The sequence below is a fragment of the Enterobacter cloacae complex sp. P24RS genome, assembly GCF_014982165.1.
Classification (GTDB): domain Bacteria; phylum Pseudomonadota; class Gammaproteobacteria; order Enterobacterales; family Enterobacteriaceae; genus Enterobacter; species Enterobacter quasihormaechei.
Genome location: NZ_JADCKU010000005.1, coordinates 230685 through 288355, shown reverse-complemented (window position 1 = coordinate 288355; position 57671 = coordinate 230685). Strand labels below are relative to the sequence as shown.

Here is a 57671-nt window from a genome sequence, read left to right as displayed (position 1 = left end):
AAAGGGAGCGTTAATTACGGGCTCATTAAAACCTGGGGCTCGACTCATCACCAAAGAGATTGCGGATAAATTAGGCACCAGCATCACGCCGGTGCGCGAGGCCCTGCTGCGCCTGGTGTCGGCGGGCGCCTTACAGGCCACACCTGCGCAGGCGTTTTTGGTCCCGGAAGTCACGCTGGAACGGTATAACGAAATTAACGCCATCAGAAAGCAGCTTGAGCCGATGGCCGTTGCGGCGGCGTGCCAGAATATGACCGACACCAAACTGGATGCACTACGTGCGCTGGCTGATAATTTCAGCACCGCCATGCATCAGGGCGATGTGCAGAAAGCGATTCAGGCCAACCGCGTGTTCCGGTTTACCCTCTATCAATATGCCGAGATGCCGACCCTGAACTCGCTGATCGAGCAGCTGTGGGTACGGATAGGGCCGTGTATCAACTACCTGCATGAAGAGCTGAGTGACGTGCCCGCAGAGACCTATCATTATGACGATCTGCTTTCTGCGCTTGAGAAAAGGGATGTGGCGGCCAGCCGGGAAGCGATCGATAAAGCCATCGACGAAGCCAATATTCTTCTGCAACGACAGTACTACAGTTAAGGCGCTTTCTGGCAGACTTAGCTGTTTATACCTGTTTAACATTTCCTGAATGAATTCCCGGCGCATCAGGCAACCGGGAATAATGTTATTTTTTTAATTTTCACCGGCAACGCGCGCTGCCGGAGACTGTTTTATTCAAAACGATATGAGACCGACAGGCCCATGCCATAGTTACGACCAGGGGCAGGTTCGTAATACCGGTTGTAGCCAGCGTTAACAATCTCTGAACCGGCGTACTCTTTATCGAACAGGTTATCGACGCGACCAAAGATGTCCATTCCCCATTTGCCGTAATTGAGCTTATACCCGGTATTCAGACCGACCACGGTATAAGAGGGCGCTTTGGCGGTGTTAGTATCGTTTGCCATAACGTCGCTCATGTAGCGTGCATCTGCACCCGCGTACCAGCCTTCCTCCGGCTCCCAGCCAAACGATGCATACCCCATGTTACGGGCAATACCCGGCATTCGGTTGCCGCTACAGTCTGCATTACTACAGACGTTAGTACGGTAGGTGGCATCAAGATAGGTCCACGCCATTTTCAGCTTCCAGTTCTCAGCAAACTGCTGATCGAGCGCAATTTCCACACCCTGTCGGCGCGTTTTTCCCGCATTTTTGTAGGTGGTGCGGCCATTTTTGCTTTCGTCGACCACGATCTCATTGTCGGTGTCCGTACGGAACAGCGCTGCCGTCAGGATGCCATTGCCGATGCGGGTTTTGCTGCCGATCTCATAGGTATTGTTGGTTGACGGTTGCAGGTTGATATTGAGGCCACCTTTCCCATCAGAGCGATAGGAGAGTTCGTTGATGGTTGGGGTCTCAAATCCGCGTCCCGCTGCGGCATACAGGTTCCATGCGTCGGTCACAGCGTATTTCACTGCACCTGCCGGAAGCCATTTATGGTAGCTGGCGTCGCCGCTGTCATCGCCGTTTTGCTGCGTGATGTAACGATCGTTGGAGTCAAACCAGACGGAGCTGTACCGCACGCCCGCCTCAACGGACAGTTTTTGCGTTAGCTGCCACTGGGTTTGCAGGTAAGGATCCAGGTTCCACATCAGGTTACGTTCGTCCCGGCGTTTGTTGCCCTTCACGCCAAGTTCCGGCACGCCGTTGTCCATCACGAAGTTTTCATACCCGCGACGATTTTCACTCATGTTTTCGTAGTTAAGGCCGGTAGTAAAGGTCACCGGCACCAGCAGCTCGCCCCGGTGTGTCCAGCGCGTATCAATACCCTGATAGTGGCGCTGCATATCAATCACGCCGCCCGCATGCGCAGGGTTTGCTGTCTGCGTGGTAGCAGGAATGGACTGGTACTGGGTCATTTCACGCTCACCGGCATACATCATCAAGCTGAGGTCGTCCTGCTCGCTCAGCTGACGGTCGTAGCGGAGCCCGGCCTGGGTCTGCTTAATGGTCTTGCGCGTGTTGTACTGATCGCCGCGGGGTGACTGACGCGGGTTGTTCTGCCACTCCTGATAGCTCAGTCCGCCCGGATCGTTGGCTTTCATGTCCACGCTGTTAAAAATCAGCGTCAGCTTGCTGACGTCATCAATGCGGACACCCAGTTTCGCGTTGGCGAGGTTCTTTCGTGCGCCGCTGTGATCGCGATAGCCCTGGGTGGTGAAACGGGTGGTGGATACGGCGTAGTCCACGTCTCCCGCCTGCGTACCGTCGCCCACCGCGCCGGTGGCCTTCAAGCCGTAACGCCAGGTGCCGTAGCTGCCGTAATAGCTGCTGGCCTCAACGGTGGCCGGCTGCTGTCCGGTCTGGGTATTAATGTTGATCACGCCGCCGGAGGCATTGCCGTACAGGGCGGAGAAGGGGCCGCGCAGCACGTCGATGCTCTCTACGCTGCTGAGATCGATGTTTGACGTTTGCCCCTGGCCGTCGGGCATGGTCGCCGGAATGCCGTCCACGTACATGCGGATCCCACGTACGCCAAAGGTTGAGCGCGCGCCAAATCCGCGAACTGAAAGTTGCAGATCCTGGGCATAGTTCTGGCGATTCTGGATTTGCAGGCCAGGGACGCTCCCCAGAGATTCAGAGAGATTGATGCGCGGGGCGGCATGGCGCATGTCTTCACCCTGTACCACGCTGACTGCGGCTGGCGTATCCAGCTCGGAGACGGTTTGCGGCGTAGCGCTCACAATCAGGGTTTGTTCTTCTGCGGCCAACGCACTCAGCGGGCCAAAAGCGACGGGGACGAACAACAGTGGTAGCGATGCCCTGCGGGCAGAAATGATTTTCATGGAATAAACCGTTTAAGAAAAATTCGAACCAAATCAACTGGAACCTGTGTATATATGTTAAATCCTTTGTAAATCTTATGAAAACTATAACCGCACATTTCGTGAATGTAATGGAATGAGGGAAAGAAATACTCCACATTCAACTCATTAATGATTACTATTCTCATTAAAATAGCGGCAAAGCGATGACTTTGCCCCCTGGAAGCGATGTCAGCGGTATATCTCCTCATTTAAAAAGGAATTGTTATGTCTTTACGTCATCTGTGCTCGCCGCGCCTGCGTGGGTCTCTGCTGTTGGGTTCTTTACTGATCGCCGGTACGTTTCAGGCTCATGCTGCTGAAGAGATGCTGCGCAAAGCGGTAGGCAAGGGCGCGTATGAAATGGCCGTCAGCCAGCAGGAAAACGCGCTGTGGGTTGCGACGACTCAAAGCCGCAAAACCGATAAAGGCGGCGTGGTTTATCGCCTGGATCCGGTCACGCTGGAAGTGACGCAGGCGATTCATAACGATCTCAAGCCGTTTGGCGCCACGATCGATAAAGCCACCCAGACCCTGTGGTTCGGAAATACCGTCAACAGCGCCGTAACGGCCATTGACGCCAAAACGGGCGAGGTGAAAGGGCGCCTGGTGCTGGACGATCGCAAGCGTAGCGACACGGTGAAGCCTCTTCAGCCGCGCCAGCTGGTGGCCGATGACGCGACCAATACGGTGTACATTACCGGTATCGGTAAAGAAAGCGTGATTTGGGTGGTGGACGGCGCAACGCTGAAGTTGAAAGACACCATCACGAACACCGGCACGTTCAGCACCGGCCTGGCGCTGGATGCACAGGCAAAACGTCTGTACACCACCAATGCGGACGGCGAGCTGGTCACCATTGATACCGCGACCAATAAAATCCTCAGCCGTAAGAAGGTACAGGACGACGGTAAAGAGCACTTCTACCTGAACCTGAGCCTGGACACTGCCGGTCAGCGCGCGTTCCTGACGGATTCTAAACAGCCAGAAGTGCTGGTGGTGAGCCTGAAAGATGGCAGCGTGATGCAGAAAATCGCCGCGCCAGAATCGCTGGCCGTACTGTTTAACCCGGCACGCAATGAAGCCTACGTGACGCACCGCGAGGCAGGTAAAGTGAGCGTGATTGACGCGAAAACTTACAAAGTGACCAAAACCTACGATACGCCGGTTTACCCGAACAGCCTGGCGCTGTCAGCGGATGGCAAGACGCTGTACGTGACGGTGAAACAGAAGTCTACCCGCCAGCAGGAAGCAACCCAGCCTGACGATGTGATTCGTATTGCGCTCTGATGTGGGAATTGCCCGGTGGCGCTGCGCTTACCGGGCCTAAAAAACCAGGAAAAGTAGGCCGGGTATGGCGAAGCCGCCACCCGGCTTTTTTATTAACGCGACGTCTCTTCCACCAGCGGACCGTCCTGTTTGCCCTCTTCAGGATGAACCGGTGCAGTACTGTGAATTTCGTTCACGCGTTTACGCACGCCAAACCAGCCGGCAATCAGCAACACCGCCAGCAGCGGGATCGTCGCGATGGTGTAAGTACCGTTCGGGTAGTCGAACGCCATCAGCACCAGCACGCTCAGCAGGAACAGCAGGGTAAGCCAGGAGGTCACCGGCGCGCCCGGCAGCTTGAAGCTGACGTCAGCCGCTTTCCCTTCTTTGATCGCCTTACGCAGACGCATCTGACACACCACGATAAAGGCCCAGGAGGCGATGATGCCCAGCGCGGCGACGTTCAGTACGATCTCAAACACCTGAGACGGAACCAGATAGTTCAGGAACACGCCGAAGACGTACACCACCAGCGTGGCCAGAATACCCGCGTAAGGCACCTGCTGCTTGCTCATTTTCGACATAAACTTCGGCGCAGATCCGCCCATCGACATGGAGCGCAGAATACGGCCTGTTGAATAGAGGCCGGAGTTCAGGCTGGAGAGCGCAGCGGTCAATACCACGATGTTCATGATGCTGCCCACATACGGCACGCCCAGCTTAGAGAAGAAGGTCACAAACGGACTTTGACCCGCCTGGTACGCGTTCCATGGCAGCAGCAGTACAAGCAGCACCACGGAGCCAACGTAGAACAGGCCGATACGCCAGATTACGCTGTTGATCGCTTTTGGCACCATCATCTGCGGGTCTTTACATTCACCTGCCGCCGTACCGACCAGCTCAATGGAGGCAAAGGCGAACACCACGCCCTGCACCAGAACCAGGGCTGGCAGCAGGCCGTGCGGGAAGAAACCGCCGTTATCGGTTATCAGGTGGAAGCCGGTCGCGTTGCCGTCCAGCGGTTTACCGGTGCCGAGGAATACGGTACCGACCACCAGGAAGATCACGATGGCCAACACCTTCACCAGCGCGAACCAGAACTCCATCTCGGCGAACCACTTCACGCCAATCATGTTCATGGTCCCGACAATCGCCAGCGCCCCCAGAGCGAACACCCACTGTGGCACATCGCCAAACGCGCCCCAGTAGTGCATGTACAGCGCGACGGCGGTGATATCGACGATGCCTGTCATGGCCCAGTTTACGAAGTACATCCAGCCTGCGACATACGCGGCTTTTTCACCGAGAAACTCACGGGCGTAAGAGACAAAGCTGCCGCTGGAAGGGCGGTGAAGCACCAGCTCGCCCAGGGCACGAAGAATGAAGAAAGAGAAGATCCCGCACACCAGATAGACCAGGGCGAGAGCGGGGCCGGCCATTTGCAGACGTGCGCCTGCACCTAAAAACAGACCCGTACCGATAGCGCCGCCGATGGCGATCATCTGCACCTGACGGTTGCCCATCGCCTTGTGATAGCCCTCTTCGTGAGAGTTCAACCAGCGACGTTTCGCAGCATGATGATCGGCTGCGCTTTTATTGCTTGTTTTCATTGAGTTACCTGTTTGCCTGTCTGAACCATTAACGTGATAGTCCTGCCTGGCAGAGGCCGAAACAAACGATTGCTTCTGCGCAGACACATGCTGCCTTTCCAGTCATTCTGTGTATGGATAAGGCAAAACATGGCGAGGCATCCTACCCGCAATTGATAAGCGACGCAAAATATAACCGTGTCGAAAGTGATGCATGTCGAAGGAAATCGTGTGGTCAGAGCAGACGGGGATCGCAATGCGCTGAATCGTGGCGCTTTTTTAGGCAAAAAGGCCGGTGAACGCTGATTAATCCATCAGGTTTACTTGATAATTACTGCCAGGGAGAGATTATGAATGCCGCAGGGCTTCAATGAGCAATTTATAGGCGATAATGTCGATTACGACACTGGAAGACGGTACGGCACAGTAAAAACAATATATAGGCACCTGCGGAAGCGGTAACACTCATTACATCGCTCAAATCACTCCGTTGACAGATCCTCTATTTCCGTTTTCCGGCAATCCAAATGTAAATTAATTGTTTCTCAGAGGTGAAATCCGCCTTTAATAATGACGACATGTTAAGTCAAACGAGAACGCAACATGTCATGGCGAATCAGCATTCTGGATAAAAGCCCCGTCGCAGAACACGAAACCGCCGCCGATGCGCTGGCGCGCACCTTAACGCTGGCGCAGCAGGCGGAAACGTTGGGTTATCACCGCTTCTGGATTGCCGAACACCACAATACCCCGCAGCTTGCCAGCCCCTCGCCGGAACTGCTGATTGCCTGGATCCTCGGGCAAACAAAGCGTATTCGCGTGGGCTCAGGCGGCGTCATGCTGCAACATTACAGCCCCTATAAAGTCGCTGAAAACTTTAACGTACTGGCTGCCATCGCGCCGGGCCGGGTTGATCTGGGCGTCGGTAAAGCGCCCGGCGGTCTGCCGCTCTCTACCCGCGCGTTGCAGCGCGGCCTTAATCCGCTGGAGAAAGGCAGCTTTGCGGAACAACTGACGCAGCTCGATCGCTGGATCCGCCCTGAAAATCAGTCTGCGGAGGAGACGGTTCGCGCCACGCCTCTGCCTCCGGTACCTGCCCGGGGATTTCTGCTGGGCGCCAGCACCGAAAGCGCGCTGCTGGCGGCCTCCCTCGACTGGCGTTTTGTCTTTGCCGCACACCTGAACGGTGACCCTGAGCTGCTGCGCGAGGTGGTCACAGCCTGGCGTCAACACAGCGTCCGGGAGGTGATAGTGGCCGTGCAGGTGATTGTTGCCCCAACCCAGGCCGAGGCCGACGCGCTGGCGCAAAAGGTTGAAGTGTGGGGCGTGGCGCTGGCAAACGGGCAGCGCGTTACCGTGGCCAGCGAAGAACAGGCCTACGCCTTTGCGCGGCAGGCGGGCAGTGAACCGGTGCGCATCGCGCGTCGGGCGCAGTCTCTGCTGGCCGGAACGGCGGAATCGGTGCTTGAACAGCTCAATGCGCTGCATCAGCAGTGGGGCATTGACGAATTTATCATCGACACGCCGGTCGCTGACGGCGCAACGCGCGTGCAGTCCCTGCGACTGCTGGCCGAGGCGCGTCTTAACAGGGAGGTTACCGTATGAACTTCAGCGAACAGCTGATTGCCTGGCGCCGGGAGCTGCACCAGTACCCTGAGCTGTCCGGTCAGGAGGTCGAAACAACGGCCCGCCTGCGCGAGTGGCTGACGGCGGCCGGGATCGCCCCGCTGGATTACGATCTTCAGACCGGGCTGGTTACGGAGATAGGTCAAGGCAAGGCACTGATTGCGCTGCGCGCCGATATCGACGCGTTACCTATCGACGAGCGCAGCGGAGTGCCGTTCAGCTCCCGGCGTGCGGGAGTGATGCACGCCTGCGGTCACGACGTTCACACCAGCGTGATCCTCGGTGCCGCGTTAAAGCTGAAGGAGCGGGAAGCTTCGCTCAACGGTCGCGTGCGGATCCTGTTCCAGCCTGCGGAAGAAAATTTCGGCGGAGCGAAAAGCATGGTGCGGGCCGGGGCGTTACGCGACGTTCGCGCGATTTTCGGGATGCATAACGAGCCGTCACTGCCGGTTGGTGAATTTGCCACGCGCGGCGGCCCATTCTATGCCAACGTCGATCGCTTTGTTATTCACATCACCGGTAAAGGCGCGCACGCCGCACGCCCCCATGAAGGCAACGACGCCATCGTGCTGGCAAGCCAGCTGGTGACCGCGCTGCAAAGCGTCGCCAGCCGTAACGTTAACACGCTGGATTCAGTCGTGCTGAGCGTGACGCGCATCGCCGGCGGGAATACCTGGAACGTGCTGCCGGAAAGCGTTGAGCTGGAGGGCACGCTGCGCACGCACCGCATGGAAGTGCAGCAGAACGTAAAGGCACGCGTCGGTGAAATCGCCGCCGGATTCGCCAGCGCCTTTAGCGCGCAGATCAACATCACCTGGTACGCCGGACCCACCGCGCTGGTGAACGACGAGCACTGGGCCGGGTTTGCCACCTCGGTCGCGCGCGAGGCGGGGTATGAAACCCGTCATGCTGAACTGCACATGGGCGGAGAAGATTTTGCGGTCTATCTGCAAAACGTTCCCGGCGCGTTTGTCAGCATTGGCAGCAACAGCCCGTTTGGTTTACATCACCCGGCATTTAACCCTGACGAAGCATTAATTGAACCCGCTGCCCGCTATTTTGCACAGCTCGCGGAAAAAGCCCTGCAACACGTTTAATTTATTTGAGGTGAATATGTCTGCACATCGTCAATTGCGGCTGGGGACCATTTTGCATGGTGCATCCGGAAATATGTCCGCCTGGCGTCATCCGGCGGCGGTCGCGGATGCCAGTATAAATTTTGATTTCGTAAAAGAAACGGCATTAAAAGCGGAAGAGGGCAAGCTCGACTTTATCTTCGTTGCTGACGGTCTTTATATTAACGAGAAATCCATTCCGCATTTTTTAAACCGTTTTGAGCCGCTGACGGTGTTGTCCGCGCTGGCAAGCGTCACCTCGCGCCTGGGGCTGGTCGGCACGTTGTCCACTTCCTACAGCGAGCCTTTCACCGTTGCGCGTCAGTTTGCCAGCCTCGATCACCTGAGCAACGGTCGCGCGGGCTGGAACGTAGTGACCTCACCGCTGGAAGGATCGGCGAAGAATTTCTCCCGCGAAAAACACCCTGAGCATGCGCTGCGCTACCGCATTGCCGATGAGTATCTCGACGTGGTGAAAGGGCTGTGGGACTCCTGGGAAGGGGATGCCTTTATCCGCAATAAAGAGAGCGGACAGTTTTTTGACGCGTCGAAACTGCACACCCTGGATCACCATGGTGACTTCTTCCAGGTTTCCGGCCCGCTGAATATTGGCCGCACGCCGCAGGGACGTCCGATTGTCTTTCAGGCCGGCGCGTCCGACGACGGTAAAAAGCTGGCAGCAAAACACGCCGACGCCATCTTTACCCACCATGACACGCTGGAAGAAGCGCAGGCCTTTTACCGCGACGTCAAACGGCAGCTGGAAAGTCACGGTCGCCGCGCGGGTGATTTACATATATTCCAGGGCGTCAGCGTGATTGTCGGAAATGACGCCGATGACGTTAAAAACCAGTATCAAACCACGGCGGCACTGGTCTCCATTCATGATGCGCTGAACTATCTCGGGCGTTATTTCGAGCATCACGACTTTAGCCAGTATCCCCTTGACGCGCCGTTCCCGGATATCGGCGATTTAGGCAAAAACAGCTTTCGCAGCACCACCGATGACATCAAGCGTAACGCCCGTGAGCGCAACTTAACTCTGCGTCAGGTCGCGCTGGAAGCCGCATCGCCGCGCCCGCGTTTTTCCGGCACGCCGGAGCAGGTAGCCGATGGTTTACAGGCCTGGTTCGAGGAGAAGGCGGCAGACGGCTTCATCATTCAGGGCGGTACGCCGGATACCTTCCCGCGCTTTGTCGACCAGGTGGTGCCCGTTTTACAGGCGCGCGGCCTGTTCCGCAGCGAGTATCCCGGCACCACGCTGCGCGAAAGTCTGGGCTTAGACGAACCCAAAAATCAGTTCACACAACAATAAAAGAGAAAAACGCTATGCAGAAATCATCGCTTATTCTGGCGCTTGCGCTGGCCTTTACCCCTGCCGTCTGGGCAGAGAACGTCAATATTAACGGCACCGGCGTGAGCATTGAGGCTAATAAAACGCCGATCGACACCGCCAAAAACAGCGATGCGATCGCCCAACTGCCGAAAGACTATCGCTTTGCCGTGCCGGGGAAATTTACCGTGGCGGTGGCGGGGCTGAATCAGCCGCCGCTGACGGTCTTTTCCGACGACAACAAAACCCTGCTGGGGAGTGAGGTCGACATTGCGCGCCTGGTGGCGGACAGCCTCGGGCTCGAGCTGAACGTGGTTCCCACCTCCTGGGAGGACTGGCCGCTGGGAGTGGCATCCGGGAAATACGACGCGGCGATCAGCAACATCACCGTCACCAAAGCGCGCAAAGAGAAGTTCGACTTTGCCACCTATCGCAAGGATTCCCTTGGCTTTTACGTGAAATCCACCAGCCCGATCGTGTCGATCCAGAAGGCGGAGGATATCGCCGGGCTGCGCATCATCGTTGGCTCCGGCACCAACCAGGAGGCGATCCTGCTGGCGTGGAACGAAGAGAACCTTCAAAAAGGGCTTAAGCCGTTTATCCCGGTCTACACCAAAGACGATGCGGCGCAAACCCTCGCGCTACAGTCAGGTCGTGCAGACGCCTATTTTGGCCCGAACGTGATCGGCGCATGGAAAGCGGCGCTGACCGGTAAAACCAAACTGGTCGGCAGCGTCGACGGCGGCTGGCCGAAGGCGGCGCATATCGCGGTGACGCTAAAAAAAGGGAGCGGCCTGGTCGAACCGGTTCAAACCGCGCTTAACGGCGTAATTAAGAACGGAGATTACGACAAAGTGCTGAACCGCTGGGGAGAAGGCGTTGAGCGTATCCCCCGTTCCGAGGTTAACCCGGCTGGTCTGGGCGATTAAGGAGGCGCTATGCGTGAACAATTTCGTGACGTTTCGCCGGAAGATAGCGATCTTCAGCCCATTATTAACGGCCTGTTCGGTGAATACGCCGCTCGTTACGGCGACTACTTTTCAAAGGATGCGGAAGTCGAGCTGACGGAGTGGTACCTGGCGCCGCAGGGGCTGTTTATCGTGCTGGAGCGCGATGGCGAAATCATCGCTACCGGCGCTTACAAGCCCTTCGACGAACGCACGGCAGAAATCAAACGTATCTGGACGAATAAAACGCTGCGCCAGCAGGGGCTGGCCGCGCGCGTGGTACAGGAGCTGGAGCGCAGAGCGATACTGGCGGGCTACAGCCACATGTACCTGACTACCGGGTTTCGTCAGCCGGAGGCGGTACGGCTCTATCTCAGTCAGGGGTATCAGCCGCAGTTCGATCTCAACCGCGATCCGGAAGAGTACAGCCAGCCGCCGTTCGATGGTCGGCTGCGTTTCACCAAAACGCTGATCCGCGAAGCGCTCAGCAAAACCGCATAAGGAGCGACGATGAACAACGTTGAAACCATAAAAGTGGTCCCCGCACGTTATCCGCTACGCGCAGTCGGCGCTGCGGTGGCGCTGTTTGTGCTGGCGGTCGTGATTCAGTCCGTGGCCTTTAATCCCCGCTGGGAGTGGGCGGTATTTGCTCGCTGGTTCTTTGATCCGGTGATCCTCCAAGGCGTCGGTCAGACGCTGCTGCTCACGTTGATAGGCACCGTGCTGAGCGTGGTGATTGGCGGCATGCTGGCGCTGGCGCGGCTCTCGTCATCCTGGCTGTTGAGCAGCCTGGCATGGGGATACATTTGGCTTTTCCGCTCGCTGCCGCTGATCGTGGTGCTGATCGTTCTTTATAACTTCTCCTACCTCTACGACACGCTCTCTCTCGGCGTGCCTTTTACCGGCATTACCTGGGGCAGCGTTGAAACCATCAACGTGCTCGGGCAGTTTTCTACCGCCGTCGTGGGGCTGACGCTGGTGCAGAGCGCCTATACGGCGGAAATTATTCGCGGGGGCTTCCTTGGGGTCGATCACGGCCAGTATGAGGCGGCCGCCGCGCTTGGGCTGCCGGCGTGGCGTCGCACCGTGCGCATTATTCTTCCGCAGGCGCTGCGCACCATTTTGCCGTCCGGATTCAATGAAATCATCAGCCTCGCCAAGGGTACGGCGATGGTTTACGTGCTGGCGATGCCGGAGCTGTTCTACACGATCCAGATGATCTACAACCGTACGCAGGAGGTGATCCCGTTGCTGATGGTGGGAGCCGTCTGGTATCTGGTGATTACCACCGTCCTGTCTGCCATCCAGCATATCGTTGAGCGTGGGCTCGCCCGCAGCGAGCGCCGCTCCGCCGTAAACCAGAATCGGGCAGCCAGCCGGACGCGTTCCGTTACCACCTCACCAGCACAGGAGCCTGTTCATGCAAGCCTCTCCTGAAGGACACATTTCTATTACCGGCGTCAGCAAGTTTTTTGGCCGACATAAAGCGCTCGATAACGTCACGCTTGAGATCCCGCCGGGTTCCGTCACGGTGATCCTCGGCCCATCCGGATCGGGGAAATCGACGCTGCTGCGTACCATTAATCATCTGGAGCGCGTAGACGAAGGCTTTATTCAGATTGACGGAGAGTACATTGGCTACCGCCGCCAGGGTGACAAACTGTACGAGCTTAAAGAGAAAGAGATCCTCAAACAGCGCGTTAACGTGGGCTACGTTTTTCAGAACTTCAACCTGTTTCCGCATCTTACGGTGCTGGAAAACCTGATTGAGGCGCCGATCGCGCATAAGAAACTCACCCGAAAGGCGGCCATCGAGAACGCATACAGCCTGCTGGATGTGGTCGGCCTGCGTGAAAAAGCCGATGCCTGGTCGCGTCACCTTTCCGGCGGCCAGCAGCAGCGCATTGCCATTGCCCGCGCGCTGGCGCTGCACCCCCGCGTAATGCTGTTTGATGAGCCCACCTCGGCGCTTGACCCGGAACTGGTTGGCGAAGTGCTGGACGTGATTAAAAAGCTGGCCCGTTCCGGCACCACGCTGGTGGTGGTTACCCATGAGATCGGCTTTGCCCGGGAAGTGGCGGACCAGGTGGTGTTTATGGTTGACGGAAAAATTGTGGAGCAGGGCAGCAGCGACGACGTGTTAAACCGACCGTCGCACCCGCGAACGCGCCAGTTTTTGTCGAAAGTATTGTAGTTTTCCCGCCTGGGATAACCTGGTCATGCTGCTCTACACTTAGGGTTTTCATCCCTGAGGGGGCAACATGATCAAACTCTATGGCGTACCCGGCTGGGGATCGGCAATCGGTGAAGTGATGCTGACTCTGGCAGACATCCCGTATCAGTTCGTCAACGTGGACGGGTTTGACCAGCCCGGCCCGCAGCGCGAACTGCTGTTAAAACTGAACCCGCTGTGCCAGGTGCCGACGCTGGAGCTGGAAAACGGGACGATCGTGACGGAAACTGCGGCGATTGCCCTGATGGTGCTCGACAGATGTCCCGATCTCGCGCCGCCCGTAGGGCAGGCCGAGCGCCAGCAGTTTCAGCGCCTGCTCATCTGGTTTGTGGCCAACGTCTATCCCACCTTTACGTATGCAGACTATCCGGAACGCTGGGTGCCTGATGCTCCCGAACAGCTGAAGAAAAACTGCATTGAGTACCGAAAATCGCTCTATCTGTGGTTCGACACGCAACTCAGCGCCTCGCCTTTCGCTTTTGGCACACAGCTGACGCTGCTTGACGTCTATATTGCCGTCGCGCGTACCTGGGGGCCACGTCATGAGTGGTTTGCCACCAATACGCCCCATATCACCGCCATCGCGGATGCGGTTTGCGCGCTGCCGGAACTGCACAAGGTGCTAAAAGCTAACGACATAATCTGATAACGTGGAACGCTCACCTATAAAAGGAGCCCTGCCCATGCCACATGTTGATATCAAATGTTTTCCACGCGATCTGAATGACGAACAAAAAACGGCGCTGGCGGCGGATATCGCCGAAGCGATCGCCCGTCATCTGAACAGCAAAGATCGCTCAATCTCCGTGGCGCTTCAGGAAGTTCAGGAAGCTGACTGGAAGGCGCAGGTTTGGGATACCGAGATCGGCCCGAAACTCGATAAGCTGATTAAGAAACCCGGCTATTCGATGTAATCCGCTTGCCGGGTGGTGCACTGTCACCCGGCGATCTCCGCCTTTATTTGCTATCGCAAAAATCGATAATAAAAACCATAACGATTCCGCTACAATTCTTCCTTCCGAACAATATTCGTTAAATCAGCAGGTAAGCACTGCAACTGCACCAGATTAAGTACAGATAGTAAAAGGATAATTTTTTCATGACAAAATTACCTCGGTTTTCACTCGCCTTTATTCATCCTCGTTACTGGCTCAGCTGGGCAGGCATCGCCGCACTCTGGTGTACGGTCCAGCTCCCCTATTCGCTTCTGTTAAAAGCAGGGCACGGGCTCGGGCGTCTGGCCATGCGCCTGCTTCCACGCCGCGTGGAGATCGCCAGACGAAATCTTGAGCTTTGCTTTCCGGAGATGAAAGAGGATGCGCGCGAGCGTTTACTCGAGCGTAATTTTGAATCGGTTGGAATGGGCGTCATCGAAACGGGGATAGCGTGGTTCTGGCCTGACTGGCGCGTGCGCAAACACTTTAGCGTGACCGGCTACGAACATATGGAACAGGCTCGGGCGCAAGGAAAGGGCGTGGTGCTTATCGGCATGCATTTTCTCACGCTGGAGCTGGGCGCGCGCATCTTCGGTATGCTCAACGCGGGTATTGGAGTGTATCGACCCAACAATAATGCACTGCTCGACTGGCTACAGACGCGCGGGCGCCTGCGTTCCAATAAAACCATGCTTGACCGCCATGACCTGAAGGGCATGATCCGTGCGCTGAAGCAAAATGAGATCCTGTGGTATGCCCCGGATCACGACTATGGCAAAGCGAATAGCGTGTTTGTGCCGTTTTTTGCCGTCCCGGACGCTGCCACTACGGCCGGGAGCTACATGCTGGTGAAAAGTGCCAGACCGGCCGTGATCCCGTTTGTACCGCGCCGTAAAGCAGACGGTACAGGGTATGAGCTGATTATCCTGGAAGATATCAGCGATACGTTGCAGGGGGGCGATAAAGCGTCGGTGGCCACGCAGATGAACAGAGCGATTGAGCGCGCCGTGCTGATGGCACCCGAGCAATATATGTGGCTGCATCGCCGCTTCAAAACCCGCCCGGAAGGCCAGCCGGACCGCTATGCACGCAAAAAACAGGCCCGTTCTCCAGCAAGAACCTTCTCTGCCAGCGACATGTCGGACGAGTCGCGTATTCAGCAGTAGAAAAGGGGGGCGGATGCCGGTGCGCTCCGCCCTTTATAAAACCTGCGGCGCTGGATAGAATGACCGCATCCACATTGTCGGGATGCAAAACATGACCGGAAGAGTCAATTATCACCTCGAAAAATACCTCCTCACCGAAGCCGCCGAGCCAGAACGCCTGACGCGTCAGTGGGCGGAAGTGATGCGCGAATGCCATGACCAGAAATCAGGGGCCGAAGAGCGCCTGCGTCTCGCGCTGCTGAATGTGGATTATGTCACCAGCTTTGAGCTTCCCTTCCGGTTACTCCTCACTCGCGCCCCGCAGTTGGTTGATGGGATCAGAAATGAGTTTCAGCTCAGTCAAAAAAATGTCCTTTTCAACGGTAAACGCTTTGGCTGCGTCTACAGCCTCAAGCAGGATTGAACGGCATTCCCGATGAGTTTACCTATCATCTTAAGACCCGTATTCAGCGAATCGATGCGGCAGGCGGTTCGGAAGTACCTTACCGGCACATTGCTCAGCAGGTGAAAGCTCCTCGCGAGCGCCTCAAGCTGGCGCTGGAAAATGGGCTTGCGGTCACGGCGCTTGACGGACTGTTCTGGTTTGGTATTCAGCGCATAGCCGCCGACGTGCAGCGGTTAAGAAAAACGGGCATGAGGATTGTGACGTCAGAGACTGAGGTATTCGATACGCTGACGATGACAACCCGGCAGATCCCCGTCTACAGCCTGACTCAGCCGGGATGAACCTCGTTCACCGATCTTTCGAGTGCCTCAGAGAAGACGGAAAATGGCGGTAATTTCTCTCTCAGATATTCCGTGCTTCAGTAACGCTTTCAGTGTCATTATGCCCCTGAGAAAGAGGGGCGTTTTCACGCGATGGCTTCGTTAGCCAGCAAATGCCCGCAACGCATCCCCATCAAGACGATAGCGTACCCATTCGGACTGCGGTAACGCGCCGATGCTTAAATAAAAATCAATGGCAGACTGGTTCCAGTCAAGCACGCTCCATTCCAGCCGGCCGCAGTTACGTTCCACTGCGCATTGCGCGATTTTTTTTAGCAGCGCTTTTCCCGCTCCCTTGTTGCGGTATTCCGGGGAGACATATAAATCTTCCATATAGATACCGTTGCGGCCAAGCCAGGTGGAGTAGCTGGTGAAAAAAACGGCATACCCCACCACGCGGCCAGCATATTCGGCGATCAGCGCTTCGGTTTTACTGTCTGCACCAAACAGCGTTTTACGGATCTCGTCCGGAGTGGTGACCACTTCTTCTGGCGCTTTTTCATAGACCGCGAGTTCGTAAATCATATCGTAAATTGCCGCTGCATTTTCAGGTCGCGCCTGACGAATCGTAATGCTCATTCGTTTCCCTTTATTTCTGTTCGTTGTTGATGGAGGTAAGCATAAAGGCTAATGTCAGAAGAATTAAGTGCAATGAAATCAACCAATGATGAATATTATGCATCCGGCCTTAAGGCGCCTTGATTTAAACCTCCTGCCGGTTTTTGACGCCATTTATCGCCACAGTTCCGTTCGACTGGCGGCGGATGAGCTGGCGATGAGCACCTCGGCGCTCAGCCATGCTCTGTCACGGCTGCGTGTTTCGCTCAACGACCCGCTGTTTTACCGGGAGGGGCATCGAATGTGTCCCAGCGTCTATGCCACGCAGCTTGCGCCTGTTATTGCATCGGCCCTGAAGGCTCTCGATCGGGAGCTCTCGCCGCAGCCGGAGTTTGATCCTGCTGTGAGTACAGCGTGTTTGCAGATTGCGATAACGGACTTTACTGCGTTCTGCATATTTCCTGCACTCATGAATGTACTTCAACATGAGGCGCCTGGCCTGCGTCTGGAATTACGTTATTTGCCGCACAGCCCAGCGATGACGGAGTTACTGGCTGGAGAGGTCGATCTGGCCCTGGGATTCAGCACCGTCGAGGATCCCCGGTACCCGGAGCTGGAAGAGATTACTTGGTTCGAAGATGAGTATGTCGTGATTAGCAATGCGAGCCGGATGGCACTGACGCTGGAGGATTATCTCGCCGCCCGGCATCTTGTGGTTACGCCGTGGAACGAGAAGCAGGGGGTGCTGGATTTGCAGCTTGAACGCATGGGCTATACCCGACACATTGCGATTAAAACCCCGTCCATGCTCAGCGCCCCGTTTGTTATAGCAGAAAGCGATCTGCTGATGGCATTACCCCGATTCGCCGCTGAGAAGCTACTGCCGGCTACCAATATCAAAATTTTTGACTTGCCGTTCCACATCAGTCCGTTTGAAGTAAAAATTTATTCGCATAAACGCAGCGGTAAACGAGGCGTCACCAACTGGTTAAAAGCGACACTGGGCGCGCTGGCTGAAGGCCTACAGTGAGCGCTTATGATTTCGACTGTAACAGGATCGCCATCAGTCCCGGAAAGCGGGCGTCCAGATCCTCTCTTCTCAGTGAAATCATATTCTCGCGCCCCTGCGGGCGCTGCCAGATCACGCCGCTGTCGCGCAGCACGCGCCAGTGGTGAGTCATGGTGGACTTCACCACGTCGTCCGGGCGCAGCGCGTTACAGCTCAGTTCGCTGCCGTCGGCCAGCTTTCGGACGATCGCTAATCGCAGCGGATTTCCGAGGGCGAACAGCACATTTTCCAGCAGTATTTGTTCAGGTTCCGGGTGGTTTGGGATCATCGTTTTCCTGCGTCTCGGGTCAGATTGAGCTATATCAACAATAGGTCAACCGTTAAAAAATAGTTCGATAATACTCGTACAATAGGACTATTATAACAAACGAACGCACACGCGACCATCCCGGTCGTCACAAACCAGTCTCAAAGACTTAAGGAAATATCATGCCCCGACCCATTCCACTCGAACGTTATCGCAACATCGGTATCTCCGCGCATATCGATGCCGGCAAAACCACCACTACCGAGCGCATCCTGTTTTACACCGGGATGAGCCACAAGCTGGGTGAAGTACACGATGGCGCGGCAACCACCGACTGGATGGCGCAGGAGCAGGAGCGCGGGATCACCATTACTTCGGCGGCGGTAAGCTGTTTCTGGCCCGGCATGGACAGAGGTTTTGAACCGCACCGCATCAATATTATTGATACCCCCGGGCACGTCGATTTTACCATTGAGGTGGAACGTTCCATGCGGGTACTCGACGGCGCGGTGATGGTGTACGACTCCGTCGGTGGCGTGCAGCCGCAGTCGGAAACCGTCTGGCGTCAGGCGAATAAATACCACGTCCCGCGGCTGGCATTCGTCAACAAAATGGACCGCCCGGGCGCAGATTTCTTCCGTGTGGTGCGGATGATGCAGGAGCGCCTGAAAGCCAATCCGGTGCCGATCGTGATTCCGGTGGGTGCGGAAGAACACTTCACCGGCGTGGTGGATCTCATCAAGATGCGCACCATCCTCTGGGACGATGCCACGCAGGGTATGGCGTTTAGCTACGCGCCGGTGCCGGACGATCTGCTGAGTACCGCTCAGGAGTGGCGAGAAAAAATGGTCTCAGCTGCGGCAGAAGCCAGCGATGCGCTGATGGATAAGTATCTGGAAACGGGCGATCTGGATGAAGCGGAAATCATCCAGGGGCTGCGCGTCCGGACCATCTCCGGCGAAATCCAGCCGATGCTGTGCGGTAGCGCATTCAAGAACAAGGGCGTGCAGCGCATGCTTGACGCGGTGATTGAGCTGATGCCGTCTCCACTGGACGTACCCGCTATTGATGGGGTAGACGAAGACGGGCAGCACGCTGAGCGTCATCCAAGCGATGATGAACCGTTTTCGGCGCTGGCCTTCAAGCTGATGAGCGATCCGTACGTCGGGCAGCTGACCTTTATCCGCGTCTATTCCGGCATACTGCGTAAAGGCGACGCGGTGTACAACCCGGTGAAGGGCAAGAAAGAGCGTATCGGGCGCATTGTGCTGATGCATGCCAACGATCGCCATGAGGTGGACGAGTTGCGTGCAGGGGATATTGCAGCCTGTGTCGGGCTGAAAGACGTCACTACCGGCGACACGCTGACCGACCCGAACGCGGTGATCACCCTTGAGCGGATGGAGTTCCCGGATCCGGTCATTTCGCTTGCGATCGAGCCGAAAACCAAAGCCGATCAGGAGAAAATGGGGATCGCACTACAGCGCCTGGCGGCGGAGGACCCGTCGTTCCGCCTGCACACGGATGAGGAATCCGGCCAGACGATTATCTCCGGGATGGGCGAGCTGCATCTGGAAATCATCGTCGACCGCATGAAACGCGAGTTTGGCGTCGAGGCGAACATTGGTCGTCCTCAGGTCACCTACCGTGAAACCCTGCGCAAAGCGGTGAAGGATATTGAAGGGAAATTTGTCCGACAGTCCGGCGGGAAAGGGCAGTACGGCCATGTGGTCCTGAGCTTCGAGCCGCTAGCGGCCGGGAGTGGTTTTGTGTTTGAAGATGCCACTAAAGGCGGCGTGGTGCCGCGCGAGTACATCCCGTCGGTGGAGAAAGGCTTGCGTGAAGCCATGAACACCGGGGTGCTGGCGGGCTATCCGGTTGTGGATGTGAAAGCGACCCTGACCTTTGGTTCGTACCACGATGTCGACTCCTCGGAGATGGCCTTCCGCATGGCGGCGATCCTCGGTTTTAAAGAGGGTGCGCGGCGGGCGGACCCGGTAATTCTTGAGCCGGTGATGCACGTTGAGGTGGAAACGCCGGAGGAATATGCCGGGAACATTATGGGTGATCTCTCCTCCCGTCGCGGCATGGTACAGGGGATGGCAGAGCAGTATGGCAGCCAGATTATTCGCGCTGACGTCCCGCTGGCCGAGATGTTTGGCTATGCCACCACGCTGCGATCGATGTCGCAGGGGCGCGCAACGTATACGATGGAGTTCCACCATTTTGCGGAGGCTCCGCGAAATGTGGCGGATGAGATTATTGCGAAGCGCGTGAAGTAATAAAAAAGCCCTCTTCTTCAGGAAGAGGGCTTCTCTCTTTTGATGTTGTGCTAGTCCAGCGCCTTCACCATCTTCCCACTCGTCACAAACGTGCCCGCCCCCAGATGATGCAACGTATTCAGCTTATCCTCGTCAAACTGCCAGCGTCCGGCCACAAAAGCGCGCTCATCCGCCGCGGCGGAAACGACCTCCCCAAACAGGGTGTCATATTTTTCTGCCGCAGAAGTGACAGGTAATAACCGACACTCCATCCACGCCAGACATTTATCTTCTATAACCGGCAGGCCAAGCTCAGGACCAAAAATAACCGGGATACCGTAGCAGTTAAATTTATCCTCGTCGCGCCCGCTGACGCTGCCGACCGCGTAGGTCCAGTTCGCTGCCGCCACGCCCGGGATAACGATGCCGAATTTACCGCTGCGCTCGATCAGCTCTCGCGACCAGGCGCTTTTGTCCACCACAATCGCGATGCGCGGCGGTTCAAATTCCACCGGCATGGACCATGCGGCGGCCATAACGTTGCGTCTGTCTATCGTTTCATCCCGACTGGTAATAAGCACGGTGGGCCCGTGATTCAGAAGACGGCTGGCATGGCGTAATTCAACGGGGCGAAAGTGGCTCATAGGATCTCCTCATGTACACGATGAGTATGACGAAAAAGCACTTTTGCGCATATGCATTAGGCAAAATAGTTTATAAACAGGGAATATCCCATACTGGAGCAAATCATGTCCCCATTTCTGAGTGCTTATTTCGCCCGCACGGGCTGGCAGCAGCCCGTACAGGTTGATATCGATACCCTGCGGGGGCTGCATTTACACCACAACTGTGCGATTCCGTTCGAAAATATTGATGTCGTCCTGCCGCGTGAAATCCATCTTGAAGATCAATGTCTGGTCGACAAGCTGGTGACGGCGCGACGCGGGGGGTATTGCTTCGAGCAAAACGGTCTGTTCGAGCGGGTGCTGCGCGAAGTCGGGTTTACCGTGCGCAGCGTGCTGGGGCGGGTCGTGCTGGCAAATCCGTCCCAGATACCGCCGCGCACGCATCGGCTGCTTCTGGTAGAGCTGAACGGCGAACGCTGGATCGCCGATGTGGGATTTGGCGGACAAACGTTGACGGCGCCGATTCGTTTGATCGCCAACGAGGAGCAGGAAACCCCGCACGGCATGTACCGTCTTCTGAGCGAGGGTAACGACTGGGTATTACAGTTCCGCCATCACGAACACTGGCAGTCGATGTACCATTTTGACCTGGGGACGCAATACTTCAACGATTACGTGATGGGAAACTTCTGGTCGGCGCACTGGCCGCAGTCCCATTTTCGTCATCATCTGCTGATGTGTCGCCACCTGCCGGACGGAGGTAAGCTGACGCTGACCAACTTTAACTTTACCCACTGGCAGAACGGTCACGTGGAGGAGCAGATCCATTTGCCGGATGCACAGGCGCTGTATCAGCTGATGCAGGAACGCTTTGGGTTGGGCGTTGACGACCCGAAGCACGGCTTTACACTGGCAGAACTAACGGCGGTGATGGCGGGGTTTGATACGCATCCGCAGGCGGGGAAATAGCCCGGTGGCGGCTGCGCCTTACCGGGCCCGTAGGTCGGGTAAGGCGAAGCCGCCACCCGACAAAATCAACGACGCGATCTCACCACCTGATACCGACGGGTGAAATATTCAAACGGCGCGCTCCACACGTGCACCAGGCGGGTGAACGGGAAGATGAGGAAAATCGTCATCCCCAGTACCAGATGCACCCGGAAGATCGGCGCGACGCCGCTCAGCATCTCCGACGAGCCCCCCCTGAACGTCACGATCCCCTGCGCCCAGCCGACCAGCTTCATCATCTCGCTCCCGTCAGGATACTGAGCGGAGAAAGGAATGGTCGACAGCCCCAGGATACACTGAAGCAGCAGGATACTCATGATGATAATATCCGGCGTGGTCGAGGTCGCGCGCACCCGCTGGTTGAAGAGGCGGCGGATCAGCAGCATCGACCCACCAATCAGCGTCAGTACACCGCAAATGCCTCCCGCAATCATGGCTAACTGCTGTTTAACCGCGACGGGTAAAAACCAGGCATACATCCAGTGCGGGGTTAACATCCCGAACAGGTGCCCGAAGAAAATCCCCAAAATCCCGATATGAAACAGGTTAGAGCCCCAGTTCATACCGCGCTTGCTGAGCATCTGGCTCGACGAGGCGCGCCAGGTGTATTGTCCGTAGTCGTAGCGCAGCCAGCTGCCGAGGAAAAAGACGGTGGCGCAGATATACGGGTAAATATCATAGAAAAATACGTTCAGGTAATGCGTCATTTTGGGCCTCCGGCGCTGACGTCCACGTACTGCGGCGCGACGTCCTGGCTAAAGCGTCGTTGATATTGCTGCATCGGCGAACTGTCGCACGACGTCGCGTTGTCTTCGATAAACTTCACCTGTTCCTCTTCCCACACGGCATCCAGCGCCTGACGGGTATCATCCCGTTTTTCACCGGACACCTGCTTCGCCACGCTGTCGCTGGAAAGCCGCGTACCGGCCATCGTCAGCAAGGCGTCAAACAGCTGGTAATGCGCCACGCCGCGCTGCTTGAGACGCCCACCAATCAGCGCCAGGATCGGCGCGACGTTTTGAAGACCTTCACGCGCCTCGTCGTCGGTGACGAGGCTGAGATATTCCAGATAGAGCGGCAGGTAGTCGGGCAGCTCGCGGCAGTCCAGCTCCAGCCCGGCTTTCTCATACTGGCTCATCAGGTCGACCATTGCCTGACCGCGATCGCGCGACTCGGCGTGAACGTGCTCGAACAGCAGCAGCGACGTCGCGCGGCCCCGTTCAAACACCTCGCACCATTCTGCCTGCTTGTCCAGCAGCGGGGCGCTCAGGTGCTGCTGCGCGAAGGGCAGCAGCATGGGCGCGTCCTGTTCTACCAGGGAAAGCGCTTCTTCGCGGTTTTCCCACAGCAGCTCATCGGGATACTCAATGAGCAGCGCGATGATTTTAAGGATCTGCATTATTCTCCCTCCCCGTGATCGCGCACTTCGGTGATGTTAATCGCGTCGATGCGGCTGCTGTTGAAGAGGTTGAACTTGGTATCGGAGCCGTGGCAGCCGTCGCCAAAGGTGAAGCCGCAGCCATTTTTTTCCGGGAAGGCGTCACGCGCCATTTCGCGGTGGCTGGTCGGGATCACGAAGCGGTCTTCGTAGTTAGCGATAGCCAGGTAGCGATACATTTCCTCAACCTGCGCTTCGGTCAGGCCCACTTCCTCAATGGCGCGGGTATCGGTCACGCCTTCTACGGTCTGGGAGCGTTTGTAATGACGCATCGCCATCATGCGTTTCAGGGCTCGCAGCACCGGGCCGGTATCGCCCGCGCTGAGCATGTTCGCCAGATACTGCACCGGGATGCGCAGGCTCTCGACGGCGGGCAGAACGCCGTCGCTTTGCGGCAGGCCGCCGGCATCCGCGTAGGACTGAATTGGCGACAGCGGCGGCACGTACCAGACCATCGGCAGGGTGCGGTATTCCGGGTGCAGCGGCAGGGCGAGCTTCCAGTCCATCGCCATTTTATAGACCGGTGAACGCTGCGCCGCGTCGATGACGTTCTGCGGGATGCCCTGCTTCAGCGCTTCTTCAATCACCGCCGGGTTGTTCGGATCCAGGAACACGTCGCACTGGCGCTCATACAGGTCGGTCTCATGTTCGGTGCTGGCGGCCTCTTCGATGCGGTCCGCGTCATACAGCAGCACGCCGAGATAGCGGATGCGACCGACGCAGGTTTCCGAACAAACGGTCGGCTGGCCGGACTCGATGCGCGGATAGCAGAAGATGCATTTCTCGGACTTGCCGCTCTTCCAGTTGAAGTAAATTTTCTTGTACGGACAGCCGCTGATGCACAGGCGCCAGCCGCGGCATTTGTCCTGGTCAATCAGCACAATACCGTCCTCTTCGCGCTTGTAAATTGCGCCGCTCGGGCAGGTGGCCACGCAGCTCGGGTTCAGGCAGTGCTCGCACAGGCGCGGCAGATACATCATGAAGGTGTTTTCAAACTGGCCGTACATCTCTTTCTGGATCTTCTGGAAGTTGCGGTCGCGGGCGCGCTTTTCGAACTCGCCGCCCAGCAGCTCCTCCCAGTTTGGCCCCCAGACGATTTTGTCCATCCGCTTGCCGTCAATCAGCGAGCGCGGGCGGGCGGTAGGGAGGTGATCGCCTTCCGGCGCGCGGTGCAGATCCTGATAATCGAAGGTGAACGGTTCGTAGTAATCGTCAATCTGCGGCAGAACGGGGTTGGCAAAAATCTTCGACAGCACACCCATTTTGCCGCCGAGGCGCGGGGTCAGCTTGCCGTGGATCCCGCGTATCCAGCCGCCTTGCCACTCGTCCTGATCTTCCCAGTTTTTCGGATAGCCGATGCCCGGCTTGGTCTCCACGTTGTTAAACCACGCATACTCCATCCCTTCGCGCCCGGTCCAGACGTTCTTGCAGGTGACCGAGCAGGTGTGGCAGCCAATGCATTTGTCGAGATTCAGTACCATGCCAACCTGTGAGCGTATTTTCATTTTTTCGCCTCCTGAACCTGATCCCGACCTTCGCCGTCCAGCCAGTTAATGTTTTTCATTTTGCGGATCATGATGAACTCGTCGCGGTTCGAGCCGACGGTACCGTAATAGTTGAAGCTATAGGCCAGCTGCGCATAGCCGCCGATCATATGGGTCGGTTTTGGGCAGACGCGGGTGACCGAGTTGTGGATCCCGCCGCGCCGTCCGGTCACTTCCGAGCCCGGGATGTTCAGAATGCGCTCCTGGGCGTGGTACATCATGGTCATGCCCGGCGGCACGCGCTGGCTGACCACTGCGCGGGCGGTGAGGGCGCCGTTGGCGTTAAAGGCTTCGATCCAGTCATTGTCCTCAATGCCCAGCTCGCGCGCGTCGGTTTCGCTGATCCAGACGATGGGCCCCCCGCGCGACAGGGTCTGCATCAGCAGGTTTTCGCTGTAGGTGGAGTGGATGCCCCATTTCTGGTGCGGCGTCAGGAAGTTCAGCGCTTTTTCCGGGAAGCCGTTCGGCGGGATCTCGCGCATGTGGGTCACGCTGCGGGTATCAATCGGTGGGCGATAAGCCACCAGGCTCTCTCCGAAGGCGCGCATCCAGGCATGATCCTGATACAACTGCTGGCGACCAGACAGCGTGCGCCACGGGATCAGCTCATGCACGTTGGTATAGCCCGCGTTATACGACACGTGTTCGCTCTCAAGGCCAGACCACGTTGGGCTGGAGATGATTTTGCGCGGCTGCGCCTGAATATCGCGGAAGCGAATTTTCTCGTCTTCCTTGTTCAGCGCCAGATGGGTGTGGTCGCGCCCGGTCAGTTCGCCCAGCGCTTCCCAGGCTTTGACCGCCACCTGACCGTTGGTTTCTGGCGCAAGGGCAAGGATCACCTCGGAGGCGTCAATGGCCGTTTCAATGCGCGGACGGCCTTTCGCCGGACCGTCGAGCTTGACGTAGTTGAGCTTGCCGAGGAAATCGACCTCGTTCTGCGTGTTCCACGAAATGCCTTTCCCGCCGTTGCCGAGCTTGTCCAGCAGCGGCCCAAGAGCCGTAAAGCGCTCATAGGTTTCCGGATAGTTGCGCTCGACGACCGCAATATTCGGTGCGGTTTTGCCGGGGATCAGGTCGCATTCCCCTTTGCGCCAGTCCAGGATATCAAACGGCTGCGACAGCTCCCCCGGAGAGTCATGCTGTAGCGGCTGAAGCACCACGTCGGTTTCGGTGCCAAGGTGGCCGACGCACACCTCCGAGAAAACTTTGGCGATGCCCTTGTAGATCTCCCAGTCGCTGCGTGATTCCCACGCCGGGTCAACGGCGGCGGAAAGCGGGTGAATAAACGGATGCATGTCCGAAGTATTCATATCGTCTTTTTCATACCAGGTGGCGGTAGGCAGGACGATATCGGAGAACAGGCAGGTGCTGGACATGCGGAAATCGAGCGTCACCAGCAGGTCCAGCTTGCCCTCAATGGCGGCGGTCTGCCACTCGACCTCTTCAGGCTTCACGTCGTCCGTTGAGCCTAAATCTTCACCCTGGATCCCGCTCTCGGTGCCGAGCAGGTATTTCAGCATGTACTCGTGGCCTTTACCGGACGAGCCGAGCAGGTTTGAACGCCAGACGAAAAGGTTACGCGGATGGTTCTTGCCGTTGTCCGGCTGTTCGCAGGCGAAGCGGATATCACCGGTTTTTAACGCGTGCACGGTGTAATCCTGCGGCGACATTCCGGCGGCGTCGGCGCGGGCCTTCACGTGCAGCGGGTTGAGGTTGAGCTGCGGTGCGGACGGCAGCCAGCCCATGCGCTCGGCGCGAACGTTGAAGTCGATCAGGTGACCGGTAAACTTCGACGCGTCCGCGAGCGGGGAGAGCAGTTCCTGCGCGGTGAGCTTCTCATAGCGCCACTGGCTGGCGTGGTTGTAGAAGTAAGACGTGCTGTTCATCTGGCGCGGCGGGCGGTTCCAGTCCAGCGCGAAGGCCAGCGGCAGCCAGCCGGTTTGCGGGCGCAGTTTTTCCTGGCCGACATAGTGGGACCAGCCGCCGCCGCTCTGCCCGACGCAGCCGCAGAAGACCAGCATATTGATCATCCCGCGGTAGTTCATGTCCATGTGATACCAGTGGTTCACACCGGCACCGAGGATGATCATCGAGCGGCCATGGGTTTTGTGCGCCGTGTCGGCAAACTCGCGGGCAATTTTTTCGATCAGGTAGGCGGGTACGCCGGTAATTTGCTCGCCCCAGGCCGGGGTATAGGCCTTAATCTCGGCGTAATTTAACGCGGCGTTGCTGTCGTCCAGGCCGCGATCGAGGCCGTAGTTTGCGAGCACCAGATCGTACACGCTCACCACGCGTCTCTGGCTACCGTCGGCCAGCGTCAGGGTTTTACTCGGCACGCGGCGCGTCAGCACCGGCTCCTGCTTCACGCTGCGGAAGTGCGGGTTCTCGTTGCCGCCAAAGTACGGGAAGGCAACGTCCGCCACGCTGTCGTGGGTCATGAGCAGGGAAAGCGTCAGCTCGGTTTCCTGGCCTGCGGCGAGCGACTCCAGGTTCCATTTGCCTTTTTCGCCCCAGCGGAAGCCGATGGAGCCGTTTGGCACCACCAGATCCCCGGCCACGTTAAAGGCGATGGTTTTCCACTCCGGATTGTTGGCTTCCCCCAGCCCGTCGGCCAGATCGGACGCGCGCAGCATCCGGCCCGGCACCAGGCGGCCGTCTGCCTGCTCGTCGAGCAGCACCAGCATCGGCATGTCGGTGTAGCGTCGGCAGTAGTTGAGGAAGTAGTCGCTCGGGTTATCGAGGTGGAACTCTTTGAGGATCACGTGGCCCATCGCCATGGCGAGGGCGCTGTCGGTGCCCTGTTTGGGCGCCAGCCACTGGTCGCTCAGCTTGGCGACCTCCGAGAAGTCCGGCGTAATCGCAACGGTTTTGGTGCCCTTGTAGCGCACCTCGGTAAAGAAGTGGGCGTCGGGAGTACGCGTCTGCGGCACGTTCGAGCCCCAGGCGATGATATAGCTGGAGTTGTACCAGTCTGCGGATTCCGGTACGTCCGTCTGTTCGCCCCACGTCATCGGCGACGCGGGCGGCAAATCGCAGTACCAGTCGTAGAAGCTTAGGCAGGTGCCGCCGAGCAGGGAGAGGTAGCGCGTACCGGCGGCGTAAGAGACCATCGACATCGCAGGAATAGGGGAGAAACCGGCCACGCGGTCCGGGCCGTAATGTTTGATGGTCCAGACGTTAGCGGCGGCAATCAGCTGGTTCAGCTCTTTCCAGTTTGAGCGGATAAACCCGCCTTTACCGCGCACCTTCCTGTAGCTCTGCGCCTTTTGCGGATCGTTCTGGATGGCGTCCCAGGCCAGCACCGGATCGCTGTGCTGCGCCAGCGCCTCGCGCCAGAGTTCGATCAGCCTGCGGCGCACCAGCGGGTACTTAAGACGGTTGGCACTGTAGAGATACCAGGAGTAGCTTGCGCCACGCGGGCAGCCGCGCGGCTCGTGGTTAGGCAGGTCAGGGCGGGTGCGCGGGTAGTCGGTCTGCTGGGTTTCCCAGGTGACCAGGCCGTTTTTAACGTAAATCTTCCAGCTACAGGAGCCGGTGCAGTTCACGCCGTGGGTGGAACGCACAATTTTGTCGAACTGCCAGCGCTGACGGTAGCTGTCCTCCCAGTCGCGGTTGGTGTGATACACCTGCCCGTGCCCCTCGGCGAAACTGTCGCCTTTTGTTTTGAAGTAACGGAAGCGGTCCAACAGTTTGCTCATGACATTTCTCCTGCTTCGATAGCATTGCCGGAGGGCGATGCATCACGCTCCGGCGAAAATGTAGTTATTATTTTTTTGAGGATTTGCGGCCGTACACCAGCCAGGTGACGAACACGCAGACGATGTAAAACACGAGGAAAACTTTCATGGCCCCAACCGGCGAACCGGTCATGGCCAGCGATGTGCCGAACGCTTTAGGGATAAAGAATCCACCCACCGCGCCGATGGCGGAGATAAAGCCCAGCGCGGCGGCGGTTTCCGTCACCGCTTCGTGCTGCGCCTGCTCGTCGGTGCCGCCTTGCTTTTTCACGCGGTCGAGGGTGATTTGGCGGAAGATGATCGCAATCATCTGGAAGGTCGATCCGCTGCCGAGACCCGCGGTGAGGAACAGCCCCATAAACACCAGGTAGAACGCCATAAAGCTGCCGGAGCCGGAGCCGGGAAGCGTCAGGAAAATCAGGGCGCTGAAGACGGCCATAAAGACGAAGTTAATCAGCGTAACCCGCACGCCGCCCAGCCGGTCGGAGATCATTCCGCCCGCCGAACGCGCCAGTGCGCCAATCAGCGGGCCGAAGAAGGCGAGATGCAGGATGTTAACGTCCGGGAACTGGGTTTTCGACAGCATGGCAAAGCCCGCCGAGAAGCCGATAAACGAGCCGAAGGTGGCGAGATACAGCAGGCTCAGCAGCCACAGGTGAAAGCGTTTTAGCACCGGCAACTGGCTGGCAATGGACGCTTTCGAGCTGGCGATATCGTTCATGCCAAAGAACGCGGCAATCGTGGCCAGAATGAGCAGCGGCACCCAGATCCAGGCGGCATTCGCCAGCCACATCGTTGAGCCGTCTTCCTGCGGCACGCCGTGCACGCCGAGGAAGGTGAACATTGGCAGGAAAATCACCAGCGGCGCGACCAGCTGCATGACGCTGACGCCCAGGTTACCCAGCCCGCCATTAATACCCAGCGCGCTGCCCTGTTTGGCTTTCGGGAAGAAGAAGCTGATATTGCCCATGCTGGAGGCAAAGTTAGCCCCGGCAAAGCCGCACAGCAGCGCGATGATGATAAACACCCAGTATGGCGTGGCGGTATTCTGAATGGCGAACCCAAGCCAGACGCAGGGAACCACCAGAATGACGGTGCTTAGCACGGTCCAGTAACGCCCGCCAAATATCGGGACCATAAAAGAGTAGGGGACACGCAATATCGCGCCGGACAGGGAAGGTAATGCCGTTAGCATAAAAAGCTGGTCGGTGCTGAAATTAAATCCGACTTTATTAAGATTAACCGCAACGGCGCTAAATAACATCCATACGCAAAACGCCAGCAGTAAACAAGCAACGGAAATCCATAGGTTTCTTCGTGCGATATGTTTCCCTTTATTTTCCCAAAATTGCGCGTTTTCCGGTTTCCAGTTACTCAATAGATGCTGATTACTTTTCTCACTTTGTTGTGACATATCGCCCTCTTGCTCAACCAGATTAAGAGAAAAAAACAATTGAAAACAGTTAGATACTTGTTGGTAGTATGTAGATGTTATTGGATGTTTTGGGATACATCTGAAAGGATAGATAAAAAAAGCGAATCCCTGAGTTTAGAAAGGGAATCAGGGTTCGCTTTATGTGTTACGAAATGTAACTTTTTACGGAGATTAATACTCCGATGGGAGTATTAAAACAATTCGAGGGAGATAAGTTTGTCCAGATGCTTATTAAATGCCGCATCGTCCATTTCCGGCATATTTAAAACGTAAATACCGTCGAGACCGCAGACCAGCCCGATTAAGCGCCAGGCAATATTTTCTGGCCGGTCGGTGAGGGTAAAGGCGTTAGCCTCCGCCCCGGCACGAATTATCGCCACCGTCTCCTGGTGCCACATTTCCATGGTCAGAACATACGCACCTTTTATGTCGTTATCCCGACTTGCCAGGATCTGGGCTTCGCGCCACAGGCGAATGTAGGGCTCAAACCCGCCGTCATCGCTGCCGAGCATGGCGTGCAAGCGTTCGCGCCAGCCGGCATTTTCACCCACGACCTCCGCATCCAGCAGATCGCGGATCAGCCGTACAAACGCCAGCGCTTTGAGTTCCCCCGCCGAAGCAAAATGATGATGAACCTGTCCGGTCGCGATGCCCGCTTCGGTAGCGATGCGGCGGACGGTCATCGCCGATAGCCCTTCAGACAGGGCCACGCGCATCGCAGCGTGTAATATTTCTTCCCGACGCTCGTCCTTGCTCAGATAACGCATATTTCCTCACTCTCAATGGCAACGCAACGAGTGTAACAAAGAGCTGGACAAGTGTTCAACTTTACGTAGGATCGCATTCTGGACATGTGTCCAGTTTTTAACTGAAAAGGAAATTTATGTTTCGTCAGTGGTTAGCGTTAGTGATTATCGTGCTGGTGTATATCCCGGTGGCGATTGACGCGACGGTGCTGCACGTGGCCGCACCGACATTGAGCATGACACTGGGTGCCAGCGGCAACGAATTGCTGTGGATTATTGATATCTACTCGCTGGTGATGGCGGGAATGGTGCTGCCCATGGGCGCGCTGGGGGATCGCATTGGCTTCAAGCGCCTGCTGATGATTGGCAGTACGCTGTTTGGCCTGTCGTCGCTGGCGGCGGCCTTCGCACCTACGGCGGGCTGGCTGATTGCCGCCCGCGCATCGCTGGCGATTGGCGCGGCGATGATCATCCCGGCCACGCTTGCGGGCATCCGCACGCTGTTTGTCGACGCGCGGCATCGTAATATCGCGCTTGGCGTCTGGGCGGCGGTGGGTTCGGGCGGGGCGGCATTTGGCCCGCTGATTGGCGGCATGCTGTTGGAACACTTTTACTGGGGATCGGTGTTCCTGATTAACGTGCCCATTGTCATGATTGTGGTGTCGCTCGCAGCGCGCTTTGTGCCTGCTCAGCAGGGACGGCCAGAGCAGCCGCTGAATATCAGCCATGCGATCATGCTGATTGTGGCGATCCTGCTGTTGGTTTACAGCGCTAAAACGGCCCTGAAAGGGGTACTGTCCCCGTGGATCGTGGCCAGCACCTTACTGACCGGGGCGGCTATGCTGTTTGTCTTCGTCCGTATCCAGCTGCGCGCGAGCGTGCCGATGATCGACATGCGCCTGTTTTGCCACCGCATCATTTTAAGCGGCGTGGTGATGGCGATGACCGCCATGATTGCGCTGGTGGGCTTTGAGCTGCTGATGGCGCAGGAGTTGCAGTTCGTGCATGGTTTTACGCCGTTTGAAGCAGGGATGTTTATGCTGCCGGTGATGGTGGCTAGCGGCTTCAGCGGGCCGATTGCCGGCGTGCTGGTGGGACGTCTGGGGCTGCGCATTGTCGCGGCCGGAGGCATGGGGCTAAGTGCGGTCAGTTTTATCGGCCTGTCGACGCTCGATTTCAGTACGCAACAGTGGCAGGCGTGGAGCCTGATGGTGCTGCTGGGCTTTAGCGCCGCCAGCGCGCTGCTCGCCTCCACGTCGGCGATCATGGCCGCCGCGCCGAAAGAGAAAGCCGCCGCCGCAGGTGCGATCGAAACCATGTCCTATGAGCTGGGGGCAGGTCTGGGGATCGCCATTTTCGGTCTGCTGTTAACCCGCAGCTTCTCGGCGTCCATTGAGCTACCGCAGACGCTGGACGCGTCGCTTGTAGATAAGGCATCGTCATCCATTGGCGAAGCGGTCAAGGTGGCGCAGGATTTGACGCCAGCCCTCGCTGACTCGGTGATTGACGCAGCCAAAACGGCGTTTATCACGTCACACAGCGTCGCGTTAGGCAGTGCGGGAGGCATGCTGCTGATCCTGGCGGTCGGGATCTGGTTTAGTCTGGCGAAGGCAGGAGAGCAGGCATAAAAAAAGCCAGCCGCAGAGGCTGGCTTTTCATAACGAACCTGTCTTAGAACTGGTAGGTCAGACCAACGGCAACGATGTTGTCGGTTGCCACTTTGGCATCTTTGGTGAACTGGCTGTCATCAACCAGGTTGATTTTGTAATCAACGTAGGTGGACATGTTCTTGTTGAAGTAGTAGCTCGCGCCAACATCAATGTATTCCACCAGGTCCTGGTCGCCGTAAGAGCCGATGTCTTTACCTTTGGATTTCAGGTAAGCGATGGACGGACGCAGGCCGAAGTCGAACTGGTACTGTGCAACAACTTCAAAGTTCTGCGCTTTGTTTGCAACGTGGCCGTCACCGAACGCGGTCATGTTGCGGGTTTCAGAGTAGGTGGTTGCCAGGTAGATGTTGTTCGCATCGTACTTCAGGCCCGCTGCCCATACTTCTGCGTTATCGCCGCCTGCGTTCAGGTTGCTTGCTGCACGAACCTGACGGTCAGTACGGTCAGATTTCGCGTAAGTTGCGCCCACGCCGAAGCCGTCGAATTCATAGGTAGAAGACAGACCCCAGCCGTCACCGTTTGATTCGGTGATATTAGTACGGTCGTTTTTACCCTGGTACTGAGCGGCAACGTTCAGGCCGTCAACCAGACCGAAGAAGTCGGTGTTACGGTAGGTTGCAACGCCGGTGGTACGGCCGGTCATGAAGCCGTCCGTCTGTGTCCAGGTATCGCCACCGAATTCTGGCAGAACGTCAGTCCACGCGCCCACGTCGTAAGCAACACCGTAGTTACGACCGTAGTCGAAAGAACCGAATTCATCGAACTTCAGACCCGCGTAGGCCAGACGGGTTTTGTTGCCGTCGGAACCCTGAGCTTCAGAGCGGTTGCCCTTGAACTCATATTCCCACTGGCCGTAACCGGTCAGACGATCGTTGATCTGCGTTTCACCTTTGAAACCCAGACGAACATACGTTTTGTCGCCGTCGCTACCTGCATCATCAGAAAAATAGTGCAGACCTGTAACTTTACCGTACAGATCCAGCTTGTTACCGTCTTTGTTAAAAACTTCAGCCGCGTTAACAACGCCTGCTGCCAACATGGAAGTGACTGCCACTGCAACTAATTTAAGTTTCATCTTAATTGACCTTTATAATTTTAATTAGGTATTTCCTAAACCATATGAGCGATTTTTAAACGAGGCTTATCGTCAATGGCAGACTATTTTTAAAATTCCGTAGACTGCTTTCAATAATAAGTTTCAAAATATTAAAGAAAATTTCAATTAGTGTGATCGCGATCTGAAAAATTGCCGTAAACGTGGATAATTAGATTAATATTTATACATAAAACGTTTATTAACTCGCCATGATAATTTGGCGGCTTATAATTTAATAGCGGACGCTTTATTTTCTAATTCAGAGCGATAGAATGACGTTACTTAAGTGGAATTATTTTTAATTGCTGTTAAAACAGCATGTTGGGGGCGTTGTTTTAAACAGGGAAGTTGTCCTTAATAGACACACTCAGAAATAAACTATTGCAGTTTGTGCTATATAGGGTGGGAATATTTCGCTGTAATTAATTACGGGCGTTGTCAGTTTTTGTCAATTTAACGCCGCAGTCAAAGCGCATAAGGGCAATATAAGCGGAATACGTCACCCTCTCTAATGTTATAAATAATATTCTCAAGTGTGATCACATTTTAAATTTATGTTAATTAATAGCCGGGCGTGGCGACCCCGGCCAGAAATAAAATGCTTATTTACGGGTGGCATACCAGCACAGTAATGACCCGGCGCAAACCATTAATGCTCCTTGCCAGAATGAGAATGAAAGCGGCGAGCTCAGCACAATAGCCGCCAGTGCGGCAGAAAGTACCGGGGTGAAGTAGGAGACGGCTGCAAGCACCGTCACGTTACCGTGGAGGATCCCAATATTCCAGGCGGCATAGCCGAAGCCAAGAGCAACGCCGCACATAAGCAGCTTCACCACTACCGGCACGCTGAACACCATATCGGGCTGGTCGCTTAGGGCATATTTCACCCACAGGCTTAAGGCGGTCAGCAGGACGAATAGGGTAATGCCGTTTTGCCCTCTGGCATACCTGCTGGTGACGGTGCAGTAGGCGGCCCAGATAAAGGCGCCGGCAAATGCCAGCCCGTAGCTCAGCGGGCTGGAAATGATGTTTTGCATGATGTCGTGAACGTGCAGCCCGTTTTCGCCGCCTAAGACCCAGCCCACGCCCAGCAGAGAGATCGCTAAGCCTGGGATCACCCACAGGGTGGATTTTTGCCCGTTGAACAAAATGGCGAACACAATCGTCAGGCTTGGCCAGAGATAGTTGACCATGCCCACCTCAATTGCCTGCGAGCGTGTCGCGGCAAAGCCAAGCGACAGGGCAAGGCACATTTCATAGCTGACAAACAGGACGCTGCCCGCAATGAGATAGCCTTTCGAAAACCGTTTAATATCCGGGAAACCTACTGTCGCCAGACACAATAACCCGCTGACGGTGTAGATCATCGCTGCGCCCCCCACCGGGCCCAGTCCCTCACTGACGCTGCGGATGAGACCCACCATGGTGCTCCACAGCAGTATGGCCGCCAGACCAATCAGCGTTGCTTTTTTTCTGTCCATTACCCTGCCAGTCTTATAAAAATCAAAGGGTAAACTTATAGCATCTAACCCATTCACCAGGCGAATTTTCTGTTTCGCGGTTAACCCGAAAGGAGTAATAAATCATACCGGCGATGACTATTAAGGGGGCGAAGTTCGGCGACCTTGATTTGACGCAAAAAAAACAGGGGCTTTGCTGTTAGTTTGCGGCGCGAAGTCTTTTCAGATAACGAGGACAGCAATGGACGTCAGCCGCAGACAATTTTTTAAAATCTGCGCGGGCGGTATGGCCGGAACAACAGCCGCAATGCTGGGATTCGCTCCCAAAATGGCGCTGGCTCAGGCACGCAACTATAAACTGCTGCGTGCGAAAGAGATCCGTAACACCTGCACATACTGCTCCGTGGGTTGTGGGCTATTAATGTATAGCCTGGGTGATGGCGCGAAGAACGCCAAAGAAGCGATTTATCATATTGAAGGGGACCCGGATCATCCGGTGAGCCGCGGGGCACTTTGCCCGAAAGGGGCGGGACTGCTGGACTACGTTCACAGTGAAAACCGCCTGCGCTATCCGGAATACCGTGCACCGGGTTCCGACAAATGGCAGCGCATCTCCTGGGACGAGGCCTTCTCCCGTATTGCAAAACTGATGAAAGCGGACCGCGACGCCAACTTTATTGAAAAGAACGAGCAGGGCGTCACGGTTAACCGCTGGACCTCCACCGGGATGCTGTGCGCGTCTGCGGCAAGTAATGAAACCGGCATGCTGACGCAGAAGTTTGTGCGCTCCCTTGGCATGCTGGCGGTAGATAACCAGGCGCGCGTCTGACACGGACCAACGGTAGCAAGTCTTGCTCCAACATTTGGTCGCGGTGCGATGACCAACCACTGGGTTGATATCAAAAACGCTAACGTCGTGGTGGTGATGGGCGGTAACGCCGCTGAAGCCCATCCGGTGGGTTTCCGCTGGGCGATGGAAGCGAAAAATAACAACGATGCGACGCTCATCGTCGTCGATCCGCGCTTTACGCGTACGGCATCGGTGGCGGATATCTATGCGCCGATCCGCTCCGGTACGGACATTACGTTCCTTTCCGGCGTGCTGCTGTACCTGATTGAAAACAACAAAATCAACGCGGAATACGTTAAGCACTACACCAACGCCAGCCTGCTGGTGCGTGAAGATTTCGCCTTTGAAGATGGCCTGTTCAGCGGCTATGACGCGGAAAAACGTCAGTACGATAAATCGTCCTGGAACTACCAGTTCGACGAAAACGGCTACGCGAAACGCGACGACACCCTGACCGATCCGCGCTGCGTGTGGAATTTGCTGAAGCAGCACGTTTCCCGCTACACGCCGGACGTTGTTGAAAACATCTGCGGAACGCCAAAAGCCGATTTCCTGAAGGTGTGTGAAGTGCTGGCTTCCACCAGCGCCGCCGACAGGACCACCACGTTCCTGTATGCGCTGGGCTGGACACAGCACACCGTCGGGGCGCAGAACATCCGCACCATGGCGATGATCCAGCTGCTGCTCGGCAACATGGGCATGGCCGGCGGCGGGGTGAACGCGCTGCGCGGACACTCCAACATTCAGGGCTTAACCGACCTCGGCCTGCTGTCGACCAGCCTGCCGGGCTACCTGACGCTGCCGTCCGAGAAGCAGAGCGACTGGCAAAGCTGGCTTGACGCCAACACGCCGAAAGCGACGCGTCCGGATCAGGTGAACTACTGGAGCAACTATCCGAAGTTTGCCGTTAGCCTGATGAAATCGTTCTACGGCGACGCGGCGCAGAAGGAAAACGACTGGGGCTTTGAGTGGTTGCCGAAATGGGACCAGGCGTATGACGTCATCAAGTATTTCAACATGATGGATAAGGGCGACGTCACGGGTTATATCTGCCAGGGCTTTAACCCGGTTGCGTCATTCCCGGATAAAAACAAAGTCGTTCGCAGCCTGAGCAAGCTGAAGTACATGGTGGTTATCGATCCGCTGGTCACCGAAACGTCTACCTTCTGGCAGAACCACGGTGAATCGAACGATGTCGATCCGGCAGCGATCCAGACCGAGGTCTTCCGCCTGCCATCTACCTGCTTTGCGGAAGAAGATGGTTCTATTGCCAACTCTGGCCGCTGGCTTCAGTGGCACTGGAAAGGGCAGGATGCGCCGGGCGAAGCGCGTAATGACGGCGAAATTCTGGCCGGCATATACCATCGTCTGCGCGAAATGTACCGCACCGAAGGCGGCAAAGGCGCCGAGCCGCTGCTGAAGATGAGCTGGAACTACAAGCAGCCGGATCGTCCCGAATCCGAAGAGGTGGCCAAAGAGAACAACGGCGTGGCGCTGGCGGATCTCTACGACGCCAACGGCAACCTGGTGGCGAAGAAAGGCCAGCTGCTGAACAGCTTTGCGCTGCTGCGTGACGACGGGACCACCGCCTCGTCCTGCTGGATCTACACCGGCAGCTGGACGGAGCAGGGTAACCAGATGGCTAACCGCGATAACGCCGACCCGTCAGGCCTGGGCAATACCCTGGGCTGGGCATGGGCGTGGCCGCTGAACCGTCGCGTATTGTACAACCGTGCGTCCGCAGACGTGAACGGCAAGCCGTGGGATCCGAAACGCATGCTGATCGAGTGGAACGGCACGAAGTGGACGGGGAATGATATCCCGGACTTCAATACCGCCGCGCCGGGAAGCAACACCGGGCCGTTTATCATGCAGCCGGAAGGGCTGGGACGTCTGTTTGCTATCGACAAGCTGGCGGAAGGGCCGTTCCCGGAACACTACGAGCCAATGGAAACGCCGCTCGGCACTAACCCGCTGCACCCGAACGTGGTCTCCAGCCCGGTGGTGCGCATCTATGAAGACGACGTGCTGCGTTTAGGTAAAAAGGACAAGTTCCCGTATGTCGGAACGACCTACCGCCTGACCGAGCATTTCCACACCTGGACCAAGCACGCGCGGCTTAACGCTATCGCGCAGCCGGAACAGTTTGTGGAGATCAGCGAAACGCTGGCGAAAGCGAAGGGCATTGCCAACGGCGATCGCGTGAAGGTGAGCAGCAAGCGTGGCTTTATTCGCGCGGTGGCGGTGGTGACCCGTCGTTTGCAGTCGCTGAACGTGCACGGCCAGCAGGTCGAGACGGTGGGTATTCCGCTGCACTGGGGCTTTGAAGGGGTGGCGCAGAAAGGCTATATCGCCAACACCCTGACGCCAAACGTCGGCGATTCCAACTCGCAAACGCCGGAGTACAAAGCGTTTCTGGTCAACATCGAGAAAGCGTAAGGAGCGATTAAATGGCGATGGAAACACAAGACATTATTAAACGCTCCGCGACCAACCCGATAACCCCCGCGCCTCGTGCGCGGGACTACAAGGCAGAAGTCGCCAAGCTGATTGATGTCTCCTCCTGCGTGGGCTGTAAAGCCTGCCAGGTGGCCTGCTCGGAGTGGAACGATATCCGCGACGAGGTAGGGCACTGCGTCGGGGTTTACGATAACCCGGCTGACCTGAGCGCCAAGTCCTGGACGGTGATGCGCTTTAGCGAAACCGACCAGAACGGCAAGCTGGAGTGGCTGATCCGCAAAGACGGCTGTATGCACTGTGAAGATCCGGGCTGCCTGAAGGCGTGCCCGTCTGCTGGCGCCATTATTCAGTACGCCAACGGCATCGTCGACTTCCAGCAGGACAACTGCATTGGCTGCGGCTACTGCATCGCGGGCTGTCCGTTTAATATCCCGCGTCTCAATAAAGAGGATAACCGGGTATACAAATGCACGCTGTGCGTCGATCGCGTCAGCGTCGGCCAGGAGCCTGCGTGCGTGAAGACCTGTCCGACCGGGGCGATCCACTTCGGCACCAAAAAAGAGATGCTGGAAGTGGCGCAGCAGCGGGTAGATAAGCTCAAAGCGCGCGGCTATGACAAGGCAGGGATTTATAACCCGCAGGGCGTGGGCGGTACGCACGTCATGTATGTTCTGCACCACAATGACCAGCCGGAGCTGTATCACAATCTGCCGAAAGATCCGGCGATCGATACCTCAATCAACCTCTGGAAAGGGGCGCTTAAACCGCTCTCTGCGGCGGGCTTTATCGCCACCTTTGCCGGGCTGATTTATCACTACATCGGTATCGGGCCGAATAAAGAGGTGGATGACGACGAGGAGGAGCATCATGAGTAAGTCGAAAATGATAGTGCGCACAAAATTTGTCGATCGCGCCTGTCACTGGACGGTGGTGATCTGCTTCTTCCTGGTGGCGGTATCCGGCATATCGTTCTTTTTCCCGACGCTACAGTGGCTTACGGAAACCTTCGGGACGCCGCAGATGGGGCGCATTCTGCATCCGTTCTTCGGCGTGCTGATTTTCGTGGTGCTGATGTTTATGTTCGTGCGTTTCGTTCATCACAACATCCCTGACAAGCAGGATATTCCCTGGATTAAAGGGATTGTAGAGGTGCTGAAAGGCAACGAGCATAAGGTCGCGAAGGTAGGCAAATACAACGCCGGGCAAAAGATGATGTTCTGGACCATTATGAGCATGATTTTTGTGCTGCTGGTGACCGGAGTGATCATCTGGCGACCGTATTTTGCGCACTATTTCCCGATTCAGGTGGTGCGCTATGCACTGCTGATCCACGCGACGTCAGCCATTATTTTGATCCATGCCATCCTAATCCATATGTATATGGCATTCTGGGTAAAAGGTTCAATTAAAGGCATGATTGAAGGGAAGGTGAGCCGCCGCTGGGCGCAGAAGCACCACCCGCGCTGGTACCGGGACGTTGAGCGTCTTGAAGCGCAAAAAGAGAGTTCAGAAGGGATGAAGTAAATGCCCAGCGCCGTCGGCTTTGCCCGGCGGCGCTGCGCTTGCGCGGGCCTACTTCTCAATATCAAAACCGCTCTGCAATATACCGGAAGGGATATTTTGTTGGCTTCACTTTGCCGATTTTTCGTTTCGGTAAATCCACCTTGTCGACGTGAACATCTTTATAAGGGATCTGCGAAAGCAGATGCGAAATAATATTCAGCCGCACCCTTTTTTTGTCTTCTGAACGCGCCACAAACCACGGCGCCCAGGCGGTGTCGGTCGCTTTAAACATGGCGTCGCGTGCGAGGGTATATTCATCCCATAAGTTGAAAGATTTAATGTCCATTGGAGACAACTTCCAGATCTTGCGACCGTCGTTAATGCGGTCGCGCAGGCGGCGCTCCTGCTCTTTTGGCGTGACCTCTAGCCAGTATTTCAGCAAAATGATCCCGGCATCGACCATCGCTTTTTCCATCACCGGTGTTCCATCAAGAAATTTTTCGACCTGCTCTTCGGTACAGAAACCCATTACCTTTTCCACGCCTGCGCGGTTGTACCAGCTGCGGTCGAAAATCACGATTTCACCGGCAGAGGGCAGATGGGATACGTAACGCTGAAAATAGAGCTGACTTTTTTCTTTATCGGTAGGGGCCGGTAGCGCGACGACGCGGAAAACCCGAGGGCTGACGCGCTCGGTGATGGCTTTGATGGTGCCGCCTTTACCGGCGCCGTCCCGTCCTTCAAAAACAATACAGACCTTTAACCCTTTGGCGACCACCCATAGCTGGAGCTTAACCAGTTCAACATGGAGGCGGCGAAGTTCTTGCTCATACGCTTTGGTTTTGAGTGGCGCATTTTTAGCGACATCATCAACAATACGGGTTTTCTTCTTACTGACCATGGTGGGTCTCCCTTTGTGTGCGGTCGCGGAATCGAGGCCGTACTAAGAGTGTAATCGACCTGAATGAATGGATTAATGTGTCAGAAAGCTGATTTGAACTGGTTCACCATACAAGTTTATTCAATAATGCTCGCTGCATATTTTTCAACAGTGGTTGCGGTATGAAAAAAACAATTTTTTCGTTAGCACTGGCTACCTTTGGCCTGGGGATGGCTGAATTTGGCATCATGGGCGTGCTGACAGAACTGGCTCATGACACGGGCATTTCGATTCCCTCCGCCGGGAATATGATTTCCTTTTATGCTTTTGGCGTGGTGATCGGCGCGCCGATTGTGGCGCTGTTCTCCAGCAAATTCTCGCTGAAAACCACGCTGCTGTTTCTGGTGGCGATGTGCGTCGTTGGTAATGCGCTTTTTACTTTCTCTGACTCGTACGTAGGGCTGGCAGCGGGGCGGTTGATCTCTGGTTTCCCGCATGGCGCGATTTTCGGTGTGGGGGCGATAATTCTGTCAAAAATTGCACCGCCGGGAAAAGTAACGGTCGCTGTCGCCGGGATGATAGCCGGGATGACCGTTGCCAATTTGCTTGGCGTCCCGCTCGGGACGTGGCTGGGACATGAATTTAACTGGCGTTACACCTTCTTTTTAATTGCGGTGTTTGACGCCCTGGTGATCCTGTCTGTCCTGCTCTGGGTTCCCTCTCTCTATGACAATTCCACCACCCGCCTGGCAGAGCAATTCCACTTTCTGAAGAAGCCTGAACCCTGGCTGATATTTGCCGCAACGATGTTTGGTAACGCCGGGGTGTTTGCCTGGTTTAGCTTCGTGAAGCCGTTTATGGTCAACGTGTCAGGCTTCTCCGAGGGCGTCATGACCGCGATCATGATGCTGATGGGGCTGGGTATGGTGCTGGGCAATCTGCTCAGCGGGAAGCTATCGGCGCGCTTTAGTCCATTGCGTATTGCCGCCACTACCGACCTGGTGATTGTGGCTTCGCTGCTATTACTGTTTGCGTTTGGCGAACTGAAAACGGCCTCCCTGGTGATGGGATTTGTCTGCTGCGCCGGGCTGTTTGCGCTCTCTGCGCCGCTGCAAATTCTGCTGCTGCAAAATGCGAAGGGAGGCGAGATGCTGGGGGCCGCAGGCGGGCAAATGGCGTTCAATCTCGGCAGCGCGATTGGCGCCTGTTTTGGTGGAATGATGATTACCCTTGGCTTTAGCTGGAGTTATGTCACGCTCCCGGCAGCGATCTTATCCTTCTCCGCGATGACCTCACTGCTGCTGTATGGCCACCGGTGCGCTAAAAAGCGTCAGGCCAACGCGGGGGCATTGGCCTGATTTCACACGTTGCCCGCAGGTCGCGGCACGTAAGCGTGAACTACACAAATTTCGCCAGCGGGTCAGCGGCGGCAAATGCGACCGCTCTGTCTGCTGCTGGCGGGTAAATCAGTTCGTTGGTGATGGCCACTTTGATTTTCTTGCCCTCATTGCGCACGGATTTAACACGCTGTTCCCACCCCTCGGTATACACCGCGCCCCAGCCACCCAGATCCAGACAGGTAACGTAATTCACCTGACGGTAAGGGTACGGCGCCAAATTTAACAAGCTGGCGGCGGCGTTATGTCCGGCGAATTTTCCCAGCTGGATCGCGTGCTGGCAGGTCATGAGCGCCGTGTTGCCCACGTCATCCGTTTTAGCATGCGCCATATCACCCGTCGCGTAAACCTCCGGATGCGCAGGCACCTGCAACGTGTCGGTGACTTTCAGACGACCCTGCGAGTCTCGTTCCCCGGTAACGTGCTGGCTGAGGGGGTTCGCTTCGACACCTGCCGTCCATACCACGGTAGCGCTGGCAATGCGCTCTCCGTTTTTGAGCGTCACGCCGCAGGCATCAATGGCTTCAATTTCACTGTTTAAACGCCATTCAACCCCCAGCGCGTTGCTGGCTTCTTCAATTGTGTTACGCAGCGCCTCGCTGTAACGTCCGCCAAGGGTTGCACCTCTTTCAACTACGATTACTTTGGTCTTCGTATTAGTACCGAAACGAGTGCGGAGTCGGGCTGGGAGTTCCGTTGCCAGCTCAATGCCGGTAAAACCGCCGCCGCACACTACCACGGTATTACGCTCCGGGGAGGAAGGGCGTATAGCCAGGGCGTCCAGGTGTTGCTCGAGCAGCCTGGCGGATTCAAGCTGGTCGATATCAAAGGCGTATTCCGCCAGGCCGGCAATAGGGGGACGCTTAGTCTGGCTACCGGTTGCGAGGATTAGGCGTTCGTAGGTGACTACAGCTGTGGCGCCGTTTGAATCGCGATAAAAAACGGTTTTTGACGTTGTATCAATGCGTTGTGCTTCACCCGAAATAAACGCAATATCCAGCTCAGCAAACAGATCGGTCAGCGGCGCGACCATCGTTGACACATTTTCCTCATAAAAGCGGGGGCGAACGCGCAGTTCCGGGACGGGGGCCAGCACGGCAATGTTAAGGCTGTTGTTACCCGCCAGAGCAGAAAGACGCGCGGCGCTGACCGCAGCCCACATGCCGGAAAACCCACTACCCACAATTAAAATCTGCTTTTTCATACTCGATCCTTTTGATCGTCAGGCCGTATGTCTGACATAACTGCCACTATACTTGTCGGAGTTAACTGCGACAACTTTTTTCTGAGTTAAAAATCGTTATAATGCAGCGAACGATAACCCGGAGTAAGCCATGGCGTTTTACAGTTCTGGTGTGGAATACGGCATTCACAGCCTGATGTGTATGGTGGATGCAAAAGGTAATGAGCGTGAGATGAGCGTCCGGGAGATGGCGGCCTTGCAGGGCGTGCCGTACGACTATCTTGGAAAGATCTTCACCCGATTGTCCCGTGCGGGGCTGGTTATCAGCACCGAAGGCAAAGGGGGCGGGTTCCGGCTGGCGCGTCCGGCTGAGTTGATTACCGTGCTGGACGTGGCGCATGCCATCGACGGCGAGAAAAATATGTTTGAGTGTCGGGAAGTGCGACAACGCCTGGCGGTGTTTGATGAAACGCCACCGGCCTGGGTGTGCGACGGCCCGTGCGGAGTGCGGTCAGTTATGGACAGCGCGCAGCAGCGGATGGAAGAGGAGTTAGGGCGCCATACTATCCTCGACCTGGCGCGTAAAATGTACCGAAAAGCGCCGGACACGTTCCAGATTGAAGTTCAGGAATGGATTTCCGATCGGCGTTCATCCACGTGAAAGGCCGGGCAGGGCAAAGCCGCCGCCCGGCAACTGCCGTTTAAGAACGTAAATCAATCACCATACGGCCACGGATCTGGCCCTGTTCCATCTCTTTGAAGATGGCGTTGATATCTTCCAGTGGGCGCATCGTGACTTTCGGAACCACCTTACCTTCTGCGGCAAACTGGAAGGCTTCGAGCAGATCCTGACGGGTACCCACCAGGGAGCCCACCACCTGAATACCATCCAGCACCAGACGAGGAATATCCAGGCTCATCGCTTCCGGCGGCAGGCCAACGGCCACCACGCGCCCACCGGCGCGAACCGCGTCAACGGCAGAGTTGAAGGCCGCTTTCGCTACCGCCGTCACCACCGCCGCATGGGCGCCGCCGGTTTTCTCCTGAATAACTTTTGCCGCATCTTCATTGCGGGAGTTCACGGTTAAGTCTGCGCCCATGCTGGCAGCCAGTTTAAGCTGCTCATCGTTCACATCAATGGCGATGACTTTTGCATTAAAGACGTTTTTCGCGTATTGCAGGGCGAGGTTACCCAATCCGCCCAGACCGTAGATCGCAATCCACTGGCCGGGTTTGATCTCGGACACTTTTACCGCTTTGTAGGTGGTGACCCCGGCGCAGGTGATGCTGCTGGCCGCAGCAGAGTCCAGCCCCTCCGGGACCTTAACCGCGTAATCCGCGGTTACGATGCACTCTTCCGCCATGCCGCCGTCAACGGAGTAACCCGCGTTTTTCACGTCGCGACACAGGGTTTCGTTGCCGGTATTACAATATTCACAGTGGCCACAGCCTTCGAAGAACCACGCCACGCTCGCACGATCGCCTACTTTTAGCGAGGTAACGCCCGGACCAATTTCTTTGACGATACCAATCCCTTCGTGGCCGAGGATCACCCCGGTCTTGTCGCCAAAATCGCCATTTTTAACGTGGAGATCGGTATGGCAAACACCACAGCACTCCATCTTCAGCAGCGCTTCACCATGCTTGAGCGCGCGTAAGGTTTTCTCTGTAACGTTAACCTGATGATCCTGAGTGACAACAGCAGCCTTCATGTGTTTCTCCTTTTCATGATGAGTATCTGCATTGCAGGTGTAATACCCATTAAGGATTAATACTTTGGCGCAGTAATGCAAGGCAGCCGCAACATAATGTCATCATTTAGTGCAGTTTCAGATTAAGAATACGGCGATCCTCTAATAATCAGTAGGGGAAAACACTGACATCAAAAAAGACCCGGCGTAGCAACCGCCGGGTACAGACTTACAGCTGGGCTTCAATCACCTCAATCTCTTTTCGCCATTGCGCCTGCAACTGCGGTTTTTGATGTTTCGGCTTGCGCGCCAAATCTTCTTCCAGCAGCGTTTCCAGCGCGACCAGGCGTTCGAGCAAATCATCAGACGCAGCAGGTGGTGCGTTCAGCGCTGATATCGACGGTTCGGAGACAACCGGACCGGTCCCCTCGCGCAGACGTTCGAACACCGCCTCCGCATCGTGCCATTCACTCAGCCTGCCGTCCTCAATCAGCCAGAAACGGTTACAGCTCTGGCCGATCAGTTGACGGTCATGGCTTACCAGCAGCACGCCGCCTTCAAACTGTTGCAGGGTAACAGCCAGCGCGTCTTTGCCTTCCATGTCCAGATGATTTGTCGGTTCATCCAGCATCAGCAGGCTATAGCGGGCAAGCGTCAGGCCGACGAACAGCAAGCGCGAACGTTCCCCGCCGCTCAGCGTACTGACTTTTTGCCCGTGCCGCGCCCACGGGAAGCCGGCACTGATGAGCGCCATTTTACGGGTCTGCGGATCTGGCGCGAAAGGTTCCAGCGCATCCAGCAGCGCCGCATCGTCCGGCAGCTGGTGCAGCGTCTGGTCGTAGTAGCCGACCGAGACGCGCGGATGACGCTTAAGCCTGTCGTCTAAAATCTCGTCGCGAAAATGACGCCAGATAAGCTTCATCAGCGACGATTTACCGCAGCCGTTACGCCCCACAATCGCCACGCGATCTCCACTTTTCAGCCGCGCGCTGTCGAGGGTAAACAGCGCTGGCAGACCCGGCTCCGGAGGCACGCCGAGGTCGGTTATTTCCAGCAGGCGATCGGCCCGCAGCGCGTCCCCGCGCAGGGTTAAGGTCCACGGACTTCCCGCCGTAAGTTCCGTCTGGATTTCTTTCAGCCGTTCGACCTGTTTTTCCATCTGCTTAGCCTTACGGGAGAGATCTTCGTTGTCGTAGACCTTGCCCCAGGTCGCGAGGCGTTTGGCGCTGGCCGTTACGCGGTCGATCTCTTTTTGCTCTGCCTTGTGGCGCTGCGCATCGCTTTCGTCTTTCGCCTCCAGCGCCTGACGGGCGGCAGTGCAGGGAAGGGCGAAGTAGTGCAGTGTTTTATCGCGCAGGATCCAGCTGCCGTTTGTCACCGCGTCCAGCAGTTGCCTGTCGTGAGAGACCAGCACAAAGCTGCCGGACCAGCGCTGTAAAAACTGCTCCAGCCACAGCAGGGTCGGCAGGTCGAGGTGGTTGCTCGGTTCGTCCAGTAACAGCAGATCCGGATCGTTTATCAGCGCTCTCGCCAGCAATAAACGCGTATGCTGACCGCCGCTCAGCGTGGCGGATTGCAGCGCCGTTTCCTGCGTCGTAAAGCCCATCCCGGCCAGCAGCGTCTCGGCCTTCCAGCGCAGACTGTCGCGCTCAGCGGTCGGCAGCTGCGCCAGCACTGCATCCAGCATGGTCAGGGGATAAAGGGTCTCCGGCAGATGTTGTTCCACGCGCGCCAGCAGGCAATGTCCCGCCGGTGAAACGGTTCCGGCAGCAGGGGACTGCGTCCCGTCGAGGATTTTCAGCAGCGTACTTTTTCCGCAGCCGTTATCACCCAGCAGGCCAATGCGGTCGCCTTTTTTCAACGTAAAGGAGAGAGAGTCGAAGAGCGTGCCAAACGCTGTATCAACACGTAAAGAATGTGCAGTGAGTAGAGTGCTCATTGTTGCTTACCCAGGAGTTACAGGCATGTTTATGCCTCGTCAAACATCGCTGACGATAACTCAGTAAGCCCGAGAGAAGGGATTTAAGGGGTTGGTGTCTTCGCTCAAGCGGAAGTTATCGCAGCACGATACCGATAACGCTTGAGCTGGTGCGATCACCAAATGTATGTGAAACATTGAAAATTTCACAGTACAGCATAATTGGCCTCCTTATATATTCAGTGGGTTGATGGATGAAGGGAGTGTAGCGGGGGAATGTGGGTTTGGCTAGCGGGAAGTGCCGTATATTCCCTTCACCCTGACCCTCTCCCCTTTAGGGAGAGGGCTGGGGTAAGGGGCAATGTTTAAATCGAAGTACGACGATAGCTACGGTATTCCGGCATCCAGAAATTATCGTCAATTGCCTGCTGCAACGCATCGGCAGAGGTTTTCACCGCTACGCCTTGCTGCTGCGCCATTTTGCCCACCGCGAAGGCAATGGCACGGGACACCTTATGTATGTCCTTCAGCTCCGGCAGTACCAGTCCTTCACCGTTATTCACCAGCGGAGAGTGACCCGCCAGCGTTTCGCTCGCGGACATCAGCATTTCATCGGTGATGCGTGATGCGCCGGAGGCGATGACCCCCAGGCCAATACCCGGGAAGATGTAGGAGTTGTTGCACTGCGCGATGGGGTAGAGTTTGTCCTTCCACACCACCGGATCGAACGGACTGCCGGTCGCGACCAGGGCGTTGCCTTCGGTCCAGGCGATGATGTCCTGCGGCGTTGCTTCCACGCGTGAGGTCGGGTTTGACAGCGGCATCACGATAGGACGTTCGCAGTGCTTGTGCATTTCGCGAATGATCTCTTCCGTAAAGAGGCCAGTCTGCCCGGACACGCCAATCAAAATGTCCGGCTTGACGTTGCGCACCACGTCAAGAAGGGAAAGCACTTCGTTGTCGGTATCCCAGTTTTTCAGGTTCTCGCGCTTCTGCACCAGTTTGGTCTGGAACGGAAGCAGGTTCGGCATGCCGTCGGTCAGCAGGCCAAAGCGGTCCACCATAAAGACGCGCGAGCGCGCCAGCTCTTCGCTCAGGCCTTCACGCTGGGTCTGGGCAATAATTTGCTCGGCGATGCCGCAGCCCGCAGAGCCCGCGCCCAGGAAGACAATTTTCTGATAGCTGAGCTGGCTGCCCGCCGCACGGCTCGCGGCAATCAGCGTACCGACGGTCACGGCCGCGGTGCCCTGAATGTCGTCGTTGAACGAGCAGATCTCATCGCGATAACGGTTAAGCAGCGGCATGGCGTTTTTCTGCGCGAAGTCTTCGAACTGCAACAGAACGTCCGGCCAGCGGTGCTTCACGGCCTGAATGAAATCATCAACAAACTGATAGTACTCGTCGTCGGTAATGCGCGGGTGACGCCAGCCCATGTACAGCGGATCGTTCAGCAGCTGCTGGTTGTTAGTCCCCACGTCCAGCACCACCGGCAGGGTATAGGCCGGGCTGATCCCGCCGCAGGCGGTATAGAGAGAAAGCTTACCGATGGGAATACCCATCCCGCCAATGCCCTGGTCGCCAAGGCCAAGAATACGTTCGCCATCGGTCACCACGATCACTTTGATGTTGTGGTTCGGCACGTTTTGCAGAATGTCGTCCATGTTGTGACGGTTCTGATAGGAGATAAACACGCCGCGGGAACGGCGGTAGATCTCGGAGAAGCGTTCGCACGCCGCGCCGACCGTTGGGGTGTAAATCACCGGCATCATCTCTTCGAGATGGTTCTGCACGAGGCGGTAGAAAAGGGTTTCGTTGGTATCCTGGATATTACGCAGGTAGATGTGTTTATCGATTTCGGTTTTAAAGCCCTGATACTGGATCCAGGCACGTTCTGCCTGTTCTTCAATGGTTTCAACCACTTCAGGCAGCAGACCCAGCAGGTTAAAGCTGCTGCGCTCTTCCATGCTAAAGGCGCTGCCTTTGTTCAGAAGAGGGAACTCCAGTAAAACCGGACCGGCGTAAGGAATATAAAGGGAACGATGTTTTTTCAGTTTGTTGTCCATGTCACTCACTCTTTTTAAGAAGATCCGTCCCTGACACTGCTGTTTGTCATCTTTCTGGCCTGTGCTACGGGGTGCGGTCGGTTGGTATTATAAAGGAGCTGAATATTAATTACCGCAACACATAAACAAAAACACCATCGGGATTACCGATGGTGTTGTGAATATCGTGCCGGGACTTACTTGCCGGAAGGGCGTTTTCTGCCGGTAGCGTGGGTAACCTGCGTTTCGCTACCCTCCTCAATAACCACTTTACGCTTGTTAGAGAGCTTGTAGTTCAGTCCCAGAATGTGGCGTGCCTGACGGTTCGATTTCATATTAACTCCTCAATCCTGTTGATAGTTTTAAGGACAAGTTTGCTTACGCAAACGAAATGTAACCCCTTAGGTTGCAGATCCAGCTTAGCAGGTTTTTATAAAGGTGCGTTGCGCCCGCTAACCACATAGTTGATGGTTTGCTGGTAGATGTCACTGAGGATGTCATTGTCCGTGGCTTCCACCCACTTGGTCAGTTCCATCAAAATGTCATCTTCAGTAACAACACCGTGCTCGGCGTGAAGACCTTGTGCGATCGCGTTAACAAGTTCCGGTTGTGCTGCTGTGGTATGTGCCGGGTAATAAGTAAACATGCTGCCTCCGTGTCGTTGTCTGTTTAATGTTACGGCGTGCAAAATCGTAATTCACATTCAGAGTGACAAATATTTTCGTCGTTGTGGCTCAGATTCGTCCTGGAAATAAAAATATCACATGCCGTAGCACAGAAATAAATTTTAGGGCTTCCAGCGGCGTAAATTCGTCGTTTTTTCATAAGGCATGGGGGTCGGCCAGGAGATCAATTCCACAACGCTGCCCCAGGGGGTTTGACCATAGCAAAAAGCATTGCCTTCACCTTGCTCATCCGGAAAGCTAAGCGGCTTCGGCGCGGTAAACATCTCGCCGCCGGCGGCGGTGAAAGCCGCGATGGCACTATCAAAATCATCAACATAAACAGCAAAATGCTGAAGGCCAAAATCGCTGGCGCGGGCGGGCATACCCTGCTCAGGACCGTGCATTTCGAAGAGTTCAATGCCGGGTCCGTGAGGCATGGCGAGCATGCGGATGGCGTGAATTTTAGTGCCGGGAAATAATTTTAAGGTGTGTTGCTGAGCGGACTGGTCAATATTATCGGTTTCAGCATCGACAGAATGATATAAAACCTTTGCGCCAAAAGCGCGTTCAAAAAATAGGGTGGCTTTTTCAATGTCGGGCACGGTAATACCGATATGGTCGATGCCCCTTACTGGCGATTGCATATAAAACTCCTGCTATAAAAAATTAAAATATAGCAGGAGATAATCAGGCTATTACCACTTCATTTCGTCGGTATTCACTTTGGCGCTCAGTTCCAGAGAACTTTCTTCCGCAAGGTTCGGCCACTGTTTTTTCATCGCGTTGATGACGCCGGTTGATTCTTTATGCGTTGTGAGGGCCAGTTCAAAACGCTGTAGATAGTCGCGGGTGAAGTCAATCGCGCCGGTTCCCGCGGGCGGTGTTCCCAGATAGTGGCCTGGAATCACGCGATCGGGCTTACGGGCGGCCATATTATCCAGGGTCTGCTGCCACTGTTTGCGGCTTTCTGGCGTCTGAGTATCCGCCGTCCAGACGTGAATGCCCCAGGCGACGCCCGTGCCGCCGAGGATGGTTTTCGCGGAGGGGATCCAGACGTACGCCGCATAGCTTTCAGGCTCTTCAATGCTCACTCTCTCACCGTCAATCATAAAGGTGGTTGAGGCAAGCACCTGCGGTACGTAAAGCTTCGTGGGGGCGCCGTCTTTCATCTGCGGCCCCCAGAAGGCGAGCTTGGCGTCTTTAGTGGCATTGATATGATCCACCACCTGCTGCGTAGCGACAACCTTGGCGTTCGGGAAGGCTTTTACCAGCGGTTGCAGGCCGAAATAGAAATCCGGATCGCCGGAGGTGATCACTATTTTGTTCAGCGTTTTACCGCTGTGGCGAATTTTTTCCACCAGTGCTTCGCCATCCTTCACGCTGAACTGCGCGTCAAACAGCACTGCCTCTTTCGGCCCAGATACCAGGGTGGAAGAGACGGCAAAAATCCCTTTTTCTTGCGGGTTGTACGTATCAATGGTTAACGGCGCGGCAAACGCGGCCGGAGTAACAAGGGTGGTCAGCAAAGCAAGGCGGACGATGGTCATGGTCAACTCTCTGTTCATCAGGAAAGTCTCTATTGTACGGATCTCTGCATTTGCCAGAATTCCTGAAACAGGAGATGCTTAGTTTCATAAATCGAGCAAATGGAGGTCAGAATGGATCGCGTAATTGCCGCCCAGGTGTACAACCGCATCTGTGAGCTGGGAAGTTTAAGCGCGGCGGCGCGGGCGCTGGGGATCTCTCGCCCGATGGTGAGCCGCTATCTGGAGCAGATGGAGAAGTGGGCCGGTGCGCGGCTGGTGAACCGTTCCACCCGCAAGCTGACGCTAACGGCGGCGGGAGAGAAAGTGCTGCAAAAGACCCGTACGCTGTCGCAAATATCTCAGGAAATCGAAGATCAGTCCGTGAAGGATTTGCCCTCAGGCACCCTGCGCGTTGCCTGCGCGCATTTTACCGCAACCCAGCTGATCGCTCCGGTGCTGCCGGATCTGTTGCAGCGTTACCCTCAGCTGCGCATCGAACTGGATGTCAATAACCATCCGGTGAGCCTGGTGGGAGAGCGAATTGACGTGGCGATCCGCATCACCGATAGCCCCGAGCCCGGCATGATCGCCCGCAGGCTGGGAGAGTGCAGGTCCGTGCTTTGCGCCTCGCCGCAGTATCTTGCCAGCCGGGGCGTTCCTGAACAGCTTGAAGATTTAGCCCAGCACAACTGCCTGCATTACAGCTTCTTCGCGGGGCAATCGTGGCGTTTTTTGACGCCCGAAGGCGAAGCGATCGCGACGGCGGTGAGTGGCAATCTGAGCGCCAGTATCTCGTCTCTGCTGATGGAGGCAGCGATAAACCACTGCGGTATTGCCATGCTGCCCGAACGCGAGGCCAGCGCGGCGCTCAGAGAGGGCAGCCTGGTGCCGGTACTTAACGCCTTCACGCCAAAACCGATCGGCATATTTGGCATTTATCAGTCGCGTGACTATCAGCCTGCGGCGCAGCGCGTGTTTCTCGACGCGCTGGCAAACCACCTCGCTGCGCCTTCGGACTAGTCTGTGTTCCCTGCAAAATGGGTGAGGCGTCCTATACTTAACCTTTTGTAAGCCAAAAGGAGAGCAAGAATGACGATTCATAAGCACGGTTCAGCACACTGGTCAGGCGACATTAAGCGCGGCAAAGGGACGGTATCAACCGAAAGCGGCGTCCTTAACCAGCAACCTTACGGCTTTAACACCCGCTTTGAGGGCGAGAAGGGAACCAACCCGGAAGAGCTGATTGGTGCAGCGCACGCAGCTTGTTTCTCCATGGCCCTGTCGCTGATGCTTGGTGAAGCGGGCTACACCGCTGACTCCATCGATACCACGGCGGATGTCTCGCTGGACAAAACCGACGGGGGTTTTGCCATCAGCAAGGTCGCGCTGCAAAGCAAGGTGACGGTACCGGGTATCGATCCTCAGCAGTTCGACGGCATTATCCAGAAAGCGAAGGCGGGCTGTCCGGTCTCGCAGCTGCTGAAAGCGGAAATTACGTTGGACTATAAGCTGAACTGATTTCAGGCCGGGCAGATGCCCGGCTTATTTTTTAACGGTTACGCCAGCAGCGCACGCTTCGGCTTCCGGAAGAGGATTGAAGTTGTTGCGGCTGTTCACATCCCTGCCTCGCCAGTGGGCAACGGTCTCGGAAATAGCATCCGATCGGTAAGTGCCGGTTGCCGGGCAGGTCGGTTTTTCGCAGCGCCAGCGCGTCGTCAAGCGGCTCACCGGTGCGGGGAACGGAGTCGAGCAGCAGCTGCGTATACGGATGACGCGGCTGGCCCAGGACCTGGTCCGCCGTGCCCAGCTCAACAATCTGCCCCAGATACATCACCGCCACGCGATCGCTCATGTGCCGGACCACCGAAACATTGTGCGAGATCAGCACGTAGGTGAGATTTCGCTGCTGTTGCAGGGCAACCAGCAAATTGAGGATCTGCGCCTGGACGGAAATATCCAGCGCGCTGGTAGGTTCATCCAGCACGATGATGTCCGGATCGGAGGAGAGCGCCCGGGCAATGGCGATTCGCTGACGCTGTCCGCCCGAAAACGCATGCGGCAGACGGTCAAGGTATTCAGCACGAATGCCCACCTGCTGCGCCAGGGCTTCGGCCAGCTGACGACGCTCCCGCTCGCTGCGGCGTTGCTGTATCCACACCGGCTCGGTGATGATGCGCCAGACGGGTAAACGCGGATCGAGGGATGAGAGCGGATCCTGAAATACCATCTGCATACCGCCCGCCGCGTTCGCGCGCTGACAGGCGCCGGTGCTCGGTTTGAGCATACCCATCAGCAGCTGCGCCAGCGTACTCTTTCCACAGCCGGATTCCCCCACAATGCCCAGCGTTTCGCCGCGATGGATCTGGAGATCCATGCCGTTCAGAGCGTGCACCTGTTCCGTCACGCGCCCCAGCCAGTTTTTGCGCGCGGGAAAATTCACGTGCACGTCGTCCAGTTCCAGCAATACCTCAGACATGGCGTGTCTCCTGTTGTGGATACCAGCAGGCTGCCTGCTGGCCTTCTGCGCCCGTGGAGTGTAAGCGCGGCGTTTCACCGCATTTAGCACCGGCCGCAAAACAGCGCTCGCGAAAGGCACATCCGCGCGGCAGGTGGCTGAGATTAGGCACCGTGCCGGGAATGGCCGGGAGGATCTCACGCGGTTCGCCATTTTCCGGCGCGCACCGCAGCAGGCCAATCGAATAGGGGTGCACAGGATGGTGAATCAAGGTCTGCGTGCTGCCGCTTTCGATCACGCTGCCCGCGTACATGACGTACACCCGGTCACAAAGCTGCGACACTACCGCCATATCGTGACTGATAAACAGCACCGACGTTCCGCTGGCGCGCGCTTTATGTTTTAACAGCCGCAGTACCTGGAGCTGGACGGTCACATCCAGCGCGGTGGTGGGTTCATCGGCAATGATCAGCTCCGGCTCGCAGGAGAAGGCAAGGGCGATCATCACTCGCTGGCGCATGCCGCCGGAAAGCTCAAACGGATAGCGTTCCATCACCTGCGCCGCGTCCGGAATTTGCATCTCGCCAAGCAGGGAGATCGCTTTTTGCTGCGCTTCACGCCGTGAAAGCGGCTGATGCTGGCGGATCACCTCCACCATCTGCCTGCCGATCCGCCGCGTGGGGTTGAGCGCCGTCATCGGCTCCTGAAAAATCATCGCCACCTTTGCGCCGCGCCACTGGCGAAGCTGTTTTTCCGATGCGTTCAGTACATCTTCCCCGAGCAGCGTGACCCGCCCGTGGTGAACATGGTAACTGCCTTCCGGCAGCAGGCGCATCGCCAGCATCGCGGTGACCGATTTTCCCGAGCCGGATTCGCCCACCACGCCAACAATTTCACCCCGTCTAATCTCCAGCGAGACGTGGTTGAGCGCATGTACATCGCCGCGAAAAATGGGGAAGCTCAGGTGTAAATCTTCAATCGATAATACGGAATCACTCATGACTGCTTCCCTCCTGATTTGGGATCCAGCAGGTCGCGAAGACCATCGCCAAACAGATTAAACCCGACTGCCGTAATCAAAATGGCCGCCCCGGGAAACGCGCAGTACCACCACTGGTCAAGCACGTAGTTACGGCCCACGGCCACCATCGCGCCCCATTCGGCGGTGGGCTGCTGCGCGCCTAACCCAATAAAGCCCAGCGTGGCGGCCATCAGAATAGCGCTGCCGATATCCAGCGACGCCTGAACGATCAGCGGCGGCAGGGCGTTACGCAGGATATGCCAGCGAATCAGGTGCCAGCGCGATGCGCCAAAGGTACGGGCGGCCTGCACATAGGTAAACTGGCGCACGACCAGCGTCTGACCACGGGCCAGCCGTACGTAAAACGGAATACGGACAATCGCAATCGCCAGCATCGCGTTAAACAGGCTTGGGCCGAGCGCGGCGGCCAGCGCCATGGTCAGCACCAGCGAGGGGATAGAGAGCATAATGTCCATGATGCGCATGATGATGGCATCGCCGCGCCCACCGAGTACGCCGGACAAGCAGCCGAGCAGCGAGCCAATGCCGCCCGCAATCACCACCACCGCCAGCCCCGCCGTGATGGACTGCTGGCTGCCCACCAGCACCCGGCTGAACAGATCCCGGCCCACCTCATCGGTGCCGAACCAGTGCTGGAGTGACGGCGCCTGCAAACGCGCGGTGAGATCCAGCGCGTTCGGATCGTGCGGCACTATCCACGGCGAAATCACCATCATCAGCAGCATCAGGATCATAATGACCCCGCCGATCAGCGTGAGCGGGCTTTTGCGTAGCATCCAGAACAGCTTCGCCCAGTGGATGCGCTGTTTAGCGGTGCTGACAGGGACAGGCGTTTCCTGAGTTAACATCATTCGGCACCTCCGCGCCCGATTCGCGGGTCGATCCACAGATACAGCAGATCCACCACCAGATTGACGAAGACGTAGGCCAGCGATACCACGACCGCGAAGCCCATGACGGCAGGGAAGTCCAGCGCCTGAATGGAGGTCACGACCCAGGCGCCCATTCCCGGCCAGGCAAACACGGTTTCGGTGAGGACGGCCCCGTACAGCAGATCGCCCAGCGCCAGCCCGAGCACGGTAATGGAGGGGATCATGGCGTTGGGCAAGGCATAGCGCAGCACGATGTACCAGCCCGGCAGCCCGCTCGCCCGAGCGGTACGAATATAATCCTCGCTCAGCTGCTCCAGCATGGCGGAGCGCACCTGACGCGCCACAATCCCCAGATGCACAAAGGCCAGGGTCAGGGACGGCAAAATCAGGTGCTGAAGCGCGTTGAAAAATACTTCGCCGTTGCCTTCCAGCAGGGCGTCCAGCAGATAAAAGCCGGTCACGTGGGCAGGGGGATCGAGCCAGTCGTCCAGCCTGCCGCCTCCGGGCAGAATTTGCAGCTGCCCGTAGAACAGCACGATGACCCCCAGACCCAGCCAGAAGGCAGGGGTCGAGATGCCCGTCATCGCCATCAGCCGCACCAGGTGATCCAGCCAGCGGTTACGGTACACCGCCGATATAATTCCCAGCGGTACGCCAATCACCAGCGCCAGCAGCAGGGAGCAGAAGGCCAGTTCCAGCGTGGCGGGGAAAAAGGCTTTCAAATCTTCCGCAACGGGACGACCGGTGCGAATGGACGTGCCCAAATCACCGTGCGCCAGCGCCTCAACATAGCGGCCAAACTGAATATAAAGCGGCTGGTCCAGGCCCAGCTGCTGGCGGATGCCCTGCACAATGTCATCGCTCGCGCGGTCACCGGCCAGCAGGCGGGCCGGATCGCCGGGGATCAGGTGTGAAATAATAAAGGTAATAATACAGACACCGGCCACGACCAGGATTAACCCCCAGCAGCGCTGGCGCACGATGCTCCAGAACGTCATACACTTTCCCCCGGCATGGACCGTTACTTACTCATGGTGGCGATGTTAAAGACCTGCTCCAGCATCGGATTAAAGGTGAAGCCTTTGACCTCTTTGTTCATCGCCAGCTGGTAGTTCTTCTGGAACAGATAAACGTAAGCCGCCTCGTCAATCACCACTTTCTGCGCCTGCTGATAGTCTTTGGTACGTTCCGCCTGATCGGTGGTTTTCAGTGCCGCCTGCAACAGCGCATCGACCTCTTTGTTCTCATAGAATGAGCGGTTGCCCGGCAGCCCTTTTTTGTCCGATTCGAACCAGTAGTTCATAAACATGTACGGATCGGCGAAGTCCGGGCTCCAGTTACCAATCGCGATGTCATAATCACCTTTGCCGACGCGGTCGCGCATGGTGGCGTTCGCCAGTTTCTCCAGCTTGACGTTAATCCCGAGCTTGTTCAGGCTCGCCTGGGTAGAGAGGGCGATAGGCTCCCAGTTCGGGTCGTTATCGGAGTAGAGGAACGTCAGGCTGGCGGGTTTATCGTTGACTTTTTCCAGCGCCGCTTTGGCTTTGGCCTCGTCAAAGCTGTACTGCATGGCGTTCGCATCGAAGCCCCACATGCCCTCCGGGATTGGGCCGCGCATCTGCTTGCCATTCCCGCTGATAATGCCTTTCACCATTCCCTGATAATCGGTCGCCCAGGAGACCGCGCGGCGCAAATCCACCTGATTCATCGGGGCTTTACTGTTGTTCAGATAGAGATAGGTCACCCGCAGTGAGGGGTATTCCGCCACGGCCACTTTGCCTTCCTGTTTCAGGGCGGCAAGCTGATCCACCGGCAGGGCGTCGGCAATATCCAGATCGCCACGGGAAAGTTGCAGGCGACGCGAGGCGCTTTCACCGATAATCTTCACTGAGACGCGCTTAAAGTGCGGCTTTTCGCCCGGCCAGTGTGGGTTGGGTACCATTATCAGCTGCTGACCTTTGCGCCAGCTTTTCAGCATAAAAGGCCCGGAACCCGCGGTGTTTTGCGCCAGGAAACCCCGCGCATCGTCGGCGGCATTGGCCTTCAGCACCGCCGGGTTGACGATCGACGCGCCGTCATTCGCGAGCGTGTAGAGGAACGGGGCAAACGGCTGGCTGAGGGTGAATTTCACCGTATGTTCATCCACGGCGTCCACTTTCAAATCTTTCGGGAACGCTTCGGATGGCCCCTGGTTAATTTTCAGCAGGCGTTCAAACGACAGCTTGACCGCTTCGGCGGTCACCGGCGTGCCGTCGGAGAATTTTGCATTGTTCGCCAGGGTAAACGTCCATTCTTTCTGATCCTCTGACGCCTTCCAGCCCGTCGACAGATCGCCTTCCACCTCCGTGGTGCCAGGCTTGTATTTCACCAGACGCTGGTACGAGGGGTAGGTCACCGTCCAGTCGTTGTTATCGATAGTCACCGCCGGATCCAGCGTTTGCGGATC

48 protein-coding genes and 2 pseudogenes (2 of these 50 cut by a window edge) are annotated in these 57671 nt (G+C 56.6%); 23 read left to right on the top strand and 27 right to left on the bottom strand.

What is annotated here, in order from left to right; genetic code table 11:
- A protein-coding gene (locus tag INF58_RS07590; RefSeq protein ID WP_063449925.1) for a GntR family transcriptional regulator crosses the window boundary here: on the top strand, positions 1 to 601 show its 3' portion. The gene continues 68 nt to the left of window position 1, outside the view; 601 of the gene's 669 nt are visible here — the last part of the coding sequence; the start codon falls outside the window, past its left edge; its stop codon occupies positions 599 to 601.
- Positions 602 to 732: 131 nt separating this feature from the next.
- Here the strand turns inward: INF58_RS07590 and pqqU are convergent, their stop codons facing one another.
- A complete protein-coding gene (gene pqqU / locus INF58_RS07585; protein ID WP_193527420.1) occupies positions 733 to 2850 on the bottom strand; it encodes a TonB-dependent receptor PqqU in 2118 nt (705 codons plus the stop codon).
- Between the two features lie 246 nt (positions 2851 to 3096).
- Between pqqU and INF58_RS07580 the strand changes: the two genes are divergently transcribed.
- Positions 3097 to 4158, top strand: a complete 1062-nt coding sequence (locus INF58_RS07580; RefSeq protein WP_107535423.1) for a YncE family protein — start codon at positions 3097 to 3099, stop codon at positions 4156 to 4158.
- A gap of 92 nt (positions 4159 to 4250) precedes the next feature.
- Here INF58_RS07580 and ansP read toward each other — a convergent pair whose 3' ends face one another.
- On the bottom strand, positions 4251 to 5747 hold the full coding sequence (ansP, locus tag INF58_RS07575; protein ID WP_193527419.1) for an L-asparagine permease: 1497 nt from the start codon (positions 5745 to 5747) through the stop codon (positions 4251 to 4253).
- 582 nt (positions 5748 to 6329) lie between these two features.
- Here ansP and INF58_RS07570 point away from each other — a divergent pair.
- The 10 genes and pseudogenes from INF58_RS07570 to INF58_RS07520 all read left to right on the top strand — a co-directional run bounded on the left by INF58_RS07570 (position 6330) and on the right by INF58_RS07520 (position 15807).
- On the top strand, positions 6330 to 7331 hold the full coding sequence (locus INF58_RS07570) for an MsnO8 family LLM class oxidoreductase (RefSeq protein ID WP_193527418.1): 1002 nt from the start codon (positions 6330 to 6332) through the stop codon (positions 7329 to 7331).
- On the top strand, positions 7328 to 8449 hold the full coding sequence (locus INF58_RS07565; protein WP_193527417.1) for an amidohydrolase: 1122 nt from the start codon (positions 7328 to 7330) through the stop codon (positions 8447 to 8449). The genes INF58_RS07570 and INF58_RS07565 overlap by 4 nt, the downstream gene beginning before the upstream one ends.
- 16 nt (positions 8450 to 8465) lie before the next feature.
- Positions 8466 to 10729, top strand: a pseudogene (locus tag INF58_RS20925) (NtaA/DmoA family FMN-dependent monooxygenase).
- A 9-nt stretch (positions 10730 to 10738) separates the two neighbouring features.
- A complete protein-coding gene (locus tag INF58_RS07550; protein ID WP_193033939.1) occupies positions 10739 to 11248 on the top strand; it encodes a GNAT family N-acetyltransferase in 510 nt (169 codons plus the stop codon).
- Between the two features lie 9 nt (positions 11249 to 11257).
- Complete coding sequence (locus tag INF58_RS07545) at positions 11258 to 12184, top strand: amino acid ABC transporter permease (protein ID WP_193527414.1); 927 nt, start codon at positions 11258 to 11260, stop codon at positions 12182 to 12184.
- A complete protein-coding gene (locus INF58_RS07540) occupies positions 12168 to 12941 on the top strand; it encodes an amino acid ABC transporter ATP-binding protein (RefSeq protein WP_193527413.1) in 774 nt (257 codons plus the stop codon). Before INF58_RS07545 ends, INF58_RS07540 begins: the two co-directional genes overlap by 17 nt.
- Before the next feature lie 67 nt (positions 12942 to 13008).
- The gene (locus INF58_RS07535) at positions 13009 to 13626 is read left to right on the top strand and encodes a glutathione S-transferase family protein (RefSeq protein WP_063866647.1); all 618 of its coding nucleotides are present in this window, start codon (positions 13009 to 13011) and stop codon (positions 13624 to 13626) included.
- Positions 13627 to 13663: 37 nt separating this feature from the next.
- A complete protein-coding gene (gene pptA, locus INF58_RS07530) occupies positions 13664 to 13894 on the top strand; it encodes a tautomerase PptA (protein WP_063866648.1) in 231 nt (76 codons plus the stop codon).
- A 185-nt stretch (positions 13895 to 14079) separates the two neighbouring features.
- Positions 14080 to 15081: a Kdo(2)-lipid IV(A) acyltransferase gene (locus INF58_RS07525; protein ID WP_193527412.1), complete on the top strand. Its 1002-nt coding sequence runs from the start codon at positions 14080 to 14082 to the stop codon at positions 15079 to 15081.
- Positions 15082 to 15172: 91 nt separating this feature from the next.
- Positions 15173 to 15807: pseudogene (locus INF58_RS07520) on the top strand (helix-turn-helix domain-containing protein).
- A 141-nt stretch (positions 15808 to 15948) separates the two neighbouring features.
- On the opposite strand, the gene INF58_RS07515 reads toward INF58_RS07520, so the two are convergent.
- Positions 15949 to 16425 carry a GNAT family N-acetyltransferase gene (locus INF58_RS07515; RefSeq protein ID WP_193527411.1) on the bottom strand — a complete coding sequence of 159 codons (477 nt, stop codon included), beginning with the start codon at positions 16423 to 16425 and terminating at the stop codon, positions 15949 to 15951.
- Between the two features lie 85 nt (positions 16426 to 16510).
- On the opposite strand from INF58_RS07515, the gene INF58_RS07510 reads away from it, so the two are divergent.
- Entirely contained in the window at positions 16511 to 17434 is a 924-nt protein-coding gene (locus INF58_RS07510) for a LysR family transcriptional regulator (protein WP_193527410.1), read from the top strand.
- Positions 17435 to 17438: 4 nt separating this feature from the next.
- Here the strand turns inward: INF58_RS07510 and INF58_RS07505 are convergent, their stop codons facing one another.
- On the bottom strand, positions 17439 to 17741 hold the full coding sequence (locus INF58_RS07505) for a helix-turn-helix transcriptional regulator (protein WP_193527409.1): 303 nt from the start codon (positions 17739 to 17741) through the stop codon (positions 17439 to 17441).
- 161 nt (positions 17742 to 17902) lie between these two features.
- Between INF58_RS07505 and fusA the strand changes: the two genes are divergently transcribed.
- Complete coding sequence (fusA, locus tag INF58_RS07500) at positions 17903 to 20002, top strand: elongation factor G (protein WP_193527408.1); 2100 nt, start codon at positions 17903 to 17905, stop codon at positions 20000 to 20002.
- Between the two features lie 50 nt (positions 20003 to 20052).
- Here the strand turns inward: fusA and INF58_RS07495 are convergent, their stop codons facing one another.
- Entirely contained in the window at positions 20053 to 20625 is a 573-nt protein-coding gene (locus INF58_RS07495) for a flavin reductase family protein (protein WP_193527407.1), read from the bottom strand.
- 105 nt (positions 20626 to 20730) lie between these two features.
- On the opposite strand from INF58_RS07495, the gene nhoA reads away from it, so the two are divergent.
- Complete coding sequence (gene nhoA, locus INF58_RS07490; protein WP_193527406.1) at positions 20731 to 21576, top strand: N-hydroxyarylamine O-acetyltransferase; 846 nt, start codon at positions 20731 to 20733, stop codon at positions 21574 to 21576.
- 65 nt (positions 21577 to 21641) lie between these two features.
- Here the strand turns inward: nhoA and narI are convergent, their stop codons facing one another.
- The 6 genes from narI to INF58_RS07460 form a co-directional block, all read right to left on the bottom strand.
- A complete protein-coding gene (gene narI / locus INF58_RS07485) occupies positions 21642 to 22322 on the bottom strand; it encodes a respiratory nitrate reductase subunit gamma (RefSeq protein ID WP_063451247.1) in 681 nt (226 codons plus the stop codon).
- Positions 22319 to 23014 (bottom strand): nitrate reductase molybdenum cofactor assembly chaperone, encoded by a 696-nt coding sequence (gene narW / locus INF58_RS07480; RefSeq protein WP_063866655.1) that lies wholly within the window; start codon positions 23012 to 23014, stop codon positions 22319 to 22321. The genes narI and narW overlap by 4 nt, the downstream gene beginning before the upstream one ends.
- Complete coding sequence (gene narH / locus INF58_RS07475) at positions 23014 to 24558, bottom strand: nitrate reductase subunit beta (RefSeq protein ID WP_193527405.1); 1545 nt, start codon at positions 24556 to 24558, stop codon at positions 23014 to 23016. The genes narW and narH overlap by 1 nt, the downstream gene beginning before the upstream one ends.
- The gene (locus tag INF58_RS07470; protein WP_193527404.1) at positions 24555 to 28295 is read right to left on the bottom strand and encodes a nitrate reductase subunit alpha; all 3741 of its coding nucleotides are present in this window, start codon (positions 28293 to 28295) and stop codon (positions 24555 to 24557) included. The genes narH and INF58_RS07470 overlap by 4 nt, the downstream gene beginning before the upstream one ends.
- Positions 28296 to 28362: 67 nt before the next feature.
- A complete protein-coding gene (locus tag INF58_RS07465; RefSeq protein ID WP_063451251.1) occupies positions 28363 to 29748 on the bottom strand; it encodes a NarK family nitrate/nitrite MFS transporter in 1386 nt (461 codons plus the stop codon).
- A gap of 212 nt (positions 29749 to 29960) precedes the next feature.
- On the bottom strand, positions 29961 to 30536 hold the full coding sequence (locus INF58_RS07460) for a TetR family transcriptional regulator (RefSeq protein WP_193527403.1): 576 nt from the start codon (positions 30534 to 30536) through the stop codon (positions 29961 to 29963).
- 116 nt (positions 30537 to 30652) lie between these two features.
- Here INF58_RS07460 and INF58_RS07455 point away from each other — a divergent pair, with 116 nt between their 5' ends.
- A complete protein-coding gene (locus tag INF58_RS07455; RefSeq protein WP_193527402.1) occupies positions 30653 to 32143 on the top strand; it encodes an MFS transporter in 1491 nt (496 codons plus the stop codon).
- A gap of 43 nt (positions 32144 to 32186) precedes the next feature.
- Here INF58_RS07455 and ompC read toward each other — a convergent pair whose 3' ends face one another.
- A complete protein-coding gene (gene ompC, locus INF58_RS07450; RefSeq protein WP_063866659.1) occupies positions 32187 to 33260 on the bottom strand; it encodes a porin OmpC in 1074 nt (357 codons plus the stop codon).
- Positions 33261 to 33883: 623 nt separating this feature from the next.
- A complete protein-coding gene (gene yddG, locus INF58_RS07445; protein WP_193527401.1) occupies positions 33884 to 34762 on the bottom strand; it encodes an aromatic amino acid DMT transporter YddG in 879 nt (292 codons plus the stop codon).
- Between the two features lie 220 nt (positions 34763 to 34982).
- On the opposite strand from yddG, the gene fdnG reads away from it, so the two are divergent.
- The 3 genes from fdnG to fdnI are packed head-to-tail and all read left to right on the top strand — an operon-like array spanning position 34983 to position 39575.
- The gene (gene fdnG, locus INF58_RS07440) at positions 34983 to 38030 is read left to right on the top strand and encodes a formate dehydrogenase-N subunit alpha (protein WP_193033690.1); all 3048 of its coding nucleotides are present in this window, start codon (positions 34983 to 34985) and stop codon (positions 38028 to 38030) included.
- Positions 38031 to 38041: 11 nt separating this feature from the next.
- Positions 38042 to 38926 (top strand): formate dehydrogenase subunit beta, encoded by an 885-nt coding sequence (fdxH, locus tag INF58_RS07435; RefSeq protein WP_003857048.1) that lies wholly within the window; start codon positions 38042 to 38044, stop codon positions 38924 to 38926.
- Positions 38919 to 39575 (top strand): formate dehydrogenase-N subunit gamma, encoded by a 657-nt coding sequence (gene fdnI, locus INF58_RS07430; protein ID WP_063451259.1) that lies wholly within the window; start codon positions 38919 to 38921, stop codon positions 39573 to 39575. Before fdxH ends, fdnI begins: the two co-directional genes overlap by 8 nt.
- 61 nt (positions 39576 to 39636) lie before the next feature.
- Here fdnI and ppk2 read toward each other — a convergent pair whose 3' ends face one another.
- Positions 39637 to 40455 carry a polyphosphate kinase 2 gene (ppk2, locus tag INF58_RS07425; protein WP_102751144.1) on the bottom strand — a complete coding sequence of 273 codons (819 nt, stop codon included), beginning with the start codon at positions 40453 to 40455 and terminating at the stop codon, positions 39637 to 39639.
- Positions 40456 to 40616: 161 nt separating this feature from the next.
- Here ppk2 and araJ point away from each other — a divergent pair, with 161 nt between their 5' ends.
- Positions 40617 to 41792 (top strand): MFS transporter AraJ, encoded by a 1176-nt coding sequence (araJ, locus tag INF58_RS07420; protein WP_107535400.1) that lies wholly within the window; start codon positions 40617 to 40619, stop codon positions 41790 to 41792.
- Positions 41793 to 41832: 40 nt separating this feature from the next.
- Here the strand turns inward: araJ and INF58_RS07415 are convergent, their stop codons facing one another.
- Positions 41833 to 43035, bottom strand: coding sequence for an NAD(P)/FAD-dependent oxidoreductase (locus INF58_RS07415; RefSeq protein WP_193527400.1), 1203 nt, complete (start codon positions 43033 to 43035; stop codon positions 41833 to 41835).
- A gap of 130 nt (positions 43036 to 43165) precedes the next feature.
- Between INF58_RS07415 and INF58_RS07410 the strand changes: the two genes are divergently transcribed.
- Positions 43166 to 43675: an Rrf2 family transcriptional regulator gene (locus tag INF58_RS07410; protein ID WP_063451263.1), complete on the top strand. Its 510-nt coding sequence runs from the start codon at positions 43166 to 43168 to the stop codon at positions 43673 to 43675.
- 40 nt (positions 43676 to 43715) lie between these two features.
- On the opposite strand, the gene adhP is transcribed toward INF58_RS07410, so the two are convergent.
- The 7 genes from adhP to INF58_RS07375 form a co-directional block, all read right to left on the bottom strand.
- On the bottom strand, positions 43716 to 44726 hold the full coding sequence (gene adhP / locus INF58_RS07405) for an alcohol dehydrogenase AdhP (RefSeq protein ID WP_063451264.1): 1011 nt from the start codon (positions 44724 to 44726) through the stop codon (positions 43716 to 43718).
- A 208-nt stretch (positions 44727 to 44934) separates the two neighbouring features.
- Positions 44935 to 46644, bottom strand: a complete 1710-nt coding sequence (locus INF58_RS07400; protein ID WP_193527399.1) for an ABC-F family ATP-binding cassette domain-containing protein — start codon at positions 46642 to 46644, stop codon at positions 44935 to 44937.
- Between the two features lie 344 nt (positions 46645 to 46988).
- Positions 46989 to 48686, bottom strand: coding sequence for an NAD-dependent malic enzyme (locus INF58_RS07395; RefSeq protein ID WP_003857058.1), 1698 nt, complete (start codon positions 48684 to 48686; stop codon positions 46989 to 46991).
- Positions 48687 to 48862: 176 nt separating this feature from the next.
- Positions 48863 to 49000 (bottom strand): stationary-phase-induced ribosome-associated protein, encoded by a 138-nt coding sequence (gene sra, locus INF58_RS07390; RefSeq protein WP_003857059.1) that lies wholly within the window; start codon positions 48998 to 49000, stop codon positions 48863 to 48865.
- A gap of 95 nt (positions 49001 to 49095) precedes the next feature.
- On the bottom strand, positions 49096 to 49311 hold the full coding sequence (gene bdm, locus INF58_RS07385; protein WP_022648192.1) for a biofilm-dependent modulation protein: 216 nt from the start codon (positions 49309 to 49311) through the stop codon (positions 49096 to 49098).
- Between the two features lie 141 nt (positions 49312 to 49452).
- The gene (locus tag INF58_RS07380) at positions 49453 to 49974 is read right to left on the bottom strand and encodes a VOC family protein (protein ID WP_193527398.1); all 522 of its coding nucleotides are present in this window, start codon (positions 49972 to 49974) and stop codon (positions 49453 to 49455) included.
- A 51-nt stretch (positions 49975 to 50025) separates the two neighbouring features.
- A complete protein-coding gene (locus INF58_RS07375; RefSeq protein ID WP_193527457.1) occupies positions 50026 to 50877 on the bottom strand; it encodes a Vmh family MBL fold metallo-hydrolase in 852 nt (283 codons plus the stop codon).
- Between the two features lie 111 nt (positions 50878 to 50988).
- On the opposite strand from INF58_RS07375, the gene INF58_RS07370 reads away from it, so the two are divergent.
- Together INF58_RS07370 and INF58_RS07365 are read left to right on the top strand one after the other, a co-directional pair.
- Positions 50989 to 51876 carry a LysR family transcriptional regulator gene (locus tag INF58_RS07370; RefSeq protein WP_255510366.1) on the top strand — a complete coding sequence of 296 codons (888 nt, stop codon included), beginning with the start codon at positions 50989 to 50991 and terminating at the stop codon, positions 51874 to 51876.
- A 69-nt stretch (positions 51877 to 51945) separates the two neighbouring features.
- Positions 51946 to 52374: an OsmC family protein gene (locus INF58_RS07365; RefSeq protein WP_063866672.1), complete on the top strand. Its 429-nt coding sequence runs from the start codon at positions 51946 to 51948 to the stop codon at positions 52372 to 52374.
- Between the two features lie 31 nt (positions 52375 to 52405).
- Here the strand turns inward: INF58_RS07365 and INF58_RS07360 are convergent, their stop codons facing one another.
- The 5 genes in view from INF58_RS07360 to INF58_RS07340 are tightly spaced (at most 23 nt apart) and all read right to left on the bottom strand, a layout consistent with a single transcriptional unit that may run on beyond the window.
- Positions 52406 to 53332, bottom strand: coding sequence for an ABC transporter ATP-binding protein (locus tag INF58_RS07360; RefSeq protein ID WP_193527396.1), 927 nt, complete (start codon positions 53330 to 53332; stop codon positions 52406 to 52408).
- On the bottom strand, positions 53325 to 54311 hold the full coding sequence (locus tag INF58_RS07355; protein WP_193527395.1) for an ABC transporter ATP-binding protein: 987 nt from the start codon (positions 54309 to 54311) through the stop codon (positions 53325 to 53327). The genes INF58_RS07360 and INF58_RS07355 overlap by 8 nt, the downstream gene beginning before the upstream one ends.
- Positions 54308 to 55204 carry a D,D-dipeptide ABC transporter permease gene (gene ddpC, locus INF58_RS07350; RefSeq protein ID WP_193527394.1) on the bottom strand — a complete coding sequence of 299 codons (897 nt, stop codon included), beginning with the start codon at positions 55202 to 55204 and terminating at the stop codon, positions 54308 to 54310. Before ddpC ends, INF58_RS07355 begins: the two co-directional genes overlap by 4 nt.
- Positions 55201 to 56223, bottom strand: a complete 1023-nt coding sequence (locus tag INF58_RS07345) for an ABC transporter permease (protein ID WP_193527393.1) — start codon at positions 56221 to 56223, stop codon at positions 55201 to 55203. The genes ddpC and INF58_RS07345 overlap by 4 nt, the downstream gene beginning before the upstream one ends.
- A 23-nt stretch (positions 56224 to 56246) precedes the next feature.
- On the bottom strand, positions 56247 to 57671 hold the 3' portion of the coding sequence (locus INF58_RS07340) for an ABC transporter substrate-binding protein (protein WP_193527392.1). It continues 108 nt past the right edge of the window; only the last 1425 of its 1533 coding nucleotides appear in the window; its start codon lies beyond the right edge, outside the window; its stop codon occupies positions 56247 to 56249.

What these genes read in the sequence shown, in the direction of transcription:
- pqqU (WP_193527420.1), bottom strand. Translation starts at nt 2,850, where the DNA reads ATGAAAATCATTTCTGCCCGCAGGGCATCGCTACCACTGTTGTTCGTC.
- INF58_RS07580 (WP_107535423.1), top strand. Translation starts at nt 3,097, where the DNA reads ATGTCTTTACGTCATCTGTGCTCGCCGCGCCTGCGTGGGTCTCTGCTG.
- ansP (WP_193527419.1), bottom strand. Translation starts at nt 5,747, where the DNA reads ATGAAAACAAGCAATAAAAGCGCAGCCGATCATCATGCTGCGAAACGT.
- INF58_RS07570 (WP_193527418.1), top strand. Translation starts at nt 6,330, where the DNA reads ATGTCATGGCGAATCAGCATTCTGGATAAAAGCCCCGTCGCAGAACAC.
- INF58_RS07565 (WP_193527417.1), top strand. Translation starts at nt 7,328, where the DNA reads ATGAACTTCAGCGAACAGCTGATTGCCTGGCGCCGGGAGCTGCACCAG.
- INF58_RS07550 (WP_193033939.1), top strand. Translation starts at nt 10,739, where the DNA reads ATGCGTGAACAATTTCGTGACGTTTCGCCGGAAGATAGCGATCTTCAG.
- INF58_RS07545 (WP_193527414.1), top strand. Translation starts at nt 11,258, where the DNA reads ATGAACAACGTTGAAACCATAAAAGTGGTCCCCGCACGTTATCCGCTA.
- INF58_RS07540 (WP_193527413.1), top strand. Translation starts at nt 12,168, where the DNA reads ATGCAAGCCTCTCCTGAAGGACACATTTCTATTACCGGCGTCAGCAAG.
- INF58_RS07535 (WP_063866647.1), top strand. Translation starts at nt 13,009, where the DNA reads ATGATCAAACTCTATGGCGTACCCGGCTGGGGATCGGCAATCGGTGAA.
- pptA (WP_063866648.1), top strand. Translation starts at nt 13,664, where the DNA reads ATGCCACATGTTGATATCAAATGTTTTCCACGCGATCTGAATGACGAA.
- INF58_RS07525 (WP_193527412.1), top strand. Translation starts at nt 14,080, where the DNA reads ATGACAAAATTACCTCGGTTTTCACTCGCCTTTATTCATCCTCGTTAC.
- INF58_RS07515 (WP_193527411.1), bottom strand. Translation starts at nt 16,425, where the DNA reads ATGAGCATTACGATTCGTCAGGCGCGACCTGAAAATGCAGCGGCAATT.
- INF58_RS07510 (WP_193527410.1), top strand. Translation starts at nt 16,511, where the DNA reads ATGATGAATATTATGCATCCGGCCTTAAGGCGCCTTGATTTAAACCTC.
- INF58_RS07505 (WP_193527409.1), bottom strand. Translation starts at nt 17,741, where the DNA reads ATGATCCCAAACCACCCGGAACCTGAACAAATACTGCTGGAAAATGTG.
- fusA (WP_193527408.1), top strand. Translation starts at nt 17,903, where the DNA reads ATGCCCCGACCCATTCCACTCGAACGTTATCGCAACATCGGTATCTCC.
- INF58_RS07495 (WP_193527407.1), bottom strand. Translation starts at nt 20,625, where the DNA reads ATGAGCCACTTTCGCCCCGTTGAATTACGCCATGCCAGCCGTCTTCTG.
- nhoA (WP_193527406.1), top strand. Translation starts at nt 20,731, where the DNA reads ATGTCCCCATTTCTGAGTGCTTATTTCGCCCGCACGGGCTGGCAGCAG.
- narI (WP_063451247.1), bottom strand. Translation starts at nt 22,322, where the DNA reads ATGACGCATTACCTGAACGTATTTTTCTATGATATTTACCCGTATATC.
- narW (WP_063866655.1), bottom strand. Translation starts at nt 23,014, where the DNA reads ATGCAGATCCTTAAAATCATCGCGCTGCTCATTGAGTATCCCGATGAG.
- narH (WP_193527405.1), bottom strand. Translation starts at nt 24,558, where the DNA reads ATGAAAATACGCTCACAGGTTGGCATGGTACTGAATCTCGACAAATGC.
- INF58_RS07470 (WP_193527404.1), bottom strand. Translation starts at nt 28,295, where the DNA reads ATGAGCAAACTGTTGGACCGCTTCCGTTACTTCAAAACAAAAGGCGAC.
- INF58_RS07465 (WP_063451251.1), bottom strand. Translation starts at nt 29,748, where the DNA reads ATGTCACAACAAAGTGAGAAAAGTAATCAGCATCTATTGAGTAACTGG.
- INF58_RS07460 (WP_193527403.1), bottom strand. Translation starts at nt 30,536, where the DNA reads ATGCGTTATCTGAGCAAGGACGAGCGTCGGGAAGAAATATTACACGCT.
- INF58_RS07455 (WP_193527402.1), top strand. Translation starts at nt 30,653, where the DNA reads ATGTTTCGTCAGTGGTTAGCGTTAGTGATTATCGTGCTGGTGTATATC.
- ompC (WP_063866659.1), bottom strand. Translation starts at nt 33,260, where the DNA reads ATGAAACTTAAATTAGTTGCAGTGGCAGTCACTTCCATGTTGGCAGCA.
- yddG (WP_193527401.1), bottom strand. Translation starts at nt 34,762, where the DNA reads ATGGACAGAAAAAAAGCAACGCTGATTGGTCTGGCGGCCATACTGCTG.
- fdxH (WP_003857048.1), top strand. Translation starts at nt 38,042, where the DNA reads ATGGCGATGGAAACACAAGACATTATTAAACGCTCCGCGACCAACCCG.
- fdnI (WP_063451259.1), top strand. Translation starts at nt 38,919, where the DNA reads ATGAGTAAGTCGAAAATGATAGTGCGCACAAAATTTGTCGATCGCGCC.
- ppk2 (WP_102751144.1), bottom strand. Translation starts at nt 40,455, where the DNA reads ATGGTCAGTAAGAAGAAAACCCGTATTGTTGATGATGTCGCTAAAAAT.
- araJ (WP_107535400.1), top strand. Translation starts at nt 40,617, where the DNA reads ATGAAAAAAACAATTTTTTCGTTAGCACTGGCTACCTTTGGCCTGGGG.
- INF58_RS07415 (WP_193527400.1), bottom strand. Translation starts at nt 43,035, where the DNA reads ATGAAAAAGCAGATTTTAATTGTGGGTAGTGGGTTTTCCGGCATGTGG.
- INF58_RS07410 (WP_063451263.1), top strand. Translation starts at nt 43,166, where the DNA reads ATGGCGTTTTACAGTTCTGGTGTGGAATACGGCATTCACAGCCTGATG.
- adhP (WP_063451264.1), bottom strand. Translation starts at nt 44,726, where the DNA reads ATGAAGGCTGCTGTTGTCACTCAGGATCATCAGGTTAACGTTACAGAG.
- INF58_RS07400 (WP_193527399.1), bottom strand. Translation starts at nt 46,644, where the DNA reads ATGAGCACTCTACTCACTGCACATTCTTTACGTGTTGATACAGCGTTT.
- INF58_RS07395 (WP_003857058.1), bottom strand. Translation starts at nt 48,686, where the DNA reads ATGGACAACAAACTGAAAAAACATCGTTCCCTTTATATTCCTTACGCC.
- sra (WP_003857059.1), bottom strand. Translation starts at nt 49,000, where the DNA reads ATGAAATCGAACCGTCAGGCACGCCACATTCTGGGACTGAACTACAAG.
- bdm (WP_022648192.1), bottom strand. Translation starts at nt 49,311, where the DNA reads ATGTTTACTTATTACCCGGCACATACCACAGCAGCACAACCGGAACTT.
- INF58_RS07380 (WP_193527398.1), bottom strand. Translation starts at nt 49,974, where the DNA reads ATGCAATCGCCAGTAAGGGGCATCGACCATATCGGTATTACCGTGCCC.
- INF58_RS07375 (WP_193527457.1), bottom strand. Translation starts at nt 50,877, where the DNA reads ATGACCATCGTCCGCCTTGCTTTGCTGACCACCCTTGTTACTCCGGCC.
- INF58_RS07370 (WP_255510366.1), top strand. Translation starts at nt 50,989, where the DNA reads ATGGATCGCGTAATTGCCGCCCAGGTGTACAACCGCATCTGTGAGCTG.
- INF58_RS07365 (WP_063866672.1), top strand. Translation starts at nt 51,946, where the DNA reads ATGACGATTCATAAGCACGGTTCAGCACACTGGTCAGGCGACATTAAG.
- INF58_RS07360 (WP_193527396.1), bottom strand. Translation starts at nt 53,332, where the DNA reads ATGTCTGAGGTATTGCTGGAACTGGACGACGTGCACGTGAATTTTCCC.
- INF58_RS07355 (WP_193527395.1), bottom strand. Translation starts at nt 54,311, where the DNA reads ATGAGTGATTCCGTATTATCGATTGAAGATTTACACCTGAGCTTCCCC.
- ddpC (WP_193527394.1), bottom strand. Translation starts at nt 55,204, where the DNA reads ATGATGTTAACTCAGGAAACGCCTGTCCCTGTCAGCACCGCTAAACAG.
- INF58_RS07345 (WP_193527393.1), bottom strand. Translation starts at nt 56,223, where the DNA reads ATGACGTTCTGGAGCATCGTGCGCCAGCGCTGCTGGGGGTTAATCCTG.